This is a genomic window from Streptomyces viridosporus T7A (genome assembly GCF_008704515.1).
GTDB classification, from domain to species: domain Bacteria; phylum Actinomycetota; class Actinomycetes; order Streptomycetales; family Streptomycetaceae; genus Streptomyces; species Streptomyces viridosporus.
Window position 1 is genome coordinate 6,341,919 of sequence record NZ_CP023700.1, and the last position, 56,027, is coordinate 6,397,945.

At 73.8% G+C, this 56,027-nt stretch carries 52 protein-coding genes and 1 pseudogene (1 of these 53 only partly in view); 23 read left to right on the forward strand and 30 right to left on the reverse strand.

Features of this window, described 5'->3' with window-relative positions; all coding sequences use genetic code 11:
• Window positions 1–38 precede the first annotated feature (38 nt).
• The 4 genes from CP969_RS29225 to CP969_RS29240 all read right to left on the reverse strand — a co-directional run bounded on the left by CP969_RS29225 (window position 39) and on the right by CP969_RS29240 (window position 3,455).
• The gene (locus CP969_RS29225; protein WP_004981936.1) at window positions 39–755 is read right to left on the reverse strand and encodes a peptidyl-tRNA hydrolase; all 717 of its coding nucleotides are present in this window, start codon (window positions 753–755) and stop codon (window positions 39–41) included.
• Between the two features lie 33 nt (window positions 756–788).
• Window positions 789–968: a hypothetical protein gene (locus CP969_RS29230; protein ID WP_004981934.1), complete on the reverse strand. Its 180-nt coding sequence runs from the start codon at window positions 966–968 to the stop codon at window positions 789–791.
• An 18-nt stretch (window positions 969–986) separates the two neighbouring features.
• Window positions 987–1,835, reverse strand: a complete 849-nt coding sequence (locus CP969_RS29235) for a polysaccharide deacetylase family protein (protein ID WP_004981933.1) — start codon at window positions 1,833–1,835, stop codon at window positions 987–989.
• A 63-nt stretch (window positions 1,836–1,898) separates the two neighbouring features.
• Window positions 1,899–3,455, reverse strand: coding sequence for an FAD-dependent oxidoreductase (locus tag CP969_RS29240; protein WP_004981931.1), 1,557 nt, complete (start codon window positions 3,453–3,455; stop codon window positions 1,899–1,901).
• Between the two features lie 101 nt (window positions 3,456–3,556).
• Here CP969_RS29240 and CP969_RS29245 point away from each other — a divergent pair, with 101 nt between their 5' ends.
• On the forward strand, window positions 3,557–3,988 hold the full coding sequence (locus tag CP969_RS29245) for an ArsR/SmtB family transcription factor (RefSeq protein ID WP_078495340.1): 432 nt from the start codon (window positions 3,557–3,559) through the stop codon (window positions 3,986–3,988).
• Window positions 3,985–4,470 carry an SRPBCC family protein gene (locus CP969_RS29250; RefSeq protein WP_016824173.1) on the forward strand — a complete coding sequence of 162 codons (486 nt, stop codon included), beginning with the start codon at window positions 3,985–3,987 and terminating at the stop codon, window positions 4,468–4,470. The genes CP969_RS29245 and CP969_RS29250 overlap by 4 nt, the downstream gene beginning before the upstream one ends.
• Before the next feature lie 58 nt (window positions 4,471–4,528).
• On the opposite strand, the gene CP969_RS29255 is transcribed toward CP969_RS29250, so the two are convergent.
• From CP969_RS29255 to zapE, 5 genes are all read right to left on the reverse strand, one after another.
• The gene (locus tag CP969_RS29255) at window positions 4,529–5,923 is read right to left on the reverse strand and encodes an alkaline phosphatase PhoX (RefSeq protein WP_016824172.1); all 1,395 of its coding nucleotides are present in this window, start codon (window positions 5,921–5,923) and stop codon (window positions 4,529–4,531) included.
• 90 nt (window positions 5,924–6,013) lie between these two features.
• Window positions 6,014–6,847: a slipin family protein gene (locus CP969_RS29260; RefSeq protein ID WP_004981925.1), complete on the reverse strand. Its 834-nt coding sequence runs from the start codon at window positions 6,845–6,847 to the stop codon at window positions 6,014–6,016.
• 133 nt (window positions 6,848–6,980) lie between these two features.
• The gene (locus tag CP969_RS29265; protein WP_391717242.1) at window positions 6,981–8,486 is read right to left on the reverse strand and encodes a SulP family inorganic anion transporter; all 1,506 of its coding nucleotides are present in this window, start codon (window positions 8,484–8,486) and stop codon (window positions 6,981–6,983) included.
• A gap of 8 nt (window positions 8,487–8,494) precedes the next feature.
• Window positions 8,495–9,076: a carbonic anhydrase gene (locus CP969_RS29270; RefSeq protein ID WP_016824170.1), complete on the reverse strand. Its 582-nt coding sequence runs from the start codon at window positions 9,074–9,076 to the stop codon at window positions 8,495–8,497.
• A gap of 405 nt (window positions 9,077–9,481) precedes the next feature.
• Window positions 9,482–10,549 (reverse strand): cell division protein ZapE, encoded by a 1,068-nt coding sequence (zapE, locus tag CP969_RS29275; RefSeq protein ID WP_375137796.1) that lies wholly within the window; start codon window positions 10,547–10,549, stop codon window positions 9,482–9,484.
• A 73-nt stretch (window positions 10,550–10,622) separates the two neighbouring features.
• On the opposite strand from zapE, the gene CP969_RS29280 reads away from it, so the two are divergent.
• The 8 genes from CP969_RS29280 to CP969_RS29315 all read left to right on the forward strand — a co-directional run bounded on the left by CP969_RS29280 (window position 10,623) and on the right by CP969_RS29315 (window position 17,972).
• On the forward strand, window positions 10,623–11,432 hold the full coding sequence (locus tag CP969_RS29280; RefSeq protein ID WP_016824169.1) for a pyrimidine reductase family protein: 810 nt from the start codon (window positions 10,623–10,625) through the stop codon (window positions 11,430–11,432).
• Window positions 11,433–11,639: 207 nt separating this feature from the next.
• Entirely contained in the window at window positions 11,640–12,113 is a 474-nt protein-coding gene (locus tag CP969_RS29285; protein WP_004981919.1) for a hypothetical protein, read from the forward strand.
• Between the two features lie 71 nt (window positions 12,114–12,184).
• Window positions 12,185–13,573, forward strand: coding sequence for a UDP-N-acetylmuramate--L-alanine ligase (gene murC, locus CP969_RS29290; RefSeq protein WP_016824165.1), 1,389 nt, complete (start codon window positions 12,185–12,187; stop codon window positions 13,571–13,573).
• A 14-nt stretch (window positions 13,574–13,587) separates the two neighbouring features.
• Window positions 13,588–13,995, forward strand: coding sequence for a peptide-methionine (R)-S-oxide reductase MsrB (msrB, locus tag CP969_RS29295; RefSeq protein ID WP_004981915.1), 408 nt, complete (start codon window positions 13,588–13,590; stop codon window positions 13,993–13,995).
• A 459-nt stretch (window positions 13,996–14,454) separates the two neighbouring features.
• Entirely contained in the window at window positions 14,455–15,579 is a 1,125-nt protein-coding gene (locus tag CP969_RS29300; RefSeq protein ID WP_016824163.1) for an ABC transporter ATP-binding protein, read from the forward strand.
• Window positions 15,576–16,277 (forward strand): ABC transporter permease, encoded by a 702-nt coding sequence (locus CP969_RS29305; RefSeq protein ID WP_004981910.1) that lies wholly within the window; start codon window positions 15,576–15,578, stop codon window positions 16,275–16,277. The genes CP969_RS29300 and CP969_RS29305 overlap by 4 nt, the downstream gene beginning before the upstream one ends.
• Window positions 16,274–16,939, forward strand: coding sequence for an ABC transporter permease (locus tag CP969_RS29310; RefSeq protein WP_004981907.1), 666 nt, complete (start codon window positions 16,274–16,276; stop codon window positions 16,937–16,939). Before CP969_RS29305 ends, CP969_RS29310 begins: the two co-directional genes overlap by 4 nt.
• Window positions 16,940–17,015: 76 nt before the next feature.
• Entirely contained in the window at window positions 17,016–17,972 is a 957-nt protein-coding gene (locus tag CP969_RS29315) for an ABC transporter substrate-binding protein (protein ID WP_004981904.1), read from the forward strand.
• A 100-nt stretch (window positions 17,973–18,072) separates the two neighbouring features.
• Here CP969_RS29315 and CP969_RS29320 read toward each other — a convergent pair whose 3' ends face one another.
• From CP969_RS29320 to CP969_RS29340, 5 genes are all read right to left on the reverse strand, one after another.
• A complete protein-coding gene (locus CP969_RS29320) occupies window positions 18,073–18,669 on the reverse strand; it encodes a GTP-binding protein (RefSeq protein WP_004981903.1) in 597 nt (198 codons plus the stop codon).
• The gene (locus tag CP969_RS29325; protein ID WP_004981902.1) at window positions 18,656–19,015 is read right to left on the reverse strand and encodes a DUF742 domain-containing protein; all 360 of its coding nucleotides are present in this window, start codon (window positions 19,013–19,015) and stop codon (window positions 18,656–18,658) included. The genes CP969_RS29320 and CP969_RS29325 overlap by 14 nt, the downstream gene beginning before the upstream one ends.
• A 1-nt stretch (window position 19,016) precedes the next feature.
• Window positions 19,017–19,448, reverse strand: coding sequence for a roadblock/LC7 domain-containing protein (locus CP969_RS29330; RefSeq protein ID WP_004981901.1), 432 nt, complete (start codon window positions 19,446–19,448; stop codon window positions 19,017–19,019).
• Window positions 19,449–19,505: 57 nt separating this feature from the next.
• Window positions 19,506–21,941 (reverse strand): sensor histidine kinase, encoded by a 2,436-nt coding sequence (locus CP969_RS29335; RefSeq protein ID WP_016824159.1) that lies wholly within the window; start codon window positions 21,939–21,941, stop codon window positions 19,506–19,508.
• A gap of 192 nt (window positions 21,942–22,133) precedes the next feature.
• Complete coding sequence (locus tag CP969_RS29340; RefSeq protein WP_016824158.1) at window positions 22,134–23,147, reverse strand: substrate-binding domain-containing protein; 1,014 nt, start codon at window positions 23,145–23,147, stop codon at window positions 22,134–22,136.
• Window positions 23,148–23,510: 363 nt separating this feature from the next.
• On the opposite strand from CP969_RS29340, the gene CP969_RS29345 reads away from it, so the two are divergent.
• From CP969_RS29345 to cyc2, 3 genes are all read left to right on the forward strand, one after another.
• On the forward strand, window positions 23,511–24,158 hold the full coding sequence (locus tag CP969_RS29345) for a ScbR family autoregulator-binding transcription factor (protein WP_016824157.1): 648 nt from the start codon (window positions 23,511–23,513) through the stop codon (window positions 24,156–24,158).
• Between the two features lie 40 nt (window positions 24,159–24,198).
• Window positions 24,199–25,377: a damage-control phosphatase ARMT1 family protein gene (locus tag CP969_RS29350; protein ID WP_016824155.1), complete on the forward strand. Its 1,179-nt coding sequence runs from the start codon at window positions 24,199–24,201 to the stop codon at window positions 25,375–25,377.
• 106 nt (window positions 25,378–25,483) lie between these two features.
• Window positions 25,484–27,682 carry a germacradienol/geosmin synthase Cyc2 gene (gene cyc2, locus CP969_RS29355; RefSeq protein ID WP_016824154.1) on the forward strand — a complete coding sequence of 733 codons (2,199 nt, stop codon included), beginning with the start codon at window positions 25,484–25,486 and terminating at the stop codon, window positions 27,680–27,682.
• A gap of 317 nt (window positions 27,683–27,999) precedes the next feature.
• Here the strand turns inward: cyc2 and CP969_RS29360 are convergent, their stop codons facing one another.
• On the reverse strand, window positions 28,000–28,755 hold the full coding sequence (locus tag CP969_RS29360) for a metallophosphoesterase (protein ID WP_016824153.1): 756 nt from the start codon (window positions 28,753–28,755) through the stop codon (window positions 28,000–28,002).
• A gap of 260 nt (window positions 28,756–29,015) precedes the next feature.
• Here CP969_RS29360 and CP969_RS29365 point away from each other — a divergent pair, with 260 nt between their 5' ends.
• Both CP969_RS29365 and CP969_RS29370 read left to right on the forward strand, forming a co-directional pair.
• Complete coding sequence (locus CP969_RS29365) at window positions 29,016–30,176, forward strand: aminopeptidase P family protein (protein ID WP_016824152.1); 1,161 nt, start codon at window positions 29,016–29,018, stop codon at window positions 30,174–30,176.
• A gap of 59 nt (window positions 30,177–30,235) precedes the next feature.
• Entirely contained in the window at window positions 30,236–31,195 is a 960-nt protein-coding gene (locus tag CP969_RS29370; RefSeq protein ID WP_016824151.1) for an aminoglycoside phosphotransferase family protein, read from the forward strand.
• A gap of 25 nt (window positions 31,196–31,220) precedes the next feature.
• Here CP969_RS29370 and treZ read toward each other — a convergent pair whose 3' ends face one another.
• Window positions 31,221–32,966 (reverse strand): malto-oligosyltrehalose trehalohydrolase, encoded by a 1,746-nt coding sequence (treZ, locus tag CP969_RS29375; RefSeq protein ID WP_016824150.1) that lies wholly within the window; start codon window positions 32,964–32,966, stop codon window positions 31,221–31,223.
• A 171-nt stretch (window positions 32,967–33,137) separates the two neighbouring features.
• Between treZ and CP969_RS29380 the strand changes: the two genes are divergently transcribed.
• A complete protein-coding gene (locus CP969_RS29380) occupies window positions 33,138–33,689 on the forward strand; it encodes a DUF1707 and FHA domain-containing protein (protein ID WP_016824149.1) in 552 nt (183 codons plus the stop codon).
• Window positions 33,690–33,825: 136 nt separating this feature from the next.
• Window positions 33,826–34,242 carry an SSI family serine proteinase inhibitor gene (locus CP969_RS29385; protein ID WP_026084790.1) on the forward strand — a complete coding sequence of 139 codons (417 nt, stop codon included), beginning with the start codon at window positions 33,826–33,828 and terminating at the stop codon, window positions 34,240–34,242.
• A 56-nt stretch (window positions 34,243–34,298) separates the two neighbouring features.
• On the opposite strand, the gene CP969_RS29390 is transcribed toward CP969_RS29385, so the two are convergent.
• The 3 genes from CP969_RS29390 to glgX all read right to left on the reverse strand — a co-directional run bounded on the left by CP969_RS29390 (window position 34,299) and on the right by glgX (window position 40,487).
• On the reverse strand, window positions 34,299–35,516 hold the full coding sequence (locus tag CP969_RS29390) for a M14 family zinc carboxypeptidase (RefSeq protein WP_399474603.1): 1,218 nt from the start codon (window positions 35,514–35,516) through the stop codon (window positions 34,299–34,301).
• 373 nt (window positions 35,517–35,889) lie between these two features.
• Window positions 35,890–38,265 carry a malto-oligosyltrehalose synthase gene (gene treY, locus CP969_RS29395; protein WP_016824146.1) on the reverse strand — a complete coding sequence of 792 codons (2,376 nt, stop codon included), beginning with the start codon at window positions 38,263–38,265 and terminating at the stop codon, window positions 35,890–35,892.
• A gap of 89 nt (window positions 38,266–38,354) precedes the next feature.
• On the reverse strand, window positions 38,355–40,487 hold the full coding sequence (gene glgX / locus CP969_RS29400) for a glycogen debranching protein GlgX (RefSeq protein WP_004981863.1): 2,133 nt from the start codon (window positions 40,485–40,487) through the stop codon (window positions 38,355–38,357).
• Between the two features lie 690 nt (window positions 40,488–41,177).
• On the opposite strand from glgX, the gene CP969_RS29405 reads away from it, so the two are divergent.
• The 3 genes from CP969_RS29405 to CP969_RS29415 all read left to right on the forward strand — a co-directional run bounded on the left by CP969_RS29405 (window position 41,178) and on the right by CP969_RS29415 (window position 43,489).
• Entirely contained in the window at window positions 41,178–42,446 is a 1,269-nt protein-coding gene (locus CP969_RS29405; protein WP_004981859.1) for an SAV2148 family HEPN domain-containing protein, read from the forward strand.
• A 129-nt stretch (window positions 42,447–42,575) separates the two neighbouring features.
• A complete protein-coding gene (locus CP969_RS29410; protein ID WP_004981857.1) occupies window positions 42,576–42,776 on the forward strand; it encodes a 3'-5' exonuclease family protein in 201 nt (66 codons plus the stop codon).
• Entirely contained in the window at window positions 42,773–43,489 is a 717-nt protein-coding gene (locus CP969_RS29415) for an exonuclease domain-containing protein (protein WP_004981854.1), read from the forward strand. Before CP969_RS29410 ends, CP969_RS29415 begins: the two co-directional genes overlap by 4 nt.
• A 150-nt stretch (window positions 43,490–43,639) precedes the next feature.
• Here CP969_RS29415 and CP969_RS29420 read toward each other — a convergent pair whose 3' ends face one another.
• Window positions 43,640–44,503 carry a phosphotransferase enzyme family protein gene (locus CP969_RS29420; RefSeq protein ID WP_004981852.1) on the reverse strand — a complete coding sequence of 288 codons (864 nt, stop codon included), beginning with the start codon at window positions 44,501–44,503 and terminating at the stop codon, window positions 43,640–43,642.
• Between the two features lie 490 nt (window positions 44,504–44,993).
• On the opposite strand from CP969_RS29420, the gene erm reads away from it, so the two are divergent.
• The 3 genes and pseudogenes from erm to CP969_RS34005 all read left to right on the forward strand — a co-directional run.
• Entirely contained in the window at window positions 44,994–45,773 is a 780-nt protein-coding gene (erm, locus tag CP969_RS29425) for an ErmE/ErmH/ErmO/ErmR family 23S rRNA (adenine(2058)-N(6))-methyltransferase (protein WP_016824144.1), read from the forward strand.
• A gap of 47 nt (window positions 45,774–45,820) precedes the next feature.
• On the forward strand, window positions 45,821–47,020 hold the full coding sequence (locus tag CP969_RS29430; protein ID WP_016824143.1) for a glycosyltransferase: 1,200 nt from the start codon (window positions 45,821–45,823) through the stop codon (window positions 47,018–47,020).
• A gap of 246 nt (window positions 47,021–47,266) precedes the next feature.
• A pseudogene (locus CP969_RS34005) lies at window positions 47,267–47,535 on the forward strand (DUF1697 domain-containing protein); the annotation flags it as partial.
• 127 nt (window positions 47,536–47,662) lie between these two features.
• Here CP969_RS34005 and CP969_RS29440 read toward each other — a convergent pair.
• From CP969_RS29440 to CP969_RS29485, 10 genes are all read right to left on the reverse strand, one after another.
• Window positions 47,663–48,427 (reverse strand): sirohydrochlorin chelatase, encoded by a 765-nt coding sequence (locus CP969_RS29440; protein ID WP_016824141.1) that lies wholly within the window; start codon window positions 48,425–48,427, stop codon window positions 47,663–47,665.
• Between the two features lie 8 nt (window positions 48,428–48,435).
• Complete coding sequence (locus CP969_RS29445) at window positions 48,436–49,326, reverse strand: ABC transporter permease (protein ID WP_016824140.1); 891 nt, start codon at window positions 49,324–49,326, stop codon at window positions 48,436–48,438.
• Window positions 49,313–50,101, reverse strand: a complete 789-nt coding sequence (locus CP969_RS29450) for an ABC transporter ATP-binding protein (RefSeq protein ID WP_016824139.1) — start codon at window positions 50,099–50,101, stop codon at window positions 49,313–49,315. Before CP969_RS29450 ends, CP969_RS29445 begins: the two co-directional genes overlap by 14 nt.
• A 36-nt stretch (window positions 50,102–50,137) precedes the next feature.
• Entirely contained in the window at window positions 50,138–51,241 is a 1,104-nt protein-coding gene (locus CP969_RS29455; RefSeq protein ID WP_016824138.1) for an aliphatic sulfonate ABC transporter substrate-binding protein, read from the reverse strand.
• Between the two features lie 251 nt (window positions 51,242–51,492).
• Window positions 51,493–52,827, reverse strand: coding sequence for a sulfate adenylyltransferase subunit 1 (locus tag CP969_RS29460; protein ID WP_004981836.1), 1,335 nt, complete (start codon window positions 52,825–52,827; stop codon window positions 51,493–51,495).
• A 2-nt stretch (window positions 52,828–52,829) separates the two neighbouring features.
• A complete protein-coding gene (gene cysD, locus CP969_RS29465; protein ID WP_004981832.1) occupies window positions 52,830–53,765 on the reverse strand; it encodes a sulfate adenylyltransferase subunit CysD in 936 nt (311 codons plus the stop codon).
• Complete coding sequence (cysC, locus tag CP969_RS29470) at window positions 53,762–54,298, reverse strand: adenylyl-sulfate kinase (protein WP_026084788.1); 537 nt, start codon at window positions 54,296–54,298, stop codon at window positions 53,762–53,764. The genes cysD and cysC overlap by 4 nt, the downstream gene beginning before the upstream one ends.
• 38 nt (window positions 54,299–54,336) lie before the next feature.
• On the reverse strand, window positions 54,337–55,047 hold the full coding sequence (locus tag CP969_RS29475; RefSeq protein ID WP_016824137.1) for a phosphoadenylyl-sulfate reductase: 711 nt from the start codon (window positions 55,045–55,047) through the stop codon (window positions 54,337–54,339).
• A complete protein-coding gene (locus tag CP969_RS29480) occupies window positions 55,044–55,223 on the reverse strand; it encodes a hypothetical protein (protein ID WP_016824136.1) in 180 nt (59 codons plus the stop codon). Before CP969_RS29480 ends, CP969_RS29475 begins: the two co-directional genes overlap by 4 nt.
• Window positions 55,220–56,027, reverse strand: partial view of a nitrite/sulfite reductase gene (locus CP969_RS29485; RefSeq protein ID WP_004981821.1) — the final stretch only. Its footprint extends 908 nt past the window's final position; only the last 808 of its 1,716 coding nucleotides appear in the window; its start codon lies off the right edge, out of view; its stop codon occupies window positions 55,220–55,222. Before CP969_RS29485 ends, CP969_RS29480 begins: the two co-directional genes overlap by 4 nt.

Here is a 56,027-nt window from a genome sequence, read left to right on the forward strand (position 1 = left end):
GCGGGCGCTCACCGCCCGCCGGTGCCGGACGCCCGGCGCTACCGCAGTGCGGGGTGGTCCGCGACCACCGTGCAGGAGCCGGGGGCGATCTCGGTGAAGCCCGCGTCGCGGACCGTGGGGAGGCCGCCGGTCGTCAGGTCGTTCCAGCGGGACGGGTCGGCGGTGCGGACGGCGAGGGGGAAACCGGCGTCGTGCCAGGCCGTGCGCTCCTCGTCCGGGAGGTCCCACCAGGCCAGCTGGGCGCCGTGGCCGACCTGGGCCATGGCCTTGCCGGCCGACATGTCCAGGTCGGGGTTCAGCCAGAGGACGGGGGCGGCCGGGTCCGCCGGGGGCGGGGCCCCGGGGTCCTCGAGGTCGGTGCCGGAGACCTGGAGGCGGGCCAGGTCCTTGGGCCAGCCGTCCAGCGGGACGGGCGGGAAGACGCGGACCTCCGCCGACTTGCCGGTGACCGTGATGCCCGGCAGGGCCTCCGCGCGGCGCCACTCCGCGCCGCGTGCCCGGCGCACCACCTTGCGGATCCGGGCGTCCTGCCAGTCGCGCACCGCCCGCGCCCACTCGCCCTCGCCGGTCGCACGCTCGTCGGCCAGCATCACCAGGACCGCGCGGGCCGCCGTCTCCAGCGCGTCCGTGCGGGACGGGGGCGCCGCCCGCTCGATGCGGACCACCAGGGGCAGGACGAACTGGGGTGCCGCGTCGCGGGCACCGGGGGCGGGTCGGAAGGGGCTGTCGGCGGCAGGGGTCTGATCAGTGCTCACGGGCCCAGTCTGCCAACCCGCCGCACACCGCCGTCAGCCCGAGCAGGAGGTGCGCTCGGCCTCCCGCCACTCACACGGGGGGCACAGGGTGACGCCCTTGTACGACTCCGGGTACTCCGTCGGCTCCCGGCACAGCACGCACTCCGCGTACGGCGGCCCGTCGGCCTTCGGCGGCCTGGACACGTCGATCAGGCAGTAGTCGTTGTCGTCCATGCGTCCAGCGTAGGGCGCTCAGCCCCGTCCGCCCGCCGTCGCGATCAGCTCGGAGACCTTCACGAAGCGGTAGCCCCTGCGGCGCAGCTCCGGGACGATTCTCCGCACCGCCCGCTCGGTCGCCGGAGCCGCGCTGCGCGTGCAGTGCAGGACGACCACCGAGCCCGGCCGCACCCCGTCCAGCACCTGCCGGGCCACCGCCGCCGCGTCCGTGGCGAAGGCGTCGCCGCCGACCACGTCCCACTGCACCGCCGTGACGCCGGTCGGGGCCAGCGCCCTGAGCGCCGCGCGGTCGTGGCAGCCGCCGGGGAAGCGGAAGTACGGCATCGGGTTTGCCACCCCGACCTCGCGGAAGGCGGTGTACGCCCGCTCGACGTCCGCCCGCATCCGGTCCGCGGAGACGGTCGGCAGGCCGTAGCAGTCGTCGGTGAAGGCGTAGTGGCTGTAGGAGTGGTTGGCGACCTCGAACAGCGGGTCCCGGCCGATGGAGCGGGCCTGGTCCGGGTACTCCTCGGCCCACCGGCCCGTCATGAACACCGTGGCCGGGACCTCCAGCGCGCGCAGGGCGGCGATCAGCCGCGGGTGGTCGAAGCGCTCGCCCGCCGCCGCCCGCGGGCCCTGGTCGGCGGTCATGTCGGCGTCGAAGGTGAGGGCCACCGTGCGGTCGTCGGGGGTGCGGGGGCCGTTGCGGAACACCGGGGTCAGGCCCGAGGGGCCCGGGGCGAGGGTGGGCGGTGACGACGGTGCGGCGGGGGAGGTGGGGGGCGCGGGACGGGGCCGCTGCTGAGGGGGCTGGACGGTGGCGCAGGCGGTGAGCGCGGTGCCCAGGACGCAGACGGCCGCCGCCCGTCGTACAAGAAGGATCACCGCATGAAAATATGATGATCTTTACGGTGTTCTGTCCGGTGCGGAGCGGGGCGCGGCCGGGTGTCACCCGGCCGGGGCACGCCCCTCCGCGTCGCCTCCGATGTGCCGCCGCTCCAGCGGCTTGGTCGCCGGTCCCTGGACGACCTTGCCGTCGATGTCGAAGCGGGAGCCGTGGCAGGGGCACTCCCAGGCGCGTTCCGCGGAGTTGAAGTCGACCAGGCAGCCCAGGTGGGTGCAGCGGGCGGAGACCGCGTGCAGGGCGCCGTCCTCGTCGCGGTAGACCGCCAGCCGGCCGCCGTCGGCGCGGACCACGGCGCCCTCGCCGGGGGGCAGGGCCTCCACCGGCGGTGAGGGGCGCAGCCGGTCACCGACGAAGTGCCGGGCGACCTCGGCCTGGGTCTTGAGGAAGGACGGCGCCTCGCGGACGGCCGGAGCCAGCCGGCGCGGGTCGTACAGCCCGCTCCACGCGCACTCCTCGCCGGTGATCTGCGCGGTGAGCAGCAGGCTCGCCATCATCCCGCCGCTCATGCCCCAGCCGGCGAAGCCGGTCGCGACGTAGGTGTGCCGGGCGCCGTGGTGCAGCGGACCGACCAGCGGCACGGTGTCGGTGGGGCTGTTGTCCTGGGTGGCCCAGCGGTGGGTGAGCTCCACGTCGGGGAAGTGCTCGCGGGCCCAGGCGGCCAGGCGGTCGAAGCGGGCCCGGGTGTCGCCCGTGCCCGGGGTGAAGTGCTCCCCGGTGATCATCAGCAGGCGCCGGGTGCCGTCCTCGCCGTAGGGGGCGGTGCGCACCGAGCGGGTGTTCTCGTCGGGGGTGATGTACATGCCCCCGGGGTCCTGGTCGGCGGGGACGGTCCCGGCGACGACCAGCTCGCGGTGCGGGGAGAGGCGGGTGAACAACAGGGCCCGGTCGAAGATCGGATAGTGGGTGGCGACCACGACGTCCCGGGCGGTCACCGTGGCCCCGCTCTCGGTGGACAGGCGGCAGGGCTCGCCCTCGTCCAGGCCGAGGACGGTGGTGTCCTCGTGGATGCGTCCGCCGCGCGCCACCAGGTCGTCGGCGAGGGCCAGCAGGTACTTGCGCGGATGGAACTGCGCCTGCCCGGTCACCTCGACCGCGCCCGCCACCGGGAACGGCAGGCCGGTCTCCGTCACGAACGAGGCCGGCAGCCCCGCCTCCCGCGCGGCCCTCGCCTCCGCGCGCAGCTCCTCGACCCGGCCCGCGTCACGGGTGAAGGTGTACGCGCTGCGGCGCTCCCAGTCGCAGTCGATGCCGAGCCCCGCCGCCACCTCGGCGGCGTGCTCGATCGCCTCCGACTGCGAACGGGCGTAGAGCCGCGCGCCCTCGCTGCCGCGGGTGCGGCGCAGCTTGTCGTAGATCAGCGAGTGCAGGGCGGTGACCTTGGCGGTCGTGTGTCCGGTGACACTGGCCGCGATCCGCCCGGCCTCCAGCACCGCGACGCTCTTCCCGGCCCGCGTCAGCTCCCACGCGGTGCACAGTCCGGCGATTCCGCCGCCGATCACCGCCACGTCCACATCGAGGTCCCCGGTCAGTGCGGCATGCCGGCCACCCGGTGCGGTCTGGAGCCAGTACGAGCCGCTGACCTGCTGATTCTCCGTCATGGGCGTCGAGTACCCCGGCGCGCCGGGTTCAGTGGCACCGCGGTGGGGGCCGCACCCGTTCCGCTTGCGCGCGGGAGCGGGCGGGGTTAACGTACAACCACATGGTTGTAGATGGAGTGGCCGCCCGATCCGGCGGGACCGACGAGGCCGTGGACCGGCTGTTCCACGCCCTGGCCGACGCGACGCGCCGCGACATACTCCACCGCTGCGTGCGGGGTGAGCTGTCCGTGTCGCGTCTGGCCGCGGCGTACCCGATGAGCTTCGCCGCGGTGCAGAAGCACGTCACGGTGCTGGAGCGGGCCGGTCTGGTCACCAAGCGGCGACGCGGACGGGAGCAGCTCGTGCGCACCGATCCCGACGCGGTGGGGCGTGCGCGGCAGGCCCTCGACGAACTGGAGTCGGCCTGGCGGGCACGGGTGGACCGGATGTCCGGCCTGCTCACGGACGACGCCGCCGGAGCCGGGCCGGGACACGGCATCGGCCCCGCCCCCGACGACGCGAGGACGAACACGGAGAAAGGACCGGACGGATGACTGTCACCAGTGTGGACAAGGACGTCGACCGGCTCACCCTCACCCTGATCGCCGACTTCACCGCCCCGGTCGAGCGGGTGTGGCGGCTGTGGGCCGACCCGCGGCTGCTGGAGCGCTGGTGGGGGCCGCCCGGCTACCCGGCGACCTTCGAGGAGCACGACCTGACGCCCGGCGGGGAGGTCAGGTACTTCATGACCGGCCCGGAGGGCGAGAAGTACGGCGGCTGGTGGCGGATCACCTCGGTGGCGCCGCCGGCCTCCCTGGAGTTCACCGACGGCTTCTCCGGCGAGGACGGCAGGCCGGACCCCGAGATGCCGACCACCGCGGTGCGGATGACCCTGACCGAGCGCGACGGCGGCACCCGGATGGAGCTGCGCTCGGTCTTCGACAGCCGGGAGCAGATGGACCGGCTGGCCGAGATGGGCATGGTCGAGGGACTGACGGCGTCCCTCGGGCAGATGGACGCCGTCCTGGCGGGCTGATCCCGCCGGCGGCCGGGACGGGCGGGCTCCGCGCCCCCGCGTCCCGGCCGCCCTCCGGTCATCTGCGCCACGGCCCCGTCACCGCGAACGTCGTGCCGGGGTCGTAGCAGTTGACGTACATCGTCCGGCCGTCCGGGGAGAAGGCGACCCCGGCGAACTCGCCCCACTCCGGGGCCTCGGGCGTGCCCGTGTTCTGGCGGTTGCGGGCCATCGCGTAGACCTCGCCGCGCCGGGTGACGCCGTAGACGTGCTGGGCCCCGCCGCCGTCCTCGCAGACCATCAGGCCGCCGCTCGGGGCGAGGCAGATGTTGTCCGGCGACTCGCCCGGGAGCTGCACGTCGGTGTCCGGGCCGAAGACGATCACCAGGGTGAGGCGGCGCCGGTCCGGGTCGTAGCGCCAGATCTGCCCGTAGTGGTCGCCCGCCGAACCCTGGTCGCTGCGGGCGAAGGACGACACGAAGTACACCGACCGCCCGCCCCAGTAGCAGCCCTCCAGCTTCTGCGCGTGCGTGATGCCCCCGCGGCCGAAGTCCTGGAACCGGATGGGGGTTTGGACGGCCAGCGGATCCGGTACGTCGACCCACTCGACGCCGTCGAAGCGGGCACCGGTCTCCCGGATCGAGGACAGGTCCGGCACCCCGGGCACCCGCATCGCCTGCAGCCGGCCGCCCGCGCGCAGCGAACCGGTGCCGCCCAGCGGCTTGTCGGGCAGGAAGCGGTAGAACAGGCCGAAGGGCCGCTCGAAGGCGTCCTCGGTCTCGTAGACGACGCCCCGCTTCGGGTCCACCGCGACCGCCTCGTGCTGGAAGCGGCCCATCGCGGTCAGCGGTACGGCGCCCGTGCGGCGCGGGTCGGCGCCGTCGACCTCGAAGATGAAGCCGTGGTCCTTGGTGTAGCCGTTGGTGCCCGCCCGGTCCTCGGTCTCCTCGCAGGTCAGCCAGGTTCCCCAAGGAGTCGGTCCACCCGCGCAGTTGACGGCCGTGCCGGCGATGGCGACCCGTTCGGACAGCACCGTGCCGCGGGAGTCCAGGGTGAGCGCCGTGCAGCCGCCCTTGCCCTCGGGGTCGTAGGTCAGGCCCTCGACCGCCGGGACCGGGATCCTGCCGTTGTGGCGGTTCTCGTGGTTGCGGACGAGGTGCACGCGGCCGTTCCTGCCCGCGAGGGCGGCCATGCCGTCGTGGTTGGAGGGGACCGGCCCCTCACCGGAGCGCAGCCGGTCGCCCTCGCGCGAGAGCACCCGGTAACGGAACCCCTTCGGCAGGTCGAGCAGCCCGTCGGGGTCGGGGACCAGGGGGCCGTAGCCGCCGTGTCCGAGGTCCTGTGCGGTGGCGGTGCCGGTGAACAGTTCGGAGAGGGCGCCGGAGAACGCGATGCCGATGCCCAGGGCACCGGTCCTGGCGAGCACCTGACGCCGGGTCGTGGGGGAGTCGTCCGTGGGCGCGGTTTCTGACATGGGGAAACCTTCCTGCTGGCGGACAGGAACTTATGACCCGCCGTGTCTATCACCTGGCGCGGGTCACGGGAACCACGCGTGTCGCACGCGTCACGAGCCGGGGGCGCGGTTCCCGGCCTCCCTCAGGATCTCCCCCAAGGTCTCCACCACGGGCTCGGGCGGTGTCCCCTGGGCCCGTTCCAGGAAGCGCAGCAGCTCCACCGGGAAGGGCAGCACGAGGGTGGAGTTCTTCTCCGCGGCGACCGCCACGATGGTCTGCAGCAGGCGCAGTTGCAGTGCGGAGGGGGTGTCCGCCATCTGCTGGGCCGCCTCGGCCAGCTTCCGCGACGCCTGCAGCTCGGCGTCGGCGTTGATGATGCGGGCCCGGCGCTCGCGGTCGGCCTCGGCCTGCCGGGCCATGGACCGCTTCATCGTGTCGGGCAGGGAGACGTCCTTGATCTCCACCCGGTCGATCTGCACGCCCCAGCCGACCGCGGGGCTGTCGATCATCAGCTCCAGGCCCTGGTTGAGCTTCTCCCGGTTGGAGAGCAGGTCGTCCAGGTCGCTCTTGCCGATGATCGACCGCAGCGAGGTCTGCGCCATCTGGGAGACCGCGAACCGGTAGTCCTCGACGTTGACGACCGCCGCGGTGGCGTCCACCACCTTGAAGTAGACCACCGCGTCGACCCGCACGGTCACGTTGTCCCGGGTGATGCCCTCCTGGGCCGGCACCGGCATCGTGACGATCTGCAGGTTCACCTTGTGCAGCCGGTCCACGAACGGCACGATCATGGTGAATCCGGGCCCGCGCACCCGGGGGCGGAGCCGGCCGAGCCGGAGCACCACGCCCCGCTCGTACTGCTTGACGACCCGCGCCGCCGCGACGAGGTACGTGGCGCCCGCGGCACCGGTCGCGACGGCCGCGGTGAGCAGCTCCTCGAGCATGACGACCTCCCGTCCAGAGGCCAGTTCCGTGCGCTTTCATCCGCTTCTGCAACGATATGCCCGCCCTCCGGCCCGGGGCCATGCCGCCCCCCCCGGACCGGCCGGCGGCACGGCGAGCCGTGCCGCCGGCGGATCACGCCGGAGGCGCGGGGGCCGGTTCCTCGCTCTCCGGCAGCGCGGCCCTCCCGTCCCCGGTGACCCTCACCGGTGCGGTGCCGACCGCGCCGCGCCGCTCGGCCCAGTTCTCCAGCGCCGTACGGCAGGCGTGGTCGAGGTGGTGGACCTCGGACAGGTCCAGCTCGACCGGGCGGTCCTCGGGCAGCGCCTCCAGGGCGTCGAGGATCCTCGGCAGCCGCAGGAAGGTCGCGTTGCCCGAGAGGTGGACCCGGATCGGTCCCGCGCCCTTGTCCGTGACCTCCAGCCTCGCGTGCGAGGCCTCCCAGGCCGTCTTGACGACCGACAGGGCCAGACCGATCAGCACGCCTTCGAACATGTTCACCACGACGATCGACACGGCGGTGACCACCAGGATCAGCGCCTCGCCCCGGTGCGCCCGCCACAGGGCGACGGTCCGGCGGAACGGGATCAGCTTCCAGCCCGCGTGGACCAGGACGCCCGCCAGCGCGGGCAGCGGGATGAAGGCCAGCACGGACGGCAGCAGGGCCGCGAACAGCAGCAGCCACACGCCGTGCAGCACCCGGGACGCCTTGGTCCGGGCGCCCGCCTGGACGTTGGCCGAGCTGCGCACGATGACCGCGGTCATCGGCAGTGCGCCGAGCGCCCCGCACACCGCGTTGCCCGTGCCCTGCGCCATCAGTTCCTCGTCGTACCGGGTGCGCGGACCGTGGTGCAGCCGGTCCACCGCGGCGGCGCTGAACAGGCTCTCGGCGGAGGCGATCAGGGTGAAGGCGACGACCGTGCCGATCAGGCCGATGTCCGCCAGTGCGCCGAAGGCGTCCGCGCCGGGCGGCTGGAGGGAACCCAGCAGGCCCCGCACCTCGACCGTGGCGACGGGCAGGCCGAGCGCGAGCGCCACCACCGTCGCCAGCAGGACCGCCGCGAGCGCGCCCGGCACGGCCCGGGCCGGACCCGGCGCCCACCGCCACAGCACCATCACCACGACGGTGCCCGCCCCGACCGCGAGCGAGGCGAGCGCCTCCGTGTCGGCCAGCGCGTCCACGGCGGCCCCGGGCAGTCCCAGGACCTTGTCGAGACCGGAGGCGGGCGCCCGGAGCCCGGCCGCCGCGTACAGCTGGCCCGCGATGATCACGAGGCCGATGCCGGCCAGCATGCCCTCGATCACCGAGACCGATATGGCGCGGAACCAGCGCCCCAGTCGCAGCGCGCCCATGACCAGCTGGAGCAGCCCGGCGGCCAGCACGATCACGCCGAGCGCGGGCAGCCCGTACGCGTCGACGGCCTCGAAGACCAGCACGGCCAGACCGGCCGCCGGGCCGGACACCTGAAGACTGCTGCCCGGCATCAGGCCGGTGACGATCCCGCCCACGATGCCGGTGACGAGGCCGAGTTCGGCCGGGACGCCGGAGGCGACGGCGATGCCCACGCACAGCGGCAGGGCGACCAGGAACACGACGAGCGAGGCGGCGACGTCCTGCCGCAGGTGGGGGAACCTGCCCACGGCCCGGCTCACAGGGCCTCGAACACGTCGGTGGCCGCGCGGTGCGCGCGCACGGCTCCGGTGTGCACCTCGTAGTACCAGCCGTGCAGCCGGAGCCGCCCGTCCGCCAGCCGCTTCCCGACGCACGGGTAGGAGCGCAGCCGCAGCAACTGCGCCAGGACGTGGTGCTGGACGGCCTCGGCGCAGGCCGGGTCCGTCGCGTCGGCCGCGGCGGGCCCGTCGGCCGCGTGCGCCAGCCAGTCGCGCACGGCCGGTACGGCGTCCAGGTCGTCGCCGCGCACGAGGGCGCCGACGGCGCCGCAGTGGGAGTGGCCGCAGACCACGATGTCGCGGACGCCGAGGACCTCCACGGCGTACTCGACGGTGGCCGCCTCCGCGGTGGGGCGGTCGGAGGCGTAGGGCGGGACGATGCTGCCCGCGGTGCGCAGCTCGAAGAGCTCGCCGGGCCGGGCGCCCGTGATCAGGGCCGGGACGACCCTGGAGTCGGAGCAGGTGATGAACAGGACGTCGGGGGACTGTCCCTCGGCGAGGCGGGCGAACTCCTCGGGGCACCGGCCGAAGGTGCGGGCGTTGTCGATGAGGGGTTGCATCTGGTGATCCTCCTGGCGCGCGGTGGGGCGCGTCGCACGGGCATGACGAAGGTGGGGGGACCCGCGGGTTCCTGGATGAGCCTTGGCCTTTACGTGACGGGCCGTATGTGCGGGCGTGAAGCGTGCGAAAGCGGAGGAAGGTGAAGCGCGGGTAAAGCGGCCATGCGGGCCGGGAATGCGGCCGGAGCCGTCCTACCTCGTAACATGCCTCTCCCTCGGGGTGAAGCACACCTCTTCCGCACGTCAACGCTTGGTCAACGGATGGTCAAGAAACACGTTAACCCTGCAAAGGGCTTTGCAGGGTCAATTTCACGTTTCGTGCCGCCGAGAGCCTGAAAAGTGGAGGAGGATTGGCGCGAACGGACCCCTGGGAGAAGGGAATTCGATCGGGTGTCGGAAAAGGGGTTACCGGTTTCCGGCGAGCCGTCCGGCGTCGCGGGCCAGGGCGGTGAGCCGTGAAATGGCCCGGAAGTACTTCTTGCGGTAGCCGCCCTTCAGCATCTCCTCGCCGAACAGCCGGTCGAACGGCAGCCCCGAGGCGAGCACCGGCACCTCGCGGTCGTAGAGCCGGTCCGCGAGGACGACGAGCCGCAGCGCGGTCGACTGGTCCGGCACCGGCCGCACATCGGTCAGGCACACCGCGCGGATTCCGTCGGTGAGGGCGCCGTAGCGGCTGGGGTGGATCCTCGACAGGTGGTCCAGCAGGTCCGGGAAGGCGTCGAGGGAGGCGCCCTCGGTGGCGTGCGCGGCCTTGGTCACCAGCTCGTCGGAGTACGGCGGCGGCGCCTCGGGCAGGCCGCGGTGGCGGTAGTCCTCGCCGTCGATGCGCAGGGCGCGGAAGTGGGCCGACAGCCCCTGGATCTCGCGCAGGAAGTCGGCGGCGGCGAACCGGCCCTCGCCGAGCTTGCCCGGCAGCGTGTTCGAGGTGGCGGCGAGCGCGACGCCCGCCTCGACCAGCTTGCCCAGCAGGGTGGAGACCAGCACGGTGTCGCCCGGGTCGTCCAGCTCGAACTCGTCTATGCACAGCAGGCGGTGCCCGGAGAGGGTCTTCACGGTCTGCTGGAAGCCGAGCGCGCCGACCAGGTTGGTCAGCTCCACGAAGGTGCCGAACGCCTTGAGCGCGGGCTCGGCCTCGGTGGCGTGCCACAGGGAGGCCAGCAGGTGGGTCTTGCCGACGCCGTAGCCGCCGTCGAGGTAGACGCCGCGCGGGCCGGCCGGGACCCGCTTCGGCGCCTTGCCGAAGCCGAACAGCCGGCGCCGGCCCGGGGCGCCGGCCGGCGCCCCGCCGAGGCCCGCCGCGAAGTCCTCGAGGACGCGCACGGCCTCGGTCTGGCTCGGCTGGTTCGGGTCCGGGACGTACGTGCCGAAGCGGACCGCGTCGAACCGCGGCGGCGGCACCATCTCGGCGACGAGCCGGTCCGCGGGGACGTGCGGCTCGCGGGCGCACAGGGACAGCGGAGCCACGTCGGCCATCGGACCGGGACGGGAGGCGGAGGAGGAGGACGACACGGTTCCCCATGCTAAGGGGCGTGGAACACTGCACGGCATGCGACGCCTGTTCCCCGTGACCGACGTGACCGACGAAACAGCAGCTCCCGCCGGGGGTGCCCGGGAGTGGAGCCTGGCCGAGCTGGCCGCCGCCTACGCCTACCCGGGGCCGGGTCCCCGGGGCCGGGAGCCGTGGCTGCGGGCCAACATGGTGTCCACCCTCGACGGCGCCGCCCAGCACGAGGGCCGCTCCCAGCCCATCTCCTGCGCGGCCGACATGCGGATCTTCGGCACCCTGCGGGCGCTCGCCGACGTCGTGGTCGTCGGCGCGGAGACGGTGCGCCAGGAGGGCTACCGGCCGGCGCGCGCCCGCGCGGAGTTCGCGGCGATGCGGGAGGCGGCCGGGCAGGGGCCGGCGCCCGTGATCGCGGTGGTGACGGCCGGTCTGGACCTGGACTTCTCCCTGCCGCTGTTCACCTCACCCCTGGTGCCCACCCTGATCCTGACGGGCGCCGGGGCCGCCCCGGACCGCGTCGCCGCCGCCGAGCGGGCGGGCGCGCGGGTGGTGACCGCGGGGGAGGGCGCCGGCGTGGACCCCGCACGGGTGGTGCCGGCCCTGGCGGACCTGGGGCACACCCGGCTGCTGACCGAGGGCGGGCCGCGGCTGCTGGGGCAACTGGTGGCGGCCGGGGCCCTGGACGAGCTCTGCCTGACCGTCTCGCCGATGCTCACCGCCGGCGACGCGCAGCGCATCGCCGGCGGGCCCCCGGTGACACTTCCGCGGCGTTTCGCGCTGAAGTCGATGCTGGAGGAGGACGGTTTCCTGTTCACGCGCTACCAGAGGGAACGGCGGGGGCAGCGGTCCTGACCGGAGGTCCGGAAACGTCCGCGGAGGTGTCCGGCGGTGGCCGTCGGTCCGGTGATCGGCGGAACAGCCCGGGCCGCCGGGCGCGGTGACGGGCACACTGATTCCGGCGGTACCCGTGCGCACACGGGGAGGACGGTTTCCGCAGGGCCTGGCTCGGTCCGCGGAGCGGCGAGGGCCCGCGGGCCCTCCGAGGAGAAGGGGCGCCTGGTGTTCACAAGCGTACTGATGATCGAGAAGGCCCTGACGTCCGCCGACGTGGAGTTCGTCACCACCCTGCACGGGGACGAGCCGGTCTCCTTCCACGTGCTGCTCCAGCCGCGCGGCGAGCAGGCGGACCGGCTGCTGCGGGCCATCGACGACGTCGCGCTCGGCGAGCTCGACGAGGCCGTCCGCGAGGGCGAGACCCCGGAGGGCGAGGAGGCCAAGAGCATGGGGCAGCGGGCCCTGGAGGTGTCCCTGCAGGCCCTGCGCGCCTCCGGCGACGAGGCCGAGGGCCGCCTCGTCGAGGACCACCCCCTGGACGCGCTGAAGACCCTGGTGGGGGAGGTCGGGGCGGACGAGGTGATCGTCCTGACCGACCCGCACTACGTGGAGGAGTTCTTCCACCGCGACTGGGCCTCCCGGGCCCGGCACAAGGTGGGGGTGCCGGTGCTGAAACTCTTCTCGCACAGCAAGGCATAGGCTGGGGCGGCGCCTTCCCGCGAGGGCGCGCACACCGTCGTCCCGCTCGTCGCACCACTGGGAGAACACGCATGGCACCCGGCCTTCCCACCGCCATGGACCGACCGCACTTCATCGGCATCGGCGGAGCCGGGATGTCGGGGATCGCCAAGATCCTCGCGCAGCGCGGCGCCGAGGTGGCCGGCAGCGACGCCAAGGACTCCGAGACCGCCGAGGCCCTGCGCGCGCTGGGCGTCACCGTGCACATCGGGCACGCCGCCGGGCACCTGGCCGACGACGCGAGCTGCGTGGTCGTCTCCTCCGCGATCCGCGAGGACAACCCCGAGCTGCGCCGCGCGGCCGAGCTGGGCATCCCGGTGGTCCACCGCTCCGACGCCCTCGCCGCCCTGATGGACGGCCTGCGCCCGATCGCGGTGGCCGGCACCCACGGCAAGACCACCACCACCTCCATGCTGGCCGTCTCCCTGGCCGCGCTGGGCCGCCGGCCGTCGTACGCGATCGGCGGCGACCTGGACGCCCCCGGCTCCAACGCGCTGCACGGCGAGGGCGAGATCTTCGTCGCGGAGGCGGACGAGTCCGACCGCAGCTTCCACAAGTACGCCCCCGAGGTCGCGATCATCCTCAACGTGGAGCTGGACCACCACGCCAACTACGCGTCGATGGAGGAGATCCACCAGTCCTTCGAGACCTTCGTCGGCCGGATCGTCCCCGGCGGCACGCTGGTGATCTCGGCGGACCACGAGGGGGCGCGGGAGCTGACCCGGCGGCTGGACGGCGCGGTGCGGACGGTGACGTACGGCGAGGCCGAGGACGCCGACGTGCGGGTCCTCTCGGTCGTCCCGCAGGGGCTGAAGAGCGAGGTGACCGTCGAGCTGGACGGCGCCCCGCTCACCTTCACCGTGTCGGTCCCCGGCCGGCACTACGCCCACAACGCGGTGGCCGCGCTCGCCGCGGGTGCGGCGCTCGGCGTCCCGCCCGCCGAGCTGGCCCCGGCGCTGGCCGCGTACACCGGGGTGAAGCGGCGCCTGCAGCTCAAGGGCGAGGCCGCGGGCGTCCAGGTCGTCGACTCCTACGCGCACCACCCGACCGAGATGACGGCCGACCTGGAGGCCATGCGCGCCGCCGCCGGGGACTCCCGCATCCTCGTCGTCTTCCAGCCCCACCTGTTCTCCCGCACCCGGGAGCTGGGCAAGGAGATGGGCCGGGCCCTGGCCCTGGCCGACGCCTCGCTCGTGCTGGACGTCTACCCGGCCCGCGAGGACCCGATCCCCGGCGTCACCAGCGAGCTGATCATCGAGGCGGCCCGCGCGGCCGGCGCCGACGTCTCCGCGGTGCACGACAAGGCGGAGGTCCCCGAGGCCGTCGCGGGAATGGCGAAGCCCGGTGATCTGGTTCTCACCATGGGAGCGGGCGACGTCACCGACCTCGGCCCGCTGATCCTGGACCATCTGTCGAAGTAAGGGGCTCGGAGCTCATGCCGTACGACGTGGAGAAGCCGGACGAGCAGTGGCGCGCGGAACTGTCCCCGACCGAGTACGCCGTCCTGCGCCAGGCGGCCACGGAACCCGCCTTCACCGGTGAGTACACCGACACCAAGACCGAGGGCGTCTACTCCTGCCGCGCCTGCGGCGCCGAACTGTTCACCTCGGGCACCAAGTTCGAGTCGCACTGCGGCTGGCCGTCCTTCTACGACCCGAAGGACACCGACGCCGTGGAGCTGGTCGAGGACCGCTCCCACGGCATGGTGCGCACCGAGGTGCGCTGCGCCCGCTGCGGCTCGCACCTCGGACACGTGTTCGAGGGCGAGGGGTACCCGACGCCCACGGACCAGCGGTACTGCATCAACAGCATCTCGCTGAGGCTGCAGCCCGCCGAGGGCTGACCCCGCCGGTGACGCGCCCCGCGCGTCACCGGTCCGCGGGCCCCGCGGCCCGGTGGAGGCGGCCGAGGATCCGAAGGCGGTGCGCGGCTTCGCCGCCTCCGGGCCGCCGTCCCGGCCAGGCCGCGCACGGCGTCGCCGTGCGCGGTGTGCGCGGTGTGCGCCGTGCCGCTCGGCGGCTCCGGCCCGCGCCGCGGCGTCCGCACGGACGGTGCACCGCCGCTCCCCGACCGGCCCTCCGCTCGGCAAGGACGCGAAGGCCGGCCGACAGGAGAACGACGAGGTGCCGCGGACGGCGGGTTTTCCCGGGACGGGGCCGGGCAGGTGGTGGCTCGGCGCGCGGATCGCGTCCCCGGGGGGTTCTGTCGCAGGTGCCGTCTACACTCGACCGGCGACGGACCGACAGATCGACGAACCGTGCGACCCCGGCCGAAACCCGCCACCCGAAGGGCATTCCGCGTCTTGATACGGATCGACTCAGTCACGAAGCGGTACCCGGACGGCACGGTGGCGGTCGACCGGCTCTCGCTGGACGTCCCGGACCGCTCGATCACCGTTCTCGTCGGTCCCTCGGGCTGCGGCAAGACCACCACCCTCCGCATGATCAACAGGATGGTCGAACCCACCGAGGGCACGATCCTCCTCGACGGCGAGGACATCCGGCGGCGCCCCGTCACCGACCTGCGCCGGTCCATGGGGTACGTCATCCAGAACGCCGGGCTCTTCCCGCACCGCACCATCGTCGACAACATCGCCACCGTGCCCCGCATGCTCGGCTGGGGCAGGCGGCGCGCCCGGGAGCGGGCCGCGGAGCTGATGGAACGGGTGGGCCTGGACACCTCGCTGGCCGAGCGGTACCCCTACCAGCTCTCCGGCGGCCAGCAGCAGCGCGTCGGGGTGGCGCGGGCGCTCGCCGCGGACCCGCCGGTGCTGCTGATGGACGAGCCGTTCTCCGCCGTCGACCCCGTGGTGCGCAAAGGGCTGCAGGACGAACTCCTGAGGATCCAGGAGGAACTGGGCAAGACCATCGTCTTCGTCACGCACGACATCGACGAGGCGGTCAAACTGGGCACCATGGTCGCCGTCCTGCGCGAGGGCGGCCGGCTCGCCCAGTACGCCTCGCCCGCCGAACTGCTCTCCGCCCCCGCGGACGGCTTCGTCGAGGACTTCCTCGGCGCCGACCGCGGCATCCGGCGGCTGTCCTTCCTCCCCTCCGCCGCACTGGAGCTGACCACCGACGCCGTGGTCCCGGCCGACGCCTCCGCCGAGCGGATCGCCGCGTCGGGTGCCCGGTACCTCCTCGTCACCGACCCCGACGGCCGCCCGCTCGGCTGGGCCGAACCGGGCGAGCTGATCGCCGGGGACATCAGCACGGACCGACTGCTGCCCCCCGGGCGGCCGTTCGTGCCCGGCACCGACTCCCTGCGGGTCGCCCTCGACTGCGCCGTGCTCTCGCCCACCGGCTGGGCCGTCGCCGTGGACGCCGGCGGCCGGGTCACCGGGATCGTCTCCCAGCAGGCCATCGGCGAGGCGATCCGCGCCGCCCACGCCCGGGGCCGTACGGACCAGGCCGGGGTCGCCCCGTGAACGGCTTCTTCGACATCCCCAGCGACCTCCAGCACAGCTGGTCCGGGCTGATCGGGCTGCACCTGAGGGAGGCCCTGCTGCCGGTCGCCGCCGGGCTGCTGCTGGCCCTGCCGCTCGCCCAGCTGTGCGTGCGCTTCCGCCGGCTGTACCCGCCGATGCTCGGGGCGACCACCGTGCTGTACGCGATCCCCTCGCTGGCGTTCTTCGTCGTCCTCATCGACTACACCGGCCAGAGCGAACTCACCGTGATGATCCCGCTGGCCGTGTACAGCCTGGTGGTGCTGGTCCCGGCGATCGTCGACGGGGTGCGCTCGGTGCCCGGGGAGACCCTGGCGGCGGCCACCGCCATGGGCTTCGGCCCCGTGCGCCGCTACCTGCAGGTGCAGTTGCCGATCGCCGCGCCCGCCATCGTCGCCGGTCTGCGGGTGGCCACGGCGTCGAGCATCTCGCTCGTCAGCGTCGGCGCCCTGATCGGCAACCAGGGCGCCCTCGGCAACCTGCTCGCGGCCGCGCAGAAGTACGACCGGCCCGAGCTGGCGGTGAACGCCGTGATCACGATGGCCGCCCTGGCGATCCTGTGCGACGCCCTGCTGGTCCTGCTGCGCACCCTGCTGACGCCGTGGATGCCGCGCGGCACACGGCGTCCGAGACCCGCCGCGCGGTCGCGACGACCCGAACCGGAGGCCGCGGCCCGGTGAACGTCCTCCACTTCATCAACGCCTTCTTCAGCGACGGCGCCCACTGGCACGGCTACGACGGCATCCCGCAACGCCTCCTCGAGCACGTCCGGTACACGCTGCTGGCCCTCGCCCTCGCCACCGCGATCGGCCTGCCCGTCGGGCTGGTGACGGGGCACACCGGGCGCGGCGGGAACGCGCTCGCCTTCGTCGCCAACGCCGCCCGCGCGCTGCCCAGTTTCGGTCTGCTGGTGCTGGCGGTCCTGCTGATCGGGTTCGGTCTGCTGCCCGTGATGATCCCGCTGGTCGTGCTCGCCGTCCCGCCGATCCTGGTGACCACCTACGAGGCGGTCCGCTCCGTCGACCCCTCCCCGGTGGACGCCGCCCGCGGCATGGGCATGCGGGAGTCGCGGATCCTCCTGAGGGTCGAACTGCCGGTGGCGCTCCCGCTGATCCTCAGCGGCCTGCGCTCGGCGGCCATCCAGATCGTGTCGACGGCCACCATCGCCGCGTACGTCAGCCTCGGCGGCCTGGGGCGGTACATCGTCGACGGGCTCTACCAGCGCGACTACGAGAAGGTGGTCGGGGGCGCCACGCTGGTCGCCGTCCTGGCGCTGCTCACCCTCGCGGTGTTCTGGGCGGTGGGCAGGCTCGCGGTGTCGCCCGGGGTGCGCGGGCGCTGATCCGCGCTCACGCGCGCGACAAACCGTAATCAGCACGTTCTTGACGGGCCGTGAAACGGCTGGATTGGATCGACGGATGACTTCCACCGCGCAGAGCAGCAGGTCCACGACGAGGTACACCGGTGCGACGGCCGTCTCCCTCGCCGCCGCGGCGGCGCTGCTCGCGGGCTGTTCCTCCGGCGACACCTCCGACAACCCCCTGGCGGAGGAGAAGACGGAGGCCGGCACCGTCGTCGTCGGCTCGAACAACTTCGCCGAGAGCACCCTGCTCGCCGACATCTACGGCGAGGCGCTCCGGGCCAAGGGCATCAAGGTCACCTACAAGCACAACATCGGCAGCCGGGAGACGACGTACGGCCTGATGAAGAACGGCTCCCTCACGGTCCTGCCGGAGTACAACGGCTCGCTGCTCGCCTACCTCGACCCCGAGGCCGAGCAGGAGTCCCCCCGGGCCGTGAACGAGGCCGTCGAGGAGAAGCTGGACAAGGAGCTGACGCTGCTGGAGCCGTCGCCGGCCGAGGACAAGGACTCGGTGAGCGTCAACGCCGAGACGGCGAAGAAGTACGGCCTCACCACCTCCTCCACCCTCGCCGACCTCAAGGACGTCGCACCGGAGCTGGTGATCGGCGGTTCGCCCGAGTTCCAGACCCGGCGGCAGGGGCTGAAGGGCCTGGAGTCCGTCTACGGCCTGAAGTTCAAGTCCTTCAAGGCGCTCGACGCGGGCGGGCCGCTGACCCAGGCGGCGCTGGCCGGGAACACCGTGCAGGCGGCGGACATCTTCACCACCGACCCGACCATCGTCAAGGAGAAGTTCGTCGTCCTGAAGGACCCGGAGAACCTCTTCGGGTTCGCGAACGTGACCCCGCTGGTGCGCAAGGACGGGCTCCCCCAGGAGGGCGTCGACGCGCTCAACGCGGTCTCCGCGAAGCTGGACACCGAGACCCTCCTCGAGCTGGACGCCCAGGTGCAGCTGGAGAAGAAGGACCCGCTGGACGTGGCCAGGGCCTGGCTGGAGTCGGCCGGACTGTCCTGACGCCCGGCCGGACCCGGTGGGCGCGGCGGCCCCGCGGGCGCCCATCGGGCGGCCCCACCGCGCCGCCCGTCCGGCCGCCCCACCGCCCGGCCCGGCCGTCTCACGGCGCCGGGGCCGCCGCGGCGATCAGCCGGTCGATCAGCGCGATCAGCACGTCCCGGCACGACTCCCGCTCCCGCGCGTCGCACAGCAGCACCGGCACGCCCTCCGGCAGCGTCAGCGACTCCCGTATGTCCTCGGCCGGGTACGGGTGCTCCCCGTGGAAGCCGTTGGCGGCGATCACGAACGGGATGCCCCGGCGCTCGAAGAAGTCGATCGCGGCGAAGCTGGACTCGGGCCGGCGCACGTCCACCAGGACCACCGCGCCCAGCGCGCCGAGCGCCAGGTCGTTCCACATGAACCAGAACCGCTGCTGGCCCGGGGTGCCGAAGAGGTACAGCACGAGGTCGTCGGAGACGGTGATCCGGCCGAAGTCCATGGCCACGGTGGTGGCACGTTTCTCCTCGATGCCGTTCAGGTCGTCGACGTCCAGGCCCGCCATGGTCAGCGGTTCCTCGGTGCGCAGCGGGACGATCTCGCTGACCGAGCCGACCATGGTGGTCTTGCCCACGCCGAAGCCTCCGGCGATCAGGATCTTGACCGTGTCGGGTGCCGAACGCCCGGCGGGCTCCCGGGCGATGGTGTCAGAGCCGGCCAAGGCCGTCCCTCACTTTCTGCAGCAGGTCCAGGTCCGGGGTGGTGCGGGTGACGGGGTGCGGCGGGCGGGCGGTGATCCGGCCCGCCTCCAGCAGGTCGCAGAGCAGGATGACCACCACGCTCACCGGGAGGTCGAGACGCGCGGCGATCTCGGCGACCGCGACCGGCTCGGCGCACAGCCGCAGGATCCGGGTGTGCTCGGGCTGCGGGCGGGGAGCCGTCTCGGGCTGCGGATCGACCGCCGTCACCGTCGTGATGAGCGTGAAGTCGGCGCGGCTGGGCCGGGTCCGGCCACCGGTCAGGGTGAACGGCCGGACGAGCCGGCCCGCCGAATCGCCTCCGCTCACCTCACGCGCCGGGGTCGACGGCGGGGCCGACCGTGCCGCGCGGCGCCGCGCTGAGGTGCTCGCCGATCTTCTTCACCAGCATGTTCATCTGGTACGCCACCACGCCGACGTCCGCGCCGGGGCCGGTGAGCACCACGAGATGGGCACCGGGACCGGCCGAGGTGAGGATCAGGAAGCTGTTGGCCATCTCGATGAGCGCCTGACGCACCGGGCCGCCGCGGAAGTCCATGCTGACGCCCTTGCTGAGACTCATCAGACCGGAGGCGGTCGCCGCCAGGCGTTCCGCGTCGTCGCGCAGGAAGCCGGTGGACTTGCTGACCACCAGTCCGTCCTCGGAGAGCACCACGGCCTGGTTCACGTCGGCGACGCGTTCCACGAGTCCGGTCAGCAGCTGGTCCAGCTGGGTGTGCGTGGCGGGGATGGGGCGTGTCATGACGGAGTTCCTTCGTGAGCGGTCGGCGTCGGCGTTCGGTGGTCGGTGTTCCGGGGGTCAGCGGTCAAAGGGCGGGGGCGGGAGCTCGGGGGAGACGGCGGGCGCGTGTGCCGGTGCCGCCGTGCCGTCCTCGGCGTCGCCGGTCCCGTCGTCGTCACGTGCCTGGAGCGTGCCGCGCTGGAAGCCGGAGAGGGAGGCGGCGGCCTCTTCCGCGCCGAAGCCGTCGCCGGGGTCGTCCCCGGCGTCCGCGACGGGCTCCTCGCGCAGCTCGGCGGCCAGGCTGGTCTGCGGCACCCGGCGGGGGAGCGGAGTGAGACCGTCCCGGCGGGCGCCGGGCACCCCGGCGGCCGGTGCGGAGGCGGCCCGCGCGGAGGCGGCCCGCGCGGAGGCGGCCCGCGCGGCGGCCGCGGACCGGCACGCCGCGGACCGGGAGGCCGAGGGCCGCCCGCTCACGGCGGGGTCCGCGCCCGCGGAGGTCCCCGCGCTCCCGCGGTCCGCCGTGCCGTTCACGGCCGCCGGGTCCTCGGCGCTCCCCTCGTCCGCGGCTTCCGGCCCGGTGCCGGAGGGCACCTCCCGCACCACGATCTCGTGCGGGACCAGCACGATCGCGGTCGTCCCGCCGTACGGCGAGGAGCGCAGGGTGACGGCGATGCCGTGGCGGTGGGCGAGCTGGGAGATCACGAACATGCCGAGCCGGAGGTCGTCGGCGAGCGCCACCACGTCGAACTGCGGGGGCCTGGCCAACTGGTCGTTGAGGGAGGCGTAGTCCTCCTCCGACATGCCGAGGCCCCGGTCCTCGATCTCGACCACGAGGCCCTTGGCGACCATCGCGGCCCGCACCCCGACGGGGCTCGGCGCCGGCGAGTACGCCGTCGCGTTGTCGATCAGCTCGGCCAGCAGGTGGATCACGTCGGCCACCGCGGGCGGGGCCAGGGCGACCTCCTCCTCGGTGTGCACCTCCACCCGCTGGTACTCGGCGACCTCGCCGACGGCGCTGCGCAGGATGTCGATCAGCGCGACCGGCTCGCTCCAGGAGCGGCCGGGCCGCTCACCGCTGATGATGACCAGGTTCTCCTCGTAGCGGCGCAACTGGCTCGCCGTGGAGTCCAGTTCGTACAGGCCTGCGAGGATCTCGGGGTCGGTGTGCCGGCGTTCCAGCTCGTCGAGCTTGCCGAGCTGGAGGTTGACCAGGTTCTGGCTCTGCCGTGCGATGCCCAGGATGACCTTCTGGAAACCGCGCCGGGTGTCGGCGAGTTCGACCGCGGTGTGCACGGCGGTGCGCTGCGCGGCGTTGAACGCCTGGGCGACCTGGCCCAGTTCGTCGTGGCCGTAGTCCAGCGGGGTCGTCGCCGACTCCGGGTCGACCTTCTCGCCGCGCTCCAGCCGGGCCACCACGTCGGGCAGCCGCTCCTCGGCCAGGCCGAGGGTGGCCATGCGCAGGCCGCGCAGCCGACGGGACAGCGAGCGGGTGATGCGCCAGGACATGCCGACGCACAGCAGCAGCGCGAGCAGTCCGCCGGCGCTCAGGGAGGCGGCGGTCAGCAGCAGGCCGCGGGCCTCGTCGGCACTGCGGGTGAGCAGCGCGTCGGTTTCCTGCCGGATCATGGCGGAGTACTGCGAGGAGACCTCGGCCATCGCGTCGTCCCACCGCTCCTGCAGGTCCGGCAGCTCGACGCGGCGCTCCTCGTCCGTGGGCCGGGTGGCGAGCACCTGGTCCTCGACCGCCAGCAGGGCGCGCCACTCGGGGCTCTGCAGGATCCGCTCGGCCCGCGTCTTGGTGCTGCCGCGCAGGGACGGCACGATCTGGTCCGCGACCAGCCAGCGGCGGGTGTGGACCAGCTCCGCGAAATCGTTCCAGCCCTGCGCGTCCAGGCTCCCGGAGGACCAGGCGAGGGTGAGCCGCGCGTCCTCCTGGGAGACCAGCTCCGCCGCGTGCTCCAGCGAGACCAGCGGCCCGGCCTGCGAGGTCAGGTCCCCGTCGTCGACCTGGGAGAGCTCCTGGAAGGCGTGGATCTGGTCGTCGATGATCGAGGTGTACTGGTCGAGCGCCTGCTCGGCGGTGATGTCGCTGGGGTCGTCCATCTGGTCCCGGTAGTACTCCAGGCTCCCCACCGAACCGAGCACCGAGTACAGCTGGTCCGAGACGCGCGCCGGGGCATCGGCGATCGCGTCCGCCTGCCCGACCAGCTTCGCCACCGCCGCGTCGGTCTTCTCGCGCTGCGCCTCGAGGGCGGACCGGGAGCTCTGCGGATCGGCCAGCCACGCGGCGGTCAGGCTCCGCTCCCGCTGCAACGCCAGCGCGGCGTGCGTGCCCATCGCGCCGGTCGACCGGCTCAGTTCTGTCTGGGAGCGCAGCCGCAGGCCCTCCGAGAACATCTGGATCGTGGTCACGCCCCACATGGCCGCGAGGGTGACACCGGGCACCAGTGCCAGCAGGACCAGCGAGAGGCGTATGGAGCCGAGACGGCGCCGGGCACCTGTCCGTGGAGACATCGTCGTCCTAGAGCGGTCGGTTCAGAAGGGGGGCGAGCGGGTGGGGGGCGGCGGGGCCGCGGGGGGACGGGCGCGAGGGGTGGACGCGCGTCCGGTACGGCACGGGTGGTGCGCAGGATGCTATCCGTACCCGCGGCCGTACGGTCCGTACACGACCGGATCCCGAGAGGGCGTCCGCACCGGAGGTCTCCGTCAGCGGGTGCCGTTGGCGGCGAACCCGGCGACCGAGGCGGCGTTGGTCTTCGTCACGAACGCCGGTCCGGTGAGCACGGGCGCGCCCCCGCCGCTGACGTTGCCGTTGGCACGGTGCAGCCACAGCGCGTCCACGGCGAGGTAGCCCTGCAGATAGGGCTGCTGGTCGACGGCGAACTGCACGTCGCCCTTGCGCACGGCGGCGACCAGCTCCTCGGTGAGGTCGAAGGTGGCGACCCGGGCCTTGCTGTCGGCCTTCTCGGCGGCCTCGACCGCGATGAGGGCGTACTCCGCCCCCATGGTGACGACCTCGTCGATGGTCGGGTCCTGCCGCAGCCGGGCCGTGACGATGCCGGAGACGGTGCGCATGTCGGTGCCGTTCACGTAGAGGTTCTCGGTCGTGCCGCCGAACGCTTTCTTCATCCCGGCGCAGCGGGCCTCCAGGGAGACGTTGCCGCGCTCGTGGACGACGCACAGGGCGTGCTCGGCCCCGAGGTCGTCGAGCTTGTCGCCGACGGCCTGGCCGGCCCCGCCCTCGTCCTGGCCGAAGTACCCCAGCAGCCCCGCCGGCTTCCAGGCGTCCATGCCGGAGTTGAGCCCGACCACGGGGATGCCCGCGGCCCGTGCCTCGCCGACCGGCCCCTTCATGGCCTGCGGCTTGGCCAGCGTCAGCGCGATGCCGTCGACGTCGTCCCGGACCGCGTTGCGCACCAGTTCGGCCTGTCCCGCCGGGTCCGGGTCGCTCACGTACGTCAGGTCGATGCCGTCCTTCGCGGCCGCCGCCTCGGCGCCCTTCCTCACCCGGTCCCAGAAGGTGTCGCCCTCGGCCCCGTGGGTGACCATCGTGACCCTCATCCGCCCGGCGCCGGCGGCCCCCGCGCCGTCCGGCCCCGAGGCGCCGTCGGCCCCGCCGAACGACGAGCAGCCGGCCACCAGCAGACCGACGGCGGCGGCCAGGGCCGCGAGGCGGAGGGGACGTCCGGGGAAGCGGTGCGACGGGGGACGAGTGTTCATGAGGGGTGCGGACCTCGCTGTGCGGCAGAGCAAGAGCAGGGGAGAGCGCGGACGGAACCACGGGGTGTGCGCCGGCCGGATGACTCTCACTGGCCCGGAGCCAACCGTGTCGCACCACCGGTCGTCAAGTGAACGGCCACGTGAAGTGAGGTGTCGCTGCCGCATTGTGATGAATCGTGGGGCACGGGGGAGAGCGGTGACGGCGCCGCCGCGCCCGGACCGCCGGACGGCGCGGAGCGCCCGGCGCGACTTCCGTCGTCCGCACCACCGGCCGACGGGCGCTGTCATAGGGTGAGATATCGTGTACGCGCAGTGAAGGGCAAGCGGCACGCCCCGTTCGTTTCCGGCTCAGGAGTCCAGTCGATGGCGAGGCAGGTACGCGCCGAGCAGACCCGCGCGACGATCATCACGGCGGCCGCCGACCTGTTCGACCGACAGGGGTACGAGGGGACCAGTCTCGGCGACATCGTCGAGCACGCCCGGGTCACCCGGGGCGCCCTCTACTTCCACTTCGCCGCGAAGGAGGACCTCGCCCACGCCATCCTGGAGCTCCAGTCCGCCACCTGCCGCCGGCTGGCCAGGGACACCGAGGTCCGGGGCCGCACCTCCCTGGAGGCGCTGATGCGCCTCACCTTCTCCATAGCCCGCAGGTCGGCCAAGGACCCCGTGCTGAGGGCCGGCCTCCGGCTCGCCACCGGCGGCGCCCGGCCCCGCCCGCCGCTCAGCCATCCGTTCACCGAGTGGACGGACATCGTCGCGGCCCGGCTCCTCGGCGCCGCCGAGGAGTCCGACGTCCAGCCGGACGTCGACCTCGACGTGGTGGCCCACTCCCTCGTCTGCTTCTTCGTCGGCACCCGGGTCGTCGGCCGCTCCCGCGAACCCGCCGCCCGGCAGCCGCGCCGCACGGCCGAGATGTGGCAGATCCTCATCCGGGGCCTGGTCCCGGTGACCCGGCGCGCGCGTTACCTCAGCCTGGCCGCACGGCTGGAGCGGGAGACCGCGCCGGTGTGACGCGCGGCCCCCCGGCGACGGGCGCGTTACGGTGAGCCGCATGCCCGACAACCCCACCGCCCCCGTGATCCTCGGCAACGAGCCCGGCTCGTTCCCCCACGGCGTGCTGGCCGAGCGGCACCCCGCGATCATCCGGCAGGTGCGCGAGGCCTTCCCGTACGAGCCCCGGCAGCGGCGCGCGCTCGACGCCCTGCTGGCCAACTGCACCGAGGGGGAGGTCGAACCGCTCCCCGCCGACGCGCACGACCGGGAACTGTGGGAGGCCTGGGGCATGGACGCCCACGCCGGACGCTCCTGGTACGACGTGCCCTGGCTGTGGTCCGAGAGCTGGTTCTACCGCCGACTGCTGGACGCGGTGGGCTACTTCGGCCCCGGACCCTGGCAGGGCATCGACCCCTTCCGCCCCTCCAAACTCGCCGAACTCCACTCGCCCGCCACCGACGAGGAGCTCGCGGCGCTCGACGACCTCGCCGCCCGGCCGGCGCAGGAACAGGCCCGCGCCCTGCTGCACGGCTCCCTGTGGGGCAACCGCGCCGACCTGAGCTTCCGGCTGTCCGCCGAGGGCGCCGAGGAGACGACGCCCGTGCCCGGTCTGGTGGCCGACGACAGCGAGCGCCTGTGGTCGCTGCTCGACGCCGCCGGCGGCGGCACGCTGTGCCTGGTCGCCGACAACGCCGGACGCGAACTCGTCCCGGACCTGCTGCTCGTCGCCCACCTGCTGGCCCACGGCCGGATCGGCCGGGCCGTGCTGCACGTCAAGCCCCACCCGTACTACGTCTCCGACGCCACCCCCGCCGACGTCGTGGACGCGCTGCGCCGGCTCACCGCCGCGGGAGGCGCGGCGGCCGGGTACGGGCGCGGTCTGTGGACCGCCCTCTCCGAGGGCCGCCTCACCCTCCGCGCGCACCCGTTCTCCTGCTCCCCGCTGCCCTACGACCGGATGCCGGACGACCTCCGCGCCGACTTCGCCCCGGCCGCGGTCACGCTCGTCAAGGGCGACCTCAACTACCGCCGCCTCGTGGGCGACCGGCACTGGCCGCCGACCACGCCGTTCGCGGACGTCACCGCCCACTTCCCCGGGCCGGTCGCCGCCCTGCGCACCCTGAAGTCCGACGTGATCACCGGGCTGGCCCCCGAGACCGAGGCCGCGCTCGTCGCCGCGGAGGGGCAGCGCTGGCGCACCGGCGGCACGCACGCGCTGATCCAGGTCCGGGCCTAGGGCCGAACCGGCGGGATCTCGCGGCGATATGACGCCGGTTCACGCGATGGTGTGATCATGTCCGGGCCGGTGGATGCCGCCACCGGCCCACGGGTAGGGCCCGGCCATGACGCAGCCGTTCGAACTCCCGCACTTCTACCTGCCGCACCCCGCGCGGCTCAACCCGCACGTCGACGAGGCCCGGGCCCATTCGACGGCGTGGGCGCGCGGGATGGGCATGCTGGAAGGCTCCGGGGTCTGGGAGCAGGCCGATCTCGACGCGCACGACTACGGCCTGCTCTGCGCCTACACCCATCCCGACTGCGACGGGCCCGCCCTCTCCCTCATCACCGACTGGTACGTGTGGGTCTTCTTCTTCGACGACCACTTCCTGGAGAGGTTCAAGCGCACCCAGGACCGGGACGGCGGCAAGGCCCACCTGGACCGGCTGCCGCTGTTCATGCCCGCGGACCCGGCGGCGCCCGTCCCCGCACCGGAGAACCCGGTCGAGGCCGGCCTCGCCGACCTGTGGGCGCGCACCGTGCCGGCGATGTCCGCCGACTGGCGCCGCCGGTTCGCCCTCTCCACCGAGCACCTGCTCAACGAGTCCCTGTGGGAGCTGTCCAACATCAACGAGGGGCGGATCGCCAACCCCGTCGAGTACATCGAGATGCGCCGCAAGGTGGGCGGCGCCCCCTGGTCGGCCGGGCTGGTGGAGTACGCGACCGCCGAGGTGCCCGCCGCCGTCGCCGGGACCAGGCCGCTCAGGGTGCTGATGGAGACGTTCTCCGACGCCGTGCACCTGCGCAACGACCTGTTCTCCTACCAGCGGGAGGTCGAGGACGAGGGCGAGCTCAGCAACGGCGTCCTCGTCCTGGAGACCTTCTTCGGCTGCAGCACCCAGGAGGCCGCCGACACCGTCAACGACGTGCTCACCTCGCGGCTCCACCAGTTCGAGCACACGGCGTTCACCGAGGTCCCCGCGGTCGCCCTGGAGAAGGGCCTCACCCCGGACCAGGTCGCGGCCGTGGCGGCGTACGCGAAGGGGCTGCAGGACTGGCAGTCCGGCGGCCACGAGTGGCACCTGCGCTCCAGCCGCTACATGAACCAGGGCGCGCGGACGACCGGCCCCTGGGCGGCCCCGGTCGGGCCGGGCGGGCCCGGGACCTCCGCCGCCGACGTACGCGCCCTGCTCGCCGCCCCGGGGGCTCCGGGGGCACCTTCCGCGCCGTCCGCGCCGTGGCGCAGGACGCGGGCCCACACCCATGTGCCGTACCAGAAGGTCGGCCCGTCCCTGATCCCCGACATCCGCATGCCGTTCCCGCTCGCACTCAGCCCGCACCTCGACGCCGCCCGCGCCCACCTGGTCGACTGGTGCCACGGCACGGGCATCCTCCACGAGGGCGTGTGGGACGAGGACAAGCTCGCCGCCTACGACCTCGCGCTGTGCTCGGCGGGCCTCGACCCGGACGCCACACCGGAGGCGCTCGACCTCAGCGCGCAGTGGCTCGCCTTCGGCACCTACGGCGACGACTACTACCCGCTGGTCTACGGCCACCGCCGCGACCTGGCCGCCGCCCGGCTGACCACGGCACGGCTGGCGGACTGCATGCCGGTCGACGGCGAGCCGGTGCCGCCCCCGGCCAACGCCATGGAGCGCGCCCTGACCGACCTGTGGGCGCGGACCACGGCGGCCATGACGCCCGAGGCGCGCGGCACGCTGAAGAACGCGGTGAACGTCATGACCGAGAGCTGGCTGTGGGAGCTGGCCAACCAGATCCACCACCGCGTCCCCGATCCGGTCGACTACCTGGAGATGCGCCGCCAGACCTTCGGATCCGACCTCACCCTGAGCCTGTGCCGCATGGGCCACGGCCCGGCCGTCCCGCCCGAGGTCTACCGCAGCGGTCCGGTCCGCTCCCTGGAGAACGCCGCCATCGACTACGCCTGCCTGCTGAACGACGTCTTCTCGTACCAGAAGGAGATCGAGTACGAGGGCGAGATCCACAACGCGATCCTGGTCGTGCAGACCTTCTTCGGCTGCGACTATCCGAGGGCCCTCGGCATCGTCCACGACCTGATGGACCGGCGCCTGAGCCAGTTCGAGCATGTCGTGGCGCACGAACTGCCCATCCTCTACGAGGACTTCGGGCTGTCCGGGGAAGCCCGGGCGATCATGGGGGAGTATGTGACGGACCTGCGGAACTGGCTGGCCGGCATCCTCAACTGGCACCGCAGCGTGGACCGTTACAAGGCCGAGTGGCTGGCCGGACGGGTCCACGGCTTCCTCCCGGGCCGCCCGCCGGCGCTCCCCGTCCTCGTCTGACGCCCGCGGTCGCCCCGTGGGTTCCCGCCGCGGGGCGCCGGTCGGTCCCACTCGTGCGCGGTTGGTCGCCTCCCGGTGCTCCGGGCAGCACTCCTGCCGGAGGAGGGGCGGACCGGGGAACGGACGGTGGTGCGGCCCGAGCCGATGCCCGGCCGGCAGCCGGGCGGGAGGGACGGGGGCAGGGGGACCGGTCCGGACCCGCGGGCGGCTCCGGGCCGGGCGGGAGGCGTCCAGGGCCCGCCCCGACGCGGAGGTGACCCTGACGGGACGTCACCGCGGCGGTGGTCACCAGCGGATGGCGGTCGTCCCCGGCACCGTCACGTGACCACGCGGAAGTGGCTCGTCAGCCGCTGCTCGTCGTCCAGCACGTGGAACGCGAACCCGACCGGGGCGTCCCGGTCCGCGGCCCCCTCGCCCTCCCAGGGCAGTCGCAGCGTCCAGGTCACGCCGGGGCCCACCACCAGGGGGCGGCCCGCGAACGTCGTGGCGGCCGCGGTGTGGGCGTGACCGGTGATCAGCCCGGCGATCTCGGGCCGGCGGGCCAGCAGGGCGGCCAGCCGGTCGGGGGCGCGCAGGGAGAAGGAGTCGGGCAGCGGATGGTGCAGCGGGACCGGCGGGTGGTGGAAGGCCAGCAGGACCGGAAGGGCGCCGTCGAGTTCGTCCAGCGTCGACTCGATCCAGGCGTACGTCCGCGCGTCCAGCTCCCCGTCGTCACGGCCCGGGACGCTGGAGTCGCACATCAGCACGGCGCCGCCGTCCAGCACGTGCGCGCTGTCGACCGGCCCGTCGGCGGCCGCCCGTCCGAGCAGGGCCTTGCGGTACGGCGCGCGGCTGTCGTGGTTGCCCGGGCAGGTCAGCACGGGGAACGGGGCGCTGCCGTCGTGCAGCCCCAGCAGGCGGGCGGCCTCCTCGTACTCGGCCTCCGTGCCGTGGTCCGCGATGTCGCCGGTCACCAGCAGCGCGTCCGGCCGGCGCGGCAGCTCCCACAGCCGGTCGCGCACCCGCCGGGCACGCTCCGTCGCCCGCGCGGTTCCGTCCAGGTGCAGATCGCTGATGTGTGCGAGTACGAGCACGGCCGTACGCCTCCCGGATCCCGGATGGTGCGGTGAGTTAATGGATGAACGGCATCCAAGCATTAGAGGTGTCGGGCGGGCAAGACCGTGCCACGGGGCGGGTCGGGCCCGCGGCCGGGTTCCGCGGGGCGCGCAACCGCTCGGGGGGCGCCTGCCGTGCGGCGCGCTGCCCGGACGAACACCGTGAACCGGCTCGCGCCGCCCCCGCCCGCCGGGCAGGATGCTGCCCGTAGTCCCTACGTCCGCCCCGGGAGGCCCGGATGACCGGCACCGCGCCCGCACCCTTCACCGCCGACGACTACCGGGCCCGCATGGAGCGTGCGGCACGGCAGGCCGCCGAGGCCGGACTCGCCGGGCTGCTCGTGGCCCCCGGCCCGGACCTGGTGTGGCTCACCGGGTACACGCCCACCGCGGTCACCGAACGGCTCACCCTGCTGGTCCTGGCCGCGGGCCGGGACCCGGTGCTGGTCGTCCCCACCCTGGAGGCCCCGGACGCCGAGCGGGCGCCCGGCGCCCGTGCGCTGACCCTGCGCGACTGGACCGACGGCAAGGACCCCTACGCGGTCACCGCCGCCCTGCTCGACCCCGAGGGCCTCCTCCGCGGCCCGAAGGGCGGGGGAGGCGCCCTCCTCGGCATCAGCGACAACACCTGGGCCCTGCATCTGCTGGGGCTGCAGAAGGCGCTGCCCGGCACGTCGTACGCCTCCCTCACCGAGGCCCTGCCGATGCTCCGCGCCGTCAAGGACGCGGCGGAACTGGACCTCCTGGCCGCCGCGGGGGCCGCCGCCGACGCCGCCTTCGAGGAGATCCGGCAGGTCGCCTTCGCCGGCCGCCGGGAGTCCGACGTCGCCGCCGATCTCGCCGCGCTGCTGCGGCGGTTCGGGCACTCCCGGGTCGACTTCACGATCGTCGCCTCCGGCCCGAACGGCGCCAACCCGCACCACGAGGTCGGCGACCGCGTCATCGAGCGCGGCGACATGGTCGTCCTCGACTTCGGCGGCCTGAAGGACGGCTACGGCTCCGACACCTCCCGCACCGTCCACGTCGGCGAACCCACCGACGAGGAGCGCCGGGTGCACGACCTGGTGCGCGAGGCCCAGGAGGCGGGCTTTCGCGCGGTGCGGCCCGGCGTCGCCTGCCAGGAGGTCGACCGGGCCGCCCGCGCGGTCATCGCCGACGCCGGGTACGGGGAGTACTTCATCCACCGCACCGGGCACGGCATCGGCGTCACCACGCACGAGCCGCCGTACATGATCGAGGGCGAGGAGCGGCCCCTGGTGCCCGGCATGTGCTTCTCCGTCGAACCCGGCGTCTACCTGCCCGGCCGGTTCGGCGTGCGGATCGAGGACATCGTGACCGTGACCGGGGACGGCGGACGGCGCCTGAACAACACCGCGCGGGAGATGGTCATAGTGGACTGAGAGGTTCCGCCCGCCCCCTCCCCGCCCCTCGAAGCCCCTCGAACGGCAACGGCACGACCATGACCCAGGCACCGACACCCACCGCGGACACCGTCCGCCGACTGGCCCGCTCCCTGCTGAAGGACGGCGGGGGCGGCAAGGGCCGCGGCGCGGAGGCCGCCGCCGGACCCGAGGTCCGGCCCGCCGTCGGCGGCGCCGGGCCCGCCACCTGGTGGGTCGGCACCCGCCATGTGCTGCGGCTCGCCCCGGACCACGAGACGGGCGTGCGGTACCGCCGCGAACTGCGCCTGCGCGAACTCGTCCGCCCGCACGTCCCGGTCGCGCTGCCGGTGAGCGTGGCGCACGGCGAGTGGGCGCCCGGTCTGTTCTGCACCCTCGACACCAGGGTGCCCGGCGGGACGGGCGAGGAGCACGCCGTGTCCGCCGTTGGCGAGGCCGACCTGGCCGGACTGCTCACGGGACTGCGCGAGGCGCCGGTGCGGCAGGCGGAGACGCTCGGTGTGCCGCGGGTGCCCCCCCGCCCCCTGGAGACCCTGCGCCGGGCCGCCGGACGGGCCGCCGAACGGCTCGCCGAGGCCGACGAGTTCGACCCCGCCCGCCTGAACCAGCTCACCCCGCCCGCCACGGTCCAGCTCGCCGCCCAGTCCGGCCCGGCGGTCCTCGTCCACCACGCCCTCACCGGCGGGCACCTCGTGGTGAGCGCCGACGGCCGGGTGCGCGGCGTCCTCGGCTGGGACGCGGCGGTGATCGGCGACCCCGCCGAGGACATCGCGGCCCTCGCGCTCGCCGTGGGGGCCCCGGCCGCGGTGCGCGCGGCCACCCTGGCCGGCTACGGCGCCCGCCCCTGTCTGCGCGGCCTGTGGCTGGCCCGCTGCGACTGCCTCCTCGGCCTCGCCGAGGGGCTCGCCGGCCGGGGCGCCGGCCCGCTGCCCCTGCTGCGCACTCGGCTGCGGCGTGCCTGGGAGCCGATCCTGCTGGAGCGGGTGACGGACTTCGGCCACGGGGACGACGTGCTCTAGGGGGGCGGCAGGGCGCCGCCGGCCGTCATTCCTGGAGCAGGACCACCGCCGACTCCCCGGGCAGGTGCAGCACCCCGTCCGGACCGGGCGCCCGCACGGGCTCCCACGCGGCGAGCACGCGCGCGCCGGGGGCGCCCAGCGGGACCGCGGCCGGTTCGCCGGCGAGGTTCACGGCCACCCGGACGTCCCCGCGCCGGAAGGCCAGCCAGCGCCGCTCCTCGTCGTATGCCACCTTGGTGTCGCCGAGGTCGGGGTCGGTGAGGTCCGGCTGCTCGTGGCGCAGGGCGACGAGCAGCCGGTACCAGGCCAGCACGCGCGCGTGGGGCTCGCGCTCCGGCTCCGACCAGTCCAGGCAGGAGCGGTCGCGGGTGGCGGGGTCCTGCGGGTCGGGCACGTCCTCCTCGGCCCAGCCGTGCGCCGCGAACTCCCGGCGCCTGCCGTCGCGCACCGCCCTGGCCAGTTCCGGGTCGGTGTGATCGGTGAAGAACTGCCAGGGCGTGCCGGCCGCCCACTCCTCGCCCATGAACAGCATGGGCGTGAAGGGAGCCGTCAGGGTGAGGGCCGCCGCGCACGCCAGCAGTCCGGGGGAGACCAGCGCGGCCAGGCGGTCGCCCCGGGCGCGGTTGCCGACCTGGTCGTGGGTCTGGCTGTAGCCGAGGAGCCGGTGCCCGGCCACCCGGTCGCGGTCCAGGGGGCGGCCGTGGTGCCGGCCCCGGAAGCTGGAGTACGTGCCGTCGTGGAAGAAACCGCCGGTGAGCGTCTTGGCCAGGGCCGCCAGGGGAGCGCGCGCGAAGTCGGCGTAGTAGCCCTGCGACTCGCCGGTCAGCGCGGTGTGCAGGGCATGGTGGAAGTCGTCGTTCCACTGGGCGTGCACCCCGAACCCGCCCTCCTCGCGCGGTGTGACGACCCGGGGGTCGTTCAGGTCCGACTCGGCGATCAGGAACAGGGGCCGGCCGGTGTCGGCGGCGAGGGTGTCCACGGCCTCGGACAGCTCCTCGAGGAAGTGGTGCGCGCGGGTGTCCACCAGTGCGTGCACCGCGTCCAGCCGCAGCCCGTCGATCCGGTAGTCCCGCAGCCACGCCAGCGCGCTCTGCACGAGGTACGACCGCACCTCGTCGGAGCCGGGGGCGTCCAGGTTGACCGCCGCGCCCCACGGGGTGTGGTGGGTGTCCGTGAAGTACGGGCCGAACTCCGGGAGGTAGTTGCCGGACGGCCCCAGGTGGTTGTGCACCACGTCGAGGACGACGCCCAGGCCCAGCGCGTGCGCCCGGTCGACGAACCGTTTCAGCCCCTCGGGCCCGCCGTACGGCTCGTGCACCGCCCACAGCGACACCCCCTCGTACCCCCACCCGTGCCGGCCCGGGAAGGGGCACACCGGCATCAGCTCCACGTGCGTCACGCCCAGCTCGGCGAGGTGCCCGAGCCGTTCGGCGGCCGCGTCGAAGGTGCCCTCGCGCGTGTACGTGCCGACGTGCAGCTCGTACAGCACCGCGCCGGGCAGCGGGCGCCCGCCCCACTGCGCGCGCCAGGCGAACCGCGCGTGGTCGACGACCGCGCTCGGCCCGTCGGGGCCGTCCGGCTGCCGGCGCGAGCGCGGATCGGGCCGCACGGGGCCGCCGTCCAGCGCGAAGCCGTACCGGGAGCCGTCGTGCGCCTCGGCCTCCCCCCGCCACCACCCCTCCCGTTCGGGATCGCGTTCCATCGCGCGCGTGACGCCGTCGCACTGGAGCGTCACTCGGCCGGCCTGCGGTGCCCACACCTCGAACTGCACGGACGGTTCCCCTTCGTCTGCTCACCGTGATGTAGCCCGTCCATCGTGCTGCATGAATGATCGCGGTGCCGGTGAATCCTCCCTTTCGCGGCGGGTGTCGCCGGACGCGCGCGGGGCGGCCGTCCCCGGGTTTTCTGGACAGCCCGGCCGCGCTGACCGACAATCAGCGACGTGACGTCGTCCTTCGAGTTCCCCACCCACCCCGCGCGGGTCTCCGACGCGGAGCGCGACAAGGCGCTGGAGGTGCTGCGGGACGGCGTCGCGGCGGGCCGACTGTCCCACGACACGTACATCCGGCGCATGGAACTCGCGCTCACCGCCCGCCGCCCCGACGAGCTCGCCGCGCTCACCGCCGACCTGCCCACGGAGGGCCGGCTGTCCCGTCTGGTGTTCGGCACCGTCGAGGCGGTCTCCGGGTTCACCGTGCGGCTGCGCAGGGCCTGGCGGGCCGAGCGGCTGCCCAAGCTGCTGCTGCCGCACCCGGCGACCGGTCACCCGCTGCGCATAGGGCGCGACCCCGGCTGCGGGCTGCGGCTCACCCACGAGACGGTCTCCCGGGTGCACGCCGAGCTCCGCCACCAGGGCGGCATGTGGGTGCTGCGGGACCTCGGTTCGACCAACGGCACGACGGTGAACGGGCGCCGGGTGATCGGCGCGGCCGTCGTCCGGGAGGGCGACCAGGTCGGCTTCGGCCGGATCAGCTACCGCCTCTCGGGCAACTGACGTGCACCGCACGGAACTTCGCCCTCCACGCCTTCGTGGGCGGTGCCGCCGGGCCGGCCGTGCGGCACCCGGGCGCACGCTCCCGTTCGGGTGAGCCGGGCTGGGGTTCGGCGGCCGTCGTGCCGATGCACCGGACATGACGCACTCCTCAGTGAACGTGGTACGGGGCGGACTGCTGGCCGCCGTCGCCCTGCTCGCCTGCGCCGCTCCCGCACCGGCGGACACCGGACACACCGCCCGGGACAACTGGCTCCTGCTCACGGTCGAGCGGGGGGAGAAGAGGTCCGCCGAGTCGAGCGGCGACCTGCTGCTGTGCGACCCGCCCCGGGGCCACCGGCACGCCGCCGAGGCGTGCGCGGAACTGGCCGCGGCGGACGGGGACATCGCGGCCATCCCGCCGAAGGACGTCCACTGCCCGATGGTGCACGCCCCGGTGACCGCCCGCGCGCACGGGCAGTGGGGCGGACGGTCCGTCGCGTACACGGAGACCTTCCCGAACCGCTGCGTGATGACCGCCCGCACCGGCTCGGTCTTCGCGCTGGACGGCCCGTAGGGCTCGCCCGGCACCGCCCGCAGGACCGGGGCGGGGCGCCGGGGCGCCGGGCGGTCTCAGACCGCCCGCTCGCGCGCGTGGAGCGCTGCCGCGACCACCGTGCGGGACTGGTGCTCGACCTGGTGCTCCACGGGCACCCAGCGGGCGCGGAAGTGCACGGCGAAGGCGTCGCTCCACAGCGCGACCAGGTGCTCGAGACGCGCCGCCGCGTGCGCGTCGGTCCCGCTCAGCGCCCGCCGCAGCATGGCCGCCGCCCTGAGCGGCACCCGGCGCGCGAACGCGTCCACGCTGCCCACGTACGCCCTCGTGCCGTCGGCGGGCGGTGTGCGGACCAGGTCGGAGGCCAGGCCCGGCACCAGATCCAGCCCCCAGACGGCCGCCCTCAGCAGGGGGTCGTCGGTGTCCCCGGGCCGGGGCCGCGCGTCCCGCAGCACCCGGCGCACCTCGCCCGCGTCGCGCAGCAGCCGGTCCGCGAGCACCTGCAGCGCGGCGGCCGGCGCCGGGTGCGGCGCCGGGTCGTCCACCACGGCGCCGGCCCACATCGGCACCTCGACCACCGCGGTCAGACCGCCGTACCGGTGGGCGTGGTACCAGGTGCTGTGCCGGGCGTCGTCCGGCAGGCTCGGATAGGCCGGTCCGGCCTCCGGCGCGGGCATCACCCGCACCCCGGGACCGGACGCCGGCCAGCCCGCCGCGTCCGAGGCGCCCGTCTCCACCGGGATGTGCAGCTCCGCCGCGGACTTGGCGAACGGCTCGGCGAGCCCCGGCACGTCCCGCGTCAACTGCACCCAGCTGCCGCCCAGGTCGGTGCCGTGCAGGGACACCTGGAGATAGGGCCGCAGCTCGTCGATGACCCCGAGCAGGGCGCGGGTCTCGGGCGGCAGCCGGTCGGGCGGCAGCACCGACGGCGCCCACTCCGGCTGCTCCGGCCCGGCGGGGCGGAAGAACCCGAGATGGTAGTCGTACAGACTGCGCGGTGCCGCCATCACATGGAGGCTCGCCCCGTCGGGGTCCGCGCACAGCAGGAAGTGCCACGACGTGCCGTTGCGCAGCTCCCGCTCCTGCAGGACCCGCCGGGCCAGCGCCAGCAGCGTGCTCCCGCCGGCCGGCTCGTTGGCGTGGGCACCGGCGACCACCAGCACGGCACGCCGGGCACGGCCCACGGACAGCAGGTGCAGCGGACGGCCCGCGCGGGAGGCCCCCACCTGCCGCAGCACGCACAGATCGGGCCGCTGCGCGGCCAGCGCACGGGCGGAGGAGACCAGTTCGGCCACCGTCGGATAGCACCGTTCGGGCAGCGGAATCACCCCCCGTCACGACCACTGACTCCGCTCTGCGCAGTACCCCACGGCCACGGGGTGGTGTCAAGAGCGCGATGAGGCTCCGGGCGGTCCGCCGCCCACCACCTCGTACCCCCGCGCGAGCCTCCGCCTCGCCCGGGACCTCCGGGACCGGCGTCTCCGGCCGGTCCCGGCGAGCCGGTGCGCCCCGCCGGCGCCGCCGGGGCCTGTGTCGGCCCGTTCGAGGAGGCCCGGCCGCTTTCGGAGGCACCCGCCGCGCCCGCCGGTTCCTACGAGGCCTGCGCGCCGTCCGCGCCGGCGTCCCGACGGGACCGGACGCGGCCCGTGTGCGCGGCCGGCCGTCCTGTCAGTCGGCCCGTTCCAGCAACGCCACCGGCCACCGCTCGAACAGCTCCGCCACGCGCGCGTGCCCGGCGAACTCCCGTCCCGGTTCCAGCGCGTCGGCCCACCGGCCCGGCGGCAGCGGCAGGCGCGTGTCCCGCCAGCCGCCCGCCTCCGCCAGCCGCAGCGACAGCCGGGTGACGGCGGTCAGCGCCCGCCCGGAGCGCACGAACGCCACGCAGTGCGCCGCCGCGGGCCCCTCGGGGGTCAGCGGCTCGTACGACGCCGTGTCACCGAAGACGTCCGGCCGCCGCGCCCGCAGCCGCAGCGCGGCCCGCGTCACCGCCTCCTTGCCGCCGCCGTCACCGGACGGCCCGGACGGCTCGAGCGGCCCGGGCGGGAAGTCCACCGTCCGCCGGTTGTCCGGGTCCACCAGGGCCCGGTACTCGCCCTCCGTGCCCTGGTAGACGTCGGGCACCCCCGGCATCGTCAGGTGGACCAGCGCCGTGCCCAGGACGTTCGCCCGGATGTGCGGCTCCAGCGCGGCGCGCAGCGCCGCCACCCGCTCGCCCGGCGCCCCGCACGGCCCCGCCGCCACGAACCGCGCCACGGCCTCCTCGTACGCCGGCTCCTGCTCGGTCCAGCTGGTGTGCATCCCCGCCTCGCGCACGTGCTTCAGCAGCGCCCCCCGCACCCGCTCCTCGTCGGCGGGCCCCAGCCCGAACACCGTCTGCCAGGCCGCCCACGCCAGCTGGGCGTCCGGCGCGCCCCCGCCGGTGCGCGTCACCTCCGCCAGCACGTCCGCCCAGCGCCGCGGGCACTCCGTGAGGACGTGCAGCGCCGCCCGCACGTCGGCGCTGCGCTTGGTGTCGTGCGTCGAGACGACCGTCCCGGTGGCCGGCCAGTCGCGCTGCACCCGCGCGCAGTACGCGTGGAACCGCTCCGGGGACACCGCCGGGTCGCCGGGGTCCTGGCCCACCTCGTTCGCCGACAGCAGCGGGACGTAGCGGTAGAACGCCGTGTCCTCGACGGACTTGGCCCGTAGCGCCGACGCGGTCTGCGCGAACCGCGTACGGAACTCCACCTGCCCCGGCCCGTCGCCGTACCGCCCGAGCACCAGGTCCCGTACGACGTCCACCGCCCCCGCCTCCTCCGGGACGGAGAAGGCGAGCCGGGCCTCGGCCGCGGCCTCCTCGGTGACCACGGCGGACGCGTCCACCGACGCGTAGGGGCGGTACACCTCCAGCCGGACCAGCAGCTCCTGGAGCGCGGTGCGCAGCGCCCAGGGGGCGCGGTCGCGCAGCGCGGGATCCGGCGAGGTCGCGCACAGCCGGTCCGCCACCCGGGTCAGCCGGTCGACCTCGGTGGCCAGCTCGTGCGTGATCACCTTGTACGCGGCCCGCCGCGCGGTGGCGTCCCAGTCGCCGCCCCGGTCCGCCTGCGGGGCGGCGAACCGCCGGTACCGGTCGAGCAGCTCCCCGAGCCCCGCCGGGTCCGTGAACAGGCCGTCCACGTGCCGCAGGGCGTCGTAGCCGGTGGTGCCCGCGACCGGCCAGGAGGCGGGCAGCGGTTCGCCGTCGGCGAGGATCTTCTCCACCACCGTCCACCGGCCGCCCGTGGCCTCGTGCAGCCGCCGCAGGTAGCCGTCCGGGTCGGCGAGCCCGTCGGGGTGGTCGACGCGCAGCCCGTCGATCACCCCCTCGCGCAACAGCTCCAGGACCTTGGCGTGCGTGGCCTCGAACACCTCCGGGTCCTCCACCCGCACCCCGATCAGCTCGGAGATGCTGAAGAACCGCCGGTAGTTGAGTTCGGTGCGGGCCAGGCGCCACCACACGGGGCGGTACCACTGCGCGTCCAGCAGCTGCGGCAGCGGCAGGTGGGCCGTGCCCTCCCGCAGCGGGAACGCGTGGTCGTAGTAGCGCAGCACGTCGCCGTCGGTCTTCAGCCGGTCGATCTCCGCGCCGAGCGGGCCGCCGAGCACGGGCAGCAGCACCTGGCCGCCCTGGGCCTCCCAGTCGATGTCGAACCACCGCGCGTGGCGCGAGGCGGGCCCCTCGCGCAGCACCTCCCACAGGGCGCGGTTGTGGCGCGGGGACATCGCCATGTGGTTCGGGACGATGTCCACGATCAGGCCGAGCCCGTGCTCCCGCGCGGTGCGCGCCAGGGACCGCAGACCCTCCTCGCCGCCCAGCTCCGCCCGCACCCGCGCGTGGTCCACCACGTCGTAGCCGTGCGCGGAGCCGGGGACGGCCTCCAGGACGGGGGACAGGTGCAGGTGGGACACACCGAGCGAGGCCACGTACGGCACGGCCGCCGCCGCGGCCGCGAACGGGAAGCCGGGCTGCAGCTGCAGCCGGTACGTGGCGGTGGGCACCGCCGGGTCAGGTTGCTCGAGGGTCATGGGAACCTACGTACCCGCCCCGCCGCCTTTCGTGCCCCCGCTCGCCCCACCGGGCCACCCGTCGCCCGGACGGGTGGCCCCCGGGTGCGCTACACCGGCCGCTGCAGCACCGTCAGGCTCCGGTCGGTCAGTGTCAGCCGGGCACCGGCCTGCACCTTGGGACCGGTGCCCGGCGGGACGCCGTCCGCACGGGCCGTGTCCACGACCACCTGCCACTGGCGGCCGTGATCGACCGGCACCACGAAGTCCAGCGGCCTGGGCGAGGCGTTGAACATCAGCAGGAACGAGTCGTCGGTGATGCGCTCCCCGCGCTGCCCCGGCTCGGAGATCGCGTTGCCGTTGAGGAACACCGTCAGCGCCGACGCCCGCGCCGAGTCCCAGTCCCGCTGGGTCATCTCCTTGCCCTCCGGGGTGAACCAGGCGATGTCGGACAGGTCGTCGTGGGTGCCCTCCACCGGCCGTCCGTGGAAGAAGCGGCGCCGGCGGAAGACCGGGTGGTCCTTGCGCAGCCACACCATCGCGCGGGTGAACTCCAGCAGCTGCCGACGGGCGTCGTCCTCGCCGTCCCCGCCCTCCTCGGGCCAGTCGAGCCAGGCCAGCTCGTCGTCCTGGCAGTAGGCGTTGTTGTTGCCGCGCTGGGTGCGGGCCACCTCGTCGCCGTGGCTGATCATCGGCACGCCCTGGGAGAGCATCAGCGTCGCGATGAAGTTCCGCATCTGCCGGGCCCGCAGCCGCAGCACGTCCGGGTCGTCGGTCTCGCCCTCGACCCCGCAGTTCCAGGACCGGTTGTGGCTCTCGCCGTCCCGGTTGTCCTCGCCGTTGGCCTCGTTGTGCTTGTCGTTGTACGACACCAGGTCGTGCAGGGTGAAGCCGTCGTGGCAGGTCACGAAGTTGATCGAGGCCAGCGGGCGCCGCCCGTCGTTCTGGTACAGGTCGGAGGAGCCGGTCAGCCGGGAGGCGAACTCCGCGAGCGCGCGCGGCTCGCCCCGCCACAGGTCCCGCACGGTGTCCCGGTACTTGCCGTTCCACTCGGTCCACAGCGGCGGGAAGTTGCCCACCTGGTAGCCGCCCTCGCCCACGTCCCACGGCTCGGCGATCAGTTTCACCTGGGAGACCACCGGGTCCTGCTGCACCAGGTCGAAGAACGACGACAGCCGGTCCACCTCGTGGAACTGCCGGGCCAGGGTCGCCGCGAGGTCGAAGCGGAACCCGTCCACGTGCATCTCGGTGACCCAGTACCGCAGCGAGTCCATGATCATCTGGAGGACGTGCGGGGACCGCATGAGCAGGGAGTTCCCGGTCCCCGTGGTGTCCATGTAGTAGCGGGGGTCGTCGGTCAGCCGGTAGTACGAGGGGTTGTCGATGCCCTTGAAGGACAGGGTCGGGCCCAGGTGGTTGCCCTCGGCGGTGTGGTTGTAGACCACGTCGAGGATCACCTCGATCCCGGCCTCGTGCAGCGCCTTGACCGCCGACTTGAACTCCAGCACCTGCTGGCCGCGGTCGCCCCAGGACGCGTAGGCGTTGTGCGGGGCGAAGAAGCCGATGGTGTTGTAGCCCCAGTAGTTGTTCAGGCCCATGTCCACCAGGCGGTGGTCGTTCACGAACTGGTGCACCGGCATCAGCTCCAGCGCGGTCACCCCGAGCTCGGTCAGGTGCTCGATCACCGCCGGGTGCGCGAGGCCCGCGTAGGTGCCGCGCAGTTCCTCCGGCAGCCCCGGGTGGCGCATGGTGAGGCCCTTGACGTGGGCCTCGTAGATCACCGTGTGGTGGTACTCCGTGCGGGGGCTCCGGTCGTCGCCCCAGTCGAAGTACGGGTTGACCACGACCGACGTCATCGTGTGCGGCGCCGAGTCGAGGTCGTTGCGCCGCTCGGGCGCGTCGAAGTGGTAGCCGTACACCTCCTCGCCCCAGCGGATCGACCCGCTGATCGCACGCGCGTACGGGTCGAGCAGCAGCTTCGCCGAGTTGCAGCGCAGCCCGCGCTCCGGGGCGTACGGCCCGTGCACCCGGAAGCCGTACCGCTGCCCGGGCATGATGCCGGGCAGGTACGCGTGCCGCACGAACGCGTCGCTCTCGCGCAGCTCGACCGCCGTCTCGGAGCCGTCGTCGTGCAGCAGACACAGCTCTACTCGGTCCGCGGCCTCCGTGAAGACCGCGAAGTTGGTTCCGGCGCCGTCGTACGTGGCACCGAGTGGATACGCCTCGCCAGGCCAGACCTGCATGGATACGACTCTTTCAGGTGTGCGGCGCCAGTGGGGACGCCTTGGCTCCGAGTGTCCCCGAGTCTCCCCGAAAGGGCGGGAACCACCTCGTATTCCTGCCCCTCCGCCCGACTACCCGTGCATCCGTTTGTCAGTGGTCCCGGTCCCGGGGAAACAACGGGGGTGTTTCACGCCTCCCCGGGGGCAGCGGGGCCAGAGGTGCGGGGGAGGAGGACGGGAACACGGAGCGGGACGGGAATCGGGGGGTGTGAAGGAGCGGGAAGGGCGCAGAGGAACAGGGGAGCGGGAAAGTGCGAAGGGGAACAGGGGAGCGGGAGAGTGCGGAGGGGAACAGGGGAACGGGAGAGTGCGCAGGGGAACAGGGGAGCGGGAGAGTGCGCAGGGACACAAAGGCGCAGAGGGGGCAGAGGTGGCGGGAAGGACGATCGGGGCGACCGGGGCGGCCGGGAAACGGGGCGGACCCGGGGGGCGGAACCGGAGGGCCGGAGGGCGGCGAAGATGGCCGATTCCCTTCCTCCGCTGGGGTGTTGCCCTCACCCGGCCCGGCGTCACCGTTATGAAACCGCTCACTCCCCGGGGGTCGGTCGAGGGGAACGGTCGTGCGGGAGAAGGAAGTTGGGAAACGACCCTGTCCATCGGGCTGCACCGCGCGCCGCAAGCGGAGTAGTCTCCTTGATCGTTGGGACGGGAATGCTCGGGGGAGCGGAAGGCGGTGCGCGGGTGGGCTCGGGAGGGCTGGAGCTGCCCCCTGGTGACGAGGGTCGCGAGGGGGTCTCCACGGACGTCCCGCCCGGTGCGGTGTCGCTGGCGCGTCCGATGGACGCGGGGTCGATCGGGCCGGAACTGGACTGGGGCGCCGACGCCTGGAGCGAGGTGCGCACCCGCGCCCAGCGGGCCGGCCGGGCCTACATCTGGCTGAACCTGGTCGAGCAGCGGCTGCGCGCGGTCGTGGCCGCCGTGCTGCGCCCCGTGTACGAGCCCGTGCACGGCGACGACTGGGTGGTCGCCGCCGCCGGGCCCACCGGGCAGGAGTGGGTGCAGCGCGCGGTCGCGGTGCGCGAGGTCAGCCGCCGCAAGGGCTACCTGCTCGACCCGGCCGACGACAACGTCCTGTCCTTCCTCACCCTGCCGCAGCTGCGCGAGCTGATGGTGCAGCACTGGCCCTGCTTCGAGCCCTACTTCGACGACCGCCGGGACGTCGAACTCGCCCTGGACGAGCTGGAGGTGACACGGAACGTCGTCTCCCGCAACCGTGCGCTGTCCGAGGCGGTCCTGAACCAGGCCGAGCGGGCCTCCGCGCGGCTGCTGGAGATGCTCGGCGCCGGCGGCGACGTCCCGTCCGCGCGCCGGCTGCCCGTCGACGCGGTCGAGGACCTGGTGGGCGACCGGTACGCCGACGTGGTCGCCGTGCACCCCGACCGGGTGCGGCTGCTGCGCCAGTTCCCGGCGGAGGACATCTTCGGCGGCGCCCGCCGTCTCGACGCCATCGGCATCGGCCTCAACCTGCTGGTGCAGAACTTCTCCGGCCGCCGCCTGGTGCGGCTGGCCGAGTCGGGCAGCCGGGTGCGGCTGCTGTTCCTGAACCCGGCCTCGAGCGCGGTCAAGCGCCGCGAGCGCGAACTGGGCATGAAACGCGGCGAGCTCGGCCGCGCCGTCGAGATGAACATCCTGCACATGCGCCGCGTCCGCGCCCGGTTGCGCGACCCCGGCGCCTTCGAGATCCAGGTCTACGACGAGACGCCGCGCTGCACGGCCTACCTCGTCGACGGGGACGGGGCGGACGGGATCGCCGTCGTGCAGAACTACCTGCGCCGCACCCGGGGGATGGAGGCGCCGGTGCTGGTCCTGCGCAACGGGGACAAGGTGGTCAAACCGGGGGAGATCGAGGTGGGCGGGCTGTTCCCCACCTACCGCGAGGAGTTCGAGCAGATGTGGGCGGATTCGCGTCCGGTGTCGTGAACGTCCCGTGCCGGTGCGGTCCGGGGGGACGGGTCCCGACGGCAAGCGGAATGTGATCCTCTGATTGTCAGTGGTACGTGCGAGGGTGGAGGCCACTGGGGGAACGCACCACATGGAAGGGGGCAGCCCATGGGCTGGCACCGGGAGCCGCTGGTCGGCTTCGACCCGGAGACGACGGGGACCGACCCGCGCGAGGCGCGGACCGTCGCGGGCACCGTGAGCGAGGTCGGGGACGGGGGACGGCCGGGGCGCCGGGAGCGGCCGGCCGGTCCGGGGGCGCCGGTCCCCGCGGACGAGGTCCCGGCCCGCGCCGGAGCGGTGGCCGCGTGACGGGCTGGATCACGGGGCCCTTGGCGGCCTTCGACCTGGAGACCACGGGCACGGACATCGAGACCGATCGCATCGTCACCGCGGCGGTCGTGCGCCTGGAGCCGGACGGGGCCGTCTCGGCGGAGCGGACCTGGCTGCTCGACCCCGGCGTGGTGATACCCGAACAGGCCGCGGCGATCCACGGCATCCCGACGGAGCACGCCCGCGCCCACGGAGTCCCGGCCCCGCGCGCGATCGAGGAGATCACCCGGGCCGTCGCCGAGGTCCTGCGCGCGGGGACGCCCCTGGTCGTGATGAACGCGCGCTACGACCTGTCCCTGCTGGACCGTGAGTGCCGGCGGTACGGGCTGGAGTCGCTCAGTGAGCGCCTGGGCGCCGTGCCCTCGCCGGTCGTCGATCCCCTGGTGATCGACAAGCACGTCGACCAGTACCGGAAGGGCAAGCGTGCCCTCCACGCGTTGTGCGCGTACTACGGGGTGTCGCTCGACGAGGCGCACGACGCGAGGGCGGACGCGGTGGCCGCGGCCCGCGTGGTGCGACGCATGGGCGAGAAGCACCGACACGTCGGGACGATGTCCTTGACCGATCTGCACGACCTCCAGGTGAGGGCGGCGGCCGCGCAGTCGGCCTCCCTGCAGGCGTACCTGCGGCGGACCACGAACCCGACGGCCGTCGTCGAGCCGGCCTGGCCGGTCGTCCCGCGCAGCCGATGACCCGGACCGGGGGAAAGGCGTTCCCCGCCGCGCCGCCGCGGTCCGGGACCTCCCGCGCCGCAGGGGCGGCGCCACCGCGGTGACGGACGGGTCCCGGCCGCCGCGGGAGCCGGCGGGCGAGCCCGCCCGGCCGTCCCCGCCGGTACCGTCTCAGAACGGATACCAGCGCACCGTCGTGTCCCCGTCCCGCAGGGACGCCACCCGGCGTTCGAACTCGGCCAGCGCCTTGGGGTTGCCCGGCGCGTGCTGGGCGACCCAGGCGCAACTGGCGGTCTCCCGCGCGCCGCGCAGCACCGCGCAGCCCTCCCAGGCGCGCACGTCCCAGCCGTAGGTCTCGGTGAAGGACGCGTACGCCTCCTCCGGCAGCCCGTAGCGGTCGTGGGAGAGGGCCATGACGACCAGGTCGTGCTCGCGCAGATCGGTCGAGAAGGTCTCCAGGTCCACCAGGACCGGCCCGTCCACGCCGACGTGCACGTTCCGGGGCAGCGCGTCCCCGTGGATCGGGCCCGGCGGCAGGTGGGGCGTCAGCTCCGCGGCGGCCGACGCGAAACCGTCGCGCCGCTCGCGCAGGTACGCCGCGTCCGCGGGGTCGATCACCTCGCCCGCGAGCCGCAGCCAGCGCTCCACGCCGCCCAGCAGATCACGGGGCGGCAGCGGGAAGCGAGGAGCGGGCAGCGCGTGGACGAGCCGCAGCAGTTCGGCCAGGTCCCGGGGCTCGGTGGGCCGTACCGGGGCGGGCAGCCGGTGCCACACGGTCACCGGGTGGCCCTCGATCAGCAGCGCCTCCGGCCCGGCCGACCGGACCGCCGGCACGCCCGCCTCGGCCAGCCACCCCGCGACGGCCAGCTCCCGGCGGGCCCGGTCGAGCAGCCCGGCGTCCCGGCCCACCTTGACGACCAGGTCACCGGCGGTGAACACCGCGTTCTCGCCGAGCGCGAGCAGCCGCGCGTCCCGTGCCGCACCGGGCAGCACGTCCGCCGCGGCCAGTACGTCCCGCGCTCGTGCCTCGTCCATCCGTCCGCCTCCGTGTCCGTCCGTGTCCGGCCCGCCAGGACTGCCCGGCCCGGCCTGTTCGTTCCGTTCGACCCGTCCGGCCGTCCCGCGCGCGGCCGGCCTCGCGACTCCTCGCGCGCGGACACCGCGCGGATCCGGCCGTCCACCGGTCAGTCTCCCATTGGCACAGGTGGGGCGGTGTGCGCGGTACGCGGAGCGCTCGGCCCCCACCCGGAAAACCCGTTGCGCGCCGTCACGGCGGCCCCCTAGCGTCCTCGTCGTGGGAGCTTTCGACGCGATCTTCATCTCCGGCCTCGGCCGGGGCTGCGCGCACTCCGTCCGGATGCGCCGCGGCCCCGGAGCCCTGACCGGTCCGGGGAGCCACGCCCGCTGATCAGCGCGGCGGCCATCCGCACGCCTCCCCTTCCTCTCTCCTCTTCTCCTTCCCCTGTCTTCCGGTCAGGGCCGTCGTCCGCCCTTTTCCCCTCACGGAAGACAAGGACCGCAGGCCATGGCCCGCCCCACCGCCACCTCCCGCGCGCTCTCGCAGAACTTCCTCGCCGACCGCGCCACCGCCCGGCGTTTCGCCCGGCTCGCCGTCCCGCACGGCGGACCCGTCCCCCTGCTGCTCGAAGTCGGCGCGGGCAAGGGCGCGCTGACCGACGTCCTCGCCCCCCTGTGCCGGGAGCTGCACGCCTATGAGATCGACCCGCGGCTCGTGCCCGCGCTGCGCGGCCGTTTCTCCGGCACGCCCCACGTGCGCGTCGTCGGCGCCGACTTCCTCGCCGCCCACCCGCCGCGCACGCCGTTCGCCGTCGCCGGGAACGTGCCGTTCTCCCGCACCGCGGCCGTCGTCGACTGGTGTCTGCGCGCACCCCGCCTCACCGACGCCACCCTCCTCACCCAGCTCGAGTACGCCCGCAAACGCACCGGTGACCACGGCCGCTGGACCCGACTGACGGTGCTGACCTGGCCCCGCCACGAGTGGCGGCTGCTCGCACGGGTCGACCGGCGCTCCTTCCGGCCCGTGCCGCGGGTCGACGCCGGTGTCGTCCGCATCGAGCGCCGCCGTGTCCCGCTGCTCGACGCCGCCGCGTCGAGCAGGTGGCGGCACCTGGTCGACCTGGGGTTCTCCGGGGTCGGCGGCTCGCTGCACGCCTCCCTGTGCCGGGCGTGGCCCCGGCGGCGGGTGGACGCCGCGTTCCGGGCGGCACGGCTGGACCCGGGCGTCCTGGTGGGCCAGGTGGCGCCGGAGCGGTGGCTGCGGCTGCACGAGGTGCTGGCCCGGTGACCGTTTTCCAGTTGCACGAGACGTATCGTCTCGCCTATGGTCGGCGCATGACCACTCCCGCGCACATCGCCATGTTCTCCATCGCCGCGCACGGCCACGTGAACCCCAGCCTGGAGGTGATCCGCGAGCTCGTCGCGCGGGGGCACCGGGTGACGTACGCGATCCCGCCGCTCTTCGCGGAGAAGGTCGCCGAGACGGGCGCCGAACCCAAACTGTGGAACAGCACGCTGCCGGGTCCCGACGCCGACCCGGAGGCCTGGGGCACCACGCTGCTGGACAACGTGGAGCCGTTCCTCGAGGACGCCGTCCAGGCGCTCCCGCAGCTCATCGAGGCGTACGAGGGGGACATCCCCGACCTCGTCCTGCACGACATCGCCTCCTATCCGGCGCGCGTGCTCGCCCACCGCTGGGGCGTGCCCGCCGTCTCCCTCTCACCGAGCCTCGTCGCCTGGGACGGGTACGAGCAGGAGGTCGCCGAGCCGATGTGGGAGGAGCCGAAGAAGACCGAGCGGGGCCGCGCCTACTACGCCCGCTTCCAGGCCTGGCTGGAGGAGAACGGGATCACCCAGCACCCCGACCTGTTCGCGGGCCGCCCCGCCCGCTCGATCGTCCTCATCCCCAGGGCGCTGCAGCCGAACGCCGACCGGGTCGACGAGACCGTGTACTCCTTCGTCGGCGCCTGCCAGGGCGATCGCACGGCCGAGGGGGAGTGGCGGCGGCCCGCCGGCGCCGAGAAGGTCGTGCTGGTGTCCCTCGGCTCGTCCTTCACCAAGCAGCCCGCCTTCTACAGGGAGTGCGTCCGGGCGTTCGGCGACCTGCCCGGCTGGCACCTGGTGCTCCAGATCGGCCGGCACGTCGACCCGGCCGAACTGGGTGACGTCCCGGCCAACGTCGAGGTGCGCTCCTGGGTGCCGCAGCTCGCGGTCCTGAAGCAGGCCGACCTGTTCGTCACCCACGCCGGGGCCGGCGGCAGCCAGGAGGGACTGGCCACCGCCACGCCGATGATCGCCGTACCGCAGGCCGTGGACCAGTTCGGCAACGCCGACATGCTCCAGGCGCTCGGCGTCGCCCGGCACGTCCCCACCGACGAGGCGACCGCCGAGACCCTGCGGAGCGCGGCCCTCGCCCTCGTGGACGACCCGGAGGTCGCCCGTCGGCTGAAGGACGTCCAGGCCGGCATGGCCGAGGAGGGCGGCACCCGCAGGGCGGCCGACCTGATCGAGGCGGAGCTGCCGCGGCGGCGGTAGCGACCGGCGCCCGCCGTCCTCCCCACTGGGGAGGACGGCGGTCCCTTACATCCACCGGGGGCCGTCGGGGGCGGGGATCGGGGTGCCGGTCCCGGCACCCCGTGCCCGGCGCCCCACAGCGTCCGGTCCGTCGGCAAAGATCCGCCCGGTCTTCCGCGGCTTCGTCGAACAAGTCACGGGCGCGTGTGACGGTTGCTCCGCGGCCCGTCGTTCCGCCGGCGTCCCACGGAGTCCGCCCGCGCGGACCCGGCCGCCGAGTTGGAAGCCGAACAGCTCCACGTCACCTGCTTCTCCGCGCCCGTCGGCCCCGAGCGCTTCGCCGGGATCGGCCGAGCGGCCTTCCTCCCCGAGGAGTTCCGCCCGGGCGCCCGCGCGCCTACCTGTACGCGCCGAACGGCCTCGGCCGCTCCAAGCCCGTCGAGCAGCTCGCCAAGCCCCGCGTCACCAAGGGCGTGACTGTCACCACCCGCAACTGGAACACCGTGGCCGAGCTGGTGGAGCTCACCCGCACCTGAGCGGAACACCGCCGCGGACGCCGCCGGGGGCGAACGCGGCTGCCGGAAGCGGCAAGTGGCCCCCGCGGCCCCGGACGGGCGGCCTGTCCTTCGGCTGGGGCCGGACGTCCGTCCGGGAGGCGCGCCGTCAGGCCCCGACCGCCGCGAGCGCCGGCAGCCGCGCCTCGTCGTACCGTTCCAGCAGCAGCCGCGCCACCTCCGGTGCCGGGCCCAGGACGTCCGCCAGGACGTTCGCCTCCGCCGCGCCCCGGGCGATGCGGTCCGGCAGGAAGCCGGGGGCCAGGACGTACGGGGCGACGGCGACGCGCGCGCAGCCGAGGGCGTGCAGCTCGCGCACCGCCTGCTCGGTGCGGGGGAGGGAGGCGGAGGCGAACGCAGGCCGCACGGCGCACCAGCCGGTGTGCCGCCACTCCCGCGCGATACTTGCGATCACTGCGATCGCCTCCGGGTCGGTGGACCCCGCCGAGGCCAGCACGACCCCGGTCGAGGGCTTGTCGGCGGGCGTCAGGCCCGCCTCGTACAGCCGGCGCTCCAGTGCCGCGAGGAGCAGCGGGGACGGGCCCAGCACCTCGGCCTGCCGGATGCGCAGCCGCGGCGGCGCCTGGGCGAGCACCGCGGGGATGTCCGCCTTGGCGTGGAAGGCGCGGGTCAGCAGCAGGGGGAGGGCGATCACGTCGCGGACGCCCTCCGCCGCCAGGGACTCCAGCACCCCCGTCACCGAGGGCACGTTGAAGTCCAGGAAGCCGGTCTCCACGCGCAGCCCCGGCCGCAGCGACCGCACCCGCCGCACCAGGGCGTGCATGGTCGCGGCGTGCCGCGGGTCGCGGCTGCCGTGGGCGACCACCACAAGGACGGGGCGGACGGAGCGGACGGGGCGGACCGGACGGTGCATGGTGTGCCTCAGCCCTTCACCAGCAGACCGCGGCCGCGCAGCACCCACCGCTCCAGCGGACTGAAGATCAGCAGGTCGACGGCGATGCCGACGGTCAGGATCAGCAGGATGGCCTCGAAGACCATGGCCATGTCGCTGGCGTTGCGGCCGTTCTCCAGCAACTGGCCCAGGCCCACGCCGAGGTCGGGGAAGGACGCGATGATCTCCGCGGCCATCAGCGAGCGCCAGGAGAACGCCCAGCCCTGCTTCAGGCCCGCCACATAGCCGGGCAGCGCGGCCGGCAGGACGATGTGCCAGGTGCCCTTCAGCCCCGTCGCGCCGAGCGTGCGGCCGGCCCGCAGGAACAGCGGGGGCACCTGGTCGACGCCGGAGACCAGGCCGTTGGCGATCGAGGGGACCGCGCCGAGCAGGATCACCGCGTACATCATCTGGTTGTTCAGGCCCAGCCAGATCACGGCCGGCGGCACCCACGCCACCGACGGCAGGGACTGCAGGCCGGACAGGATCGGGCCGATCGCCGCGCGCACGAACTTCACCCGCGCCACCAGCAGCCCCAGCGGGGTGCCGATCAGCAGCGCGAAGAAGAAGCCGAGCAGACCGCGCGAGACGCTGGTCCAGATGTAGCCGAGCAGCTCGCCCTGGAGCCACGCCTGACGGACGACGTCCCACACCGCCCCCGGCGAGGGCAGCTTGGTCGGATCGTCGACGATCCGGAAGGAGACCAGCGCCTGCCACACCCCCAGCACCAGGGCGACGGCGACGACCGGCGGGAGGACCTTCTCCACGACGGTCCGCCGCAGCGGCCTGCGGCCGGTCTGCACCGTCTCCAGGGCGTCGAGTCCCGCCTCCAGACCGGCGAGGTCGCTGCCGTCCTTCCCGGTCGTGTCAGTGCTGGCCATGGCGGCGGATCTCTCCTCGGAGCTGTTCGGTGATCTCGACGGACAACTCCGCCACGGCGGTGTCCTCGATACGGCGCGGGTGCGGGATGTCGACCGTCCACTGGCGGGCGACGCGTCCCGGGCGGGAGGACAGCAGCACCACCCGCTGGGCGAGCCGGACCGCCTCGCGCACGTTGTGCGTGACGAACAGGACGGAGAGCTGCGTCTCACGCCAGATCCGGGTCAGTTCGTCGTGCAGCACGTCCCGCGTGATGGCGTCCAGCGCCGCGAACGGCTCGTCCATCAGCAGCAGCTTGCTCTCCTGGGCGAGCGCCCGGGCCATGGCCACGCGCTGGCGCATGCCGCCGGACAGCTCGTGCACCCGCTTGCCGTGCGCGCCCTTCAGCCGGACGAGCTCGAGCAGCTCCTCGGCCCGTCCGCGGCGCTCGTTCTTGGCGACGCCCCTGAGCTTCAGGGCGAGTTCGATGTTCTTGCCCGCGGTCAGCCACGGGAACAGCGCGTGCTCCTGGAACATCAGCGCCGGGCGGCCGTCCGTGGTGATGGTGCCGCCGCTGGGCCGGTCCAGCCCCGCGACCAGGTTCAGCAGCGTGGACTTGCCGCAGCCCGAGGCACCCAGGAGGGTGACGAACTCGCCGGGTGCGACGTCGAGGCTGATGTCGTCCAGCACGAGCTGCTGCCCGGCGGGACCCGGGTACCACTTCGAGACGTGCTCGATCCGGGCGGCGTGCGTGGCCGCCTCGGTGCCGTCGGCGGCCTTGGCGAGGGTCGTGGCCATGGTCGTCACCTCCTGGGGAGTCTTCGGTGTCCGCGGTCACTCGGCGCCGAGGCCGGCGTCGTCGACGGCGGGCGCGCCCTGGGCCTCGAGGACCTTGTTGAGCGGCGTGAGGTCGTAGATGCCGGCCAGGTCGGGCCGGTCCAGCAGGCCCGCCCGCACGGCGTGCTCCGCCTGGGCGTCGAGGGTGGCGGCCAGCGGGTCGTCGGTGAACCGGATCGACTTCCACGCCGGGTCCAGCACCTCGGCGGGCAGTGCCTTGCCGGAGTCCGCCTCCAACTGCTCGTTGGCGACGGCCTTCGCCTCGTCCGGGTGGGCGTTGATCCACGCGTTGGTCTCGACGGACGCCCTCAGCACCGCCTCGACCACCTTCGGGTGCTCCTCCAGGAACTCCTGCCGCACGACGACGTTCGTGATCACGAACTCCTCGTCCGGCCACAGGGAGGTCTCGTCCAGCAGCACCCGGCCGCCCTGGGCGACCAGCATCGACGCGGTCGGCTCCGGCACCCAGGCGCCGTCGATCGCACCGGACCGGAAGGCGCCCGGGGTGACCTTGTTGTCGCTGCGGACGACGGTCACCTCGCCCTTGCCGCTCTGCGCGTCGATCCTCCAGCCCTGCTCGGCGGCCCAGTTGAGGAACGCGACGTCCTGGGTGTTGCCGAGCTGCGGGGTCGCGATCCGCTTGCCCTCGACGTCCGCCAGGGACTTCACCCGGTCCGGGTTCACCACCAGCTTCACGCCGCCGGAGGCCGAACCCCCGATGATCCGCAGGTTCTCGCCGTTCGCCTTGGTGTAGCCGTTGATCGCCGGGGAGGGCCCGATCCAGCCGATGTCGAGGGACCCGGAGTTGAGCGCCTCGATCTCGGACGGCCCGGCGTTGAAGACCGCGTACCGCGCCTCCGTGGCGCCGAGCTCCCGCTGGAAGAACCCCTTCCTGTTGCCCACCAACGCGGTCCCGTGGGTCAGGTTCCCGAAGTAACCGATCCGGACGCTGTCCAGGCCGTCGATCTTCTTCGCCCCGGCGGCGACCCGGACGGTGTCGTCGTCCTTGGCCTGGGACCCGTAGCCGCAGGCGGCCAGGGTCAGCAGGGGCAGGGCGAGCAACACCGCGAGGGCGCGGCGCAGGGCGGGGGTGGCAGGCACGGGAGGTGTTCCTCTCGGAGGACCCGGCGGTCGCGGGCTCTTACACCGCGGCCGGGAGGTCGGCAGGTGGTCGCCGGTGGCGGGGGAGGGCGGGGGCGTGCGGGCAGCGCGCGTGCGTCACCGCGCACATCGGGCCACCCCGCCCCGCCCGCTTCCCCGGAGACCTCTGCCGGACTCCGCCCGGAGGGTCCCCCGGCCGACGCGCCCGCGCTCCTCGGCGAACGTGACGTGGAGAACGGCGGGGCTCATGCTCAGAAGTCCCATCCGTCGTCCTCGGCCGTGTTCTCGACCGGCTCCGGGGCGGCGAAGGACTCGCCGACCATGCCCGCGGTGAGCGTGGTGCCGTCGCCGGGGTCGATGAGGATGAACGAGCCGGTGCGCCGGGAGTCCGCGTAGGAGTCGGCCGGCAGCGGCTCGGCGGTACGGATCTTCACCCGGCCGATGTCGTTGGCGGCGAGGGTGCCGGGGTGCGGGTGCAGGGACAGGTCGTCGAGCGTCAGCCGGGACGGGATGTCCTTGACGATCGCCTTGACCGTGCGGGTGCCGTGCTTGAGCAGCACCCGGTGGCCGACGGTCAGCGGCTGGTCGGCGACGTGGCACACGGTCGCCTCGACGTCCTGCGTGGTGGCCGGGGCGTCCTCGCTCGGGACGATCAGGTCGCCGCGGGAGATGTCGATGTCGTCGGCCAGCAGCAGCGTCACCGACTGCGGGGTCCAGGCGACGTCGACGGGCCGGCCCAGCAGGTCGATCCCGGTGATCGTCGTCGTCCGGCCGGACGGCAGCACGCTCACCCGGTCGCCCACGCGGAACGTGCCGGCGGCGATCTGGCCGGCGTAGCCCCGGTAGTCCGGGTGCTCGGCGCTCTGCGGCCGGATCACGTACTGCACGGGCAGCCGGGCGTGGCACTGCGTCAGGTCGTGGCTGACCGGGACGGTCTCCAGGTGCTCCAGCACGGTCGGGCCGCCGTACCAGTCCATGTGCGCGGACGGTTCCACGACGTTGTCGCCGACCAGCGCCGAGATCGGGACCGCGGTGACCTCGGGGACGCCCAGTTCGGTCGCGTACGCCGTGAACTCCTCGGCGATGGCGGCGAAGACGGACTCCTCGTACCCGACCAGGTCCATCTTGTTGACGGCGAGGACGACGTGCGGGACGCGCAGCAGGGCGGCGATGGCGGCGTGCCGCCGGGTCTGCTCGACGACGCCGTTGCGGGCGTCGACGAGGATCACGGTCAGCTCGGCCGTCGAGGCGCCGGTGACCATGTTCCGCGTGTACTGCACGTGGCCCGGGGTGTCGGCGAGGATGAACCGGCGCCGCGGCGTGGCGAAGTAGCGGTAGGCCACGTCGATGGTGATGCCCTGCTCCCGCTCGGCCCGCAGGCCGTCCGTCAGGAGCGCGAGGTCGGGGGCCTCCTGGCCCCGGTTCGCCGACGCCCGCTCCACGGCCTCCAGCTGGTCGGCGAGGACCGACTTGGAGTCGTGCAGCAGCCGGCCCACCAGGGTGGACTTGCCGTCGTCGACGGAACCGGCGGTGGCGAACCGCAGCAGGGTGGTGGCCGAGAGCTCCTCGGTCGTGGTCGTGCTCATGCTTAGAAGTACCCCTCGCGCTTGCGGTCTTCCATCGCGGCCTCGGAGAGCTTGTCGTCGGCGCGGGTGGCGCCGCGCTCGGTGAGCCGGGAGGCGGCGATCTCGGTGATCACCTTCTCGATGGTGTCGGCGTCGGAGTCGACCGCGCCGGTGCAGGACATGTCGCCCACGGTCCGGTAGCGGACGAGCCGCTTCTCGACCCGCTCGCCCTGCTTCGGGCCGCCCCACTCGCCGGCGGTCAGCCACATGCCGCTGCGCCGGAACACCTCGCGCTCGTGCGCGTAGTAGATCTCGGGCAGCTCGATGCCCTCCCGGGCGATGTACTGCCACACGTCCAGCTCGGTCCAGTTGGACAGCGGGAACACGCGGACGTGCTCACCGGGGGCGTGCCGGCCGTTGTAGAGGTTCCACAGCTCCGGGCGCTGGCGGCGCGGGTCCCACTGGGAGAACTCGTCGCGCAGCGAGAACACCCGCTCCTTCGCCCGCGCCTTCTCCTCGTCCCGGCGCCCGCCGCCGAAGACGGCGTCGAACCTCTCGCTCTGGATCTTCTCGGTGAGCGGCAGGGTCTGCAGCGGGTTGCGGGTGCCGTCGGGGCGCTCCTTGAGCACCCCGCGGTCGATGTAGTCCTGCACGGACGCGACGTGCAGGCGCAGCCCGTGCCGGGCGACGGTGCGGTCCCGGTAGTCGAGGACCTCGGGGAAGTTGTGCCCGGTGTCCACGTGCAGCAGCGCGAACGGCACCGGCGCCGGCGTGAACGCCTTCAGCGCCAGGTGCAGCATGACGATGGAGTCCTTGCCGCCGGAGAACAGGATCACCGGGTTCTCGAACTCGCCCGCCACCTCGCGGAAGATGTGCACCGCCTCGGACTCGAGGGCGTCCAGGTGGGAGAGGGCGTACGGGCTGTCCGTGCCCTCCCGCAGCGCGGCCACGGTGGTCATGCCAGTCCCCTTTCGCTGAGCAGGGCGTACACCGACGCCGCGGACTCCTGCACGGTCTGGTTCTGCGACTCGATCCGCAGATCGGGCGCCGCGGGCTCCTCGTAGGGGTCGTCCACCCCGGTGAGCCCGGTGAGTTCGCCCGCCGCCTGCTTGGCGTACAGGCCCTTGACGTCCCGCACGGAGCACACCTCGACCGGCGTCGCCACGTGCACCTCGACGTAAGGCGTGCCGTTCGCCTCGTGCCGCTTGCGCACCGCGTCCCGGCTGTCGGCGTACGGCGCGATCACCGGGACGAGCGCGGTGACGCCGTTGCGGGCGAGCAGTTCGGCGACGAAGCCGATCCGCTGCACGTTGGTGTGCCGGTCCTCGCGGCCGAAGCCGAGGCCCGCGGAGAGGAACTCGCGGATCTCGTCGCCGTCGAGCACCTCGACGCGCCGGCCCTGCTCGCGCAGTCGGCCGGCCAGCTCGTACGCGATGGTGGTCTTGCCGGCGCTCGGCAGACCCGTGAGCCATACGGTGGCTCCGGTCGTCACGTCGTTCTCCTGGATCCGGGGGTGGTGGCGATGGACCGTCATCCGTGCAGCCCGCACTCGGTCTTGCCGCGGCCGGCCCAGCGCCCGGCCCGGGCGTCCTCGCCCTCCAGCACCCGGCGGGTGCAGGGGGCGCAGCCGACGGAGGCGTAGCCGTCCGCCAGCAGGGGGTTGGTGAGCACGCCGTGCTCGGCGACGTAGGCGTCCACGTCGTCCTGGGTCCAGCGGGCGATGGGGGAGATCTTCACCTTCCGCCGCTTCTCGTCCCAGCCGACGACCGGGGTGTTCGCCCGGGTCGGGGACTCGTCGCGGCGCAGGCCGGTCGCCCAGGCCGCGTAGCCCGCCAGACCTTCCTCCAGCGGCTGCACCTTGCGCAGCCTGCAGCACAGGTCGGGGTCGCGGTCGTGCAGCTTCGGGCCGTGCTCGGCGTCCTGCTCGGCGACGGTCCGGCGCGGGGTCAGCGTGATGACGTTGACGTCCATCACGGCCGCCACCGCGTCCCGGGTGCCGATGGTCTCCGGGAAGTGGTAGCCGGTGTCGAGGAACACCACGTCGACGCCGGGCAGGGCGCGCGAGGCGAGGTGGGCGACCACCGCGTCCTCCATGGAGGAGGTCACGCAGAAGCGCTTGCCGAAGGTCCGGGCGGCCCACTGGAGGATCTCCAGCGCGGAGGCGTCCTCCAGGTCACGGCCCGCCCGCTCGGCCAGCTCCTTCAATTCCTCCTCGGTCGCCTCTTCCTGAAGGGCGGTCATATCCGGTCACCTTCCGTGTCGGGTCGCCGCAGCCCGCGGGCCAGCAGCCCGCGGAACTTCAGCTGAAAGACTCGGTTGCACGCCCCGCACTCCCAGACGCCGTGGCCGTCCTCGCCCGGACGCAGGTCCTCGTCGCCGCAGTAGGGGCAGTGGAAGGGCGCCGCGCGCTCGCTCACGACAGGGCCTCCTCGGAGGCGCGCGTGACCCAGGCGGCGAACCGCTCGCCGTCCTCGCGCTCCGCCTGGAACCGCTTGAGGACCCGCTCGATGTAGTCGGGCAGTTCGTCGGCGGTGACCTTCAGGCCGCGCACCTTCCGGCCGAAGCCGGCCTCCAGGCCGAGCGCACCGCCGAGGTGCACCTGGTAGCCCTCGACCTGACGGCCCGTGGAGTCGAGCATCAGCTGGCCCTTGAGACCGATGTCCGCCACCTGGATACGGGCGCAGGCGTTCGGGCAGCCGTTGAGGTTGATGGTGATCGGCTCGTCGAAGTCCGGGATGCGGCGCTCGAGTTCGTCGATCAGCGAGGCGCCGCGCGCCTTGGTCTCGACGATGGCGAGCTTGCAGAACTCGATGCCGGTGCAGGCCATGGTGCCGCGCCGGAACGGGGAGGGCCGGGCGCTGAGGTCCAGCGCCTCCAGGGACTCGACGAGGGAGTCGACCTGGTCCTCCTCGACGTCGAGGATGATCATCTTCTGTTCGACGGTGGTCCGCACCCGCCCCGAGCCGTGGGCCTCCGCGAGGTCGGCGATCTTGGTGAGCGTGGTGCCGTCGACGCGGCCGACGCGCGGGGCGAAACCGACGTAGTGGCGGCCGTCCTGCTGGCGGTGCACGCCGATGTGGTCGCGCCACTGCTGCACCGGCTGCTCCGGCGCCGGACCGTCGGTCAGCCTGCGCTTCAGGTACTCGTCCTCCAGCACCTGACGGAACTTCTCCGCGCCCCAGTCGGCGACCAGGAACTTCAGCCGGGCCCGGTTGCGCAGC

Bases quoted from the DNA above. Each gene is read 5' to 3' on its own strand.
- CP969_RS29230 (WP_004981934.1), bottom strand. From the start codon at position 968: ATGGACGACAACGACTACTGCCTGATCGACGTGTCCAGGCCGCCGAAG.
- CP969_RS29240 (WP_004981931.1), bottom strand. From the start codon at position 3,455: ATGACGGAGAATCAGCAGGTCAGCGGCTCGTACTGGCTCCAGACCGCA.
- CP969_RS29245 (WP_078495340.1), top strand. From the start codon at position 3,557: ATGGTTGTAGATGGAGTGGCCGCCCGATCCGGCGGGACCGACGAGGCC.
- CP969_RS29250 (WP_016824173.1), top strand. From the start codon at position 3,985: ATGACTGTCACCAGTGTGGACAAGGACGTCGACCGGCTCACCCTCACC.
- CP969_RS29255 (WP_016824172.1), bottom strand. From the start codon at position 5,923: ATGTCAGAAACCGCGCCCACGGACGACTCCCCCACGACCCGGCGTCAG.
- CP969_RS29260 (WP_004981925.1), bottom strand. From the start codon at position 6,847: ATGCTCGAGGAGCTGCTCACCGCGGCCGTCGCGACCGGTGCCGCGGGC.
- CP969_RS29270 (WP_016824170.1), bottom strand. From the start codon at position 9,076: ATGCAACCCCTCATCGACAACGCCCGCACCTTCGGCCGGTGCCCCGAG.
- zapE (WP_375137796.1), bottom strand. From the start codon at position 10,549: ATGGCCGACGTGGCTCCGCTGTCCCTGTGCGCCCGCGAGCCGCACGTC.
- CP969_RS29280 (WP_016824169.1), top strand. From the start codon at position 10,623: ATGCGACGCCTGTTCCCCGTGACCGACGTGACCGACGAAACAGCAGCT.
- murC (WP_016824165.1), top strand. From the start codon at position 12,185: ATGGCACCCGGCCTTCCCACCGCCATGGACCGACCGCACTTCATCGGC.
- msrB (WP_004981915.1), top strand. From the start codon at position 13,588: ATGCCGTACGACGTGGAGAAGCCGGACGAGCAGTGGCGCGCGGAACTG.
- CP969_RS29315 (WP_004981904.1), top strand. From the start codon at position 17,016: ATGACTTCCACCGCGCAGAGCAGCAGGTCCACGACGAGGTACACCGGT.
- CP969_RS29330 (WP_004981901.1), bottom strand. From the start codon at position 19,448: ATGACACGCCCCATCCCCGCCACGCACACCCAGCTGGACCAGCTGCTG.
- CP969_RS29335 (WP_016824159.1), bottom strand. From the start codon at position 21,941: ATGTCTCCACGGACAGGTGCCCGGCGCCGTCTCGGCTCCATACGCCTC.
- CP969_RS29340 (WP_016824158.1), bottom strand. From the start codon at position 23,147: ATGAACACTCGTCCCCCGTCGCACCGCTTCCCCGGACGTCCCCTCCGC.
- CP969_RS29345 (WP_016824157.1), top strand. From the start codon at position 23,511: ATGGCGAGGCAGGTACGCGCCGAGCAGACCCGCGCGACGATCATCACG.
- CP969_RS29350 (WP_016824155.1), top strand. From the start codon at position 24,199: ATGCCCGACAACCCCACCGCCCCCGTGATCCTCGGCAACGAGCCCGGC.
- cyc2 (WP_016824154.1), top strand. From the start codon at position 25,484: ATGACGCAGCCGTTCGAACTCCCGCACTTCTACCTGCCGCACCCCGCG.
- CP969_RS29365 (WP_016824152.1), top strand. From the start codon at position 29,016: ATGACCGGCACCGCGCCCGCACCCTTCACCGCCGACGACTACCGGGCC.
- CP969_RS29370 (WP_016824151.1), top strand. From the start codon at position 30,236: ATGACCCAGGCACCGACACCCACCGCGGACACCGTCCGCCGACTGGCC.
- CP969_RS29385 (WP_026084790.1), top strand. From the start codon at position 33,826: ATGACGCACTCCTCAGTGAACGTGGTACGGGGCGGACTGCTGGCCGCC.
- treY (WP_016824146.1), bottom strand. From the start codon at position 38,265: ATGACCCTCGAGCAACCTGACCCGGCGGTGCCCACCGCCACGTACCGG.
- glgX (WP_004981863.1), bottom strand. From the start codon at position 40,487: ATGCAGGTCTGGCCTGGCGAGGCGTATCCACTCGGTGCCACGTACGAC.
- CP969_RS29405 (WP_004981859.1), top strand. From the start codon at position 41,178: ATGCTCGGGGGAGCGGAAGGCGGTGCGCGGGTGGGCTCGGGAGGGCTG.
- CP969_RS29410 (WP_004981857.1), top strand. From the start codon at position 42,576: ATGGGCTGGCACCGGGAGCCGCTGGTCGGCTTCGACCCGGAGACGACG.
- CP969_RS29420 (WP_004981852.1), bottom strand. From the start codon at position 44,503: ATGGACGAGGCACGAGCGCGGGACGTACTGGCCGCGGCGGACGTGCTG.
- erm (WP_016824144.1), top strand. From the start codon at position 44,994: ATGGCCCGCCCCACCGCCACCTCCCGCGCGCTCTCGCAGAACTTCCTC.
- CP969_RS29430 (WP_016824143.1), top strand. From the start codon at position 45,821: ATGACCACTCCCGCGCACATCGCCATGTTCTCCATCGCCGCGCACGGC.
- CP969_RS29440 (WP_016824141.1), bottom strand. From the start codon at position 48,427: ATGCACCGTCCGGTCCGCCCCGTCCGCTCCGTCCGCCCCGTCCTTGTG.
- CP969_RS29445 (WP_016824140.1), bottom strand. From the start codon at position 49,326: ATGGCCAGCACTGACACGACCGGGAAGGACGGCAGCGACCTCGCCGGT.
- CP969_RS29450 (WP_016824139.1), bottom strand. From the start codon at position 50,101: ATGGCCACGACCCTCGCCAAGGCCGCCGACGGCACCGAGGCGGCCACG.
- CP969_RS29460 (WP_004981836.1), bottom strand. From the start codon at position 52,827: ATGAGCACGACCACGACCGAGGAGCTCTCGGCCACCACCCTGCTGCGG.
- cysD (WP_004981832.1), bottom strand. From the start codon at position 53,765: ATGACCACCGTGGCCGCGCTGCGGGAGGGCACGGACAGCCCGTACGCC.
- CP969_RS29475 (WP_016824137.1), bottom strand. From the start codon at position 55,047: ATGACCGCCCTTCAGGAAGAGGCGACCGAGGAGGAATTGAAGGAGCTG.